Here is a 55,328-nt window from a genome sequence, read left to right on the forward strand (position 1 = left end):
GCGATCGTTGCCCATACCAGCGACACATAGCCGAACAGCCGTTTACTGCTGAACGTGGCGGCAACCTCCGAAAATACCCCGAACGCCGGCAGGATCAGGATGTACACCTCCGGATGCCCCCAGGCCCAGATCAGGTTGACGTACATCATCGGGTTGCCGCCGGCTTCGTTGGTAAAGAAGTGCATGCCCAGGTAACGATCCAGGCTCAGCATCAGCAGGGTGGCGGTCAGGATCGGAAACGACGCCAGGATCAACACCGAAGTGCACAGCGCATTCCAGGTGAACACCGGCATCTTGAACAGGGTCATGCCTTGGGTACGCATCTTCAAAATCGTGACGAAGAAATTCACCCCCGTCAGTAGCGTGCCTATGCCGGATATCTGCAAGGACCAGATGTAGTAATCCACCCCCACACCGGGGCTGTACGCTAACCCCGATAACGGCGGGTAGGCGACCCAACCGGTTCGCGCAAACTCACCGATCCCCAGTGAGACGTTGACCAACGCGGCACCGGCCACGAACAGCCAGAAGCTCAGCGCGTTGAGAAACGGGTAGGCCACATCGCGTGCGCCGATCTGCAACGGCACTACAACGTTCATCAAGCCGACCACGAAGGGCATGGCCACGAAAAAAATCATGATCACGCCGTGGGCGGTGAAGATCTGGTCGTAGTGTTCCGGCGGCAGATAACCCGGCCCGCCACTGGCGGCCATGGCTTGCTGGGTGCGCATCATGATCGCGTCGGAAAAACCGCGCAGCAGCATCACCAGTGCAACGATGATGTACATGCAGCCGATCTTTTTGTGGTCCACCGAGGTGAACCACTCGCGCCACAAATAGCCCCAATTGCGCTTCCAGGTGATGGTGCCCACCATCGCCACACCGATCAGGCCGATAATGGCCAAGGTGTACATCACGATGGGTTCAGTGGTTGGAATCGCGTCCCACGACAGTTTTCCGAACATTGTTACCGCTCCTCAGCCAGCAGACTCGGGTGTTGATCGGCGCGCGTTTCAACGCCGCTCACGGGCGCGCGCTTGGGTTTATTGGCCTTGTTCATGCCTTCGTATTTATCGACGATGTCCAGGAACAGCCGCTCCTGAACCGCCGAGTAGTAGGTCACCGGGTGCTTGATGGTTGGCTTGGCCAATTGCGCATAGCTCGTCTGGTCCAGCGGCGTTGCCGCGCCCTTGACCTTGCTCACCCAGCTTTGGAAGTCGGCGGGGCTCAGCGACAGGGTAGAGAAATGCATGTCGGAAAAACCGGGGCCGTTGTAGTTGGCGGCGATGCCCTTGAATTCGCCGGTCTCGTTGGCGATCAGGTGCAGCTTGGTCTGCATGCCGGCCATGGCGTAGATCTGCCCGCCCAACGCCGGGATGAAGAAGGAGGTCATGGCCGCGTCGGAGGTGATGGTGAAACTCACCGGCGTGTGCACCGGCAGGGCCAGTTCGTTGACGCTGGCGATACCCAGGTCGGGGTAGATGAACAGCCACTTCCAGTCGGTGGCCACCACTTGCACATTGATTGGCGGCGTGTCCGAGTCGAGCGGGCGATAGGGGTCGAGGGCGTGGGTGGTTTTCCAGGTCACCCAGCCCAAGGCGATGATGATCAGCAGCGGCACGCCCCACACCACCGCTTCGATCTTGTGGGAGCTGGCCCAGCGTGGCGAGTAACGCGCCTTTTTATTGGTGGCACGGTAGCGGTAGGCGAATACGAACATCAGCACGATCACCGGCACCACCACCAATAACATCAGGCCTGTGGCGAGGATAATCAGGTCGCGTTCATCGGTTGCAACCTGCCCCTTGGGATTGAACACCACGAGGTTGCAGCCGGTTAATAAGAAAGTGCTGGCGAGATAGGCCAGGCAATAACTCATCGTTCGTTTCATGCCTTGCTCCTGTTGTGAAAACATCCGTGATTGCGCTGTCGAACAATTTGAATGGGGCCCTCAGGGGTTGGTTTAACAAAATGTTACGTCGCCTGACGAACGGTTTAACAAGCGAAACGCTAATGAGGCTTCTATAAAGTTCGCCTTGGAAAAAACACGGAATCCCTGCTAAAGAGTTCAGGTCTTAGTTGAAAGACCAACCCCTAACGGTCTTGGAGAACAGCTATGTTCATTCGCGGCAATACCTATAACGCCTGGGCCGCAAAAGCACTGGACGAAGAGTGCTTTACCCAGGAAGTGGAAAACGGCTGCCATATCGAAGTCAGGGCCCGCGAGCGGGAGGATGCCGATATCGAAGTGCTGCTGTGCGTTTACACCGCTACGGGCCAATGTGTCGCTGAGCGCACCAAGCAGTTACCGGGCGCGGAGTGGACAGTGCAGGACGCGCTCAAGCGCGGTATCGACCAGGCCGAAAGGATTGCCGGGGGCGAATCCGGTCGATTGCCCTGCGCTGACGCACACGGGCACGACGACGACTGACGAGGCGCCTGCGCTGGATTCTCACGAATAAAGGAACTTTGGTGACGCGGGCATTTTCCATTGTAGATAGCCCTGCATCAGCCGGCCCACGCCGGCTGATCGCTGATCGTAAACTGCCGCCAGAGCCGCCCCATGACCGAATCCACGCTCAGCCACGCCGAACCTTCCAAGCCGTCCTTGCGCCGCGCCGTCACCGGCCCGATGTTGTTCCTGTTCATCCTGGGCGATGTGCTCGGCGCAGGCGTGTATGCGCTGGCCGGCACCATCGCCGGCCAGGTGGGCGGGGCGATCTGGGTGCCGTTACTGGTGGCGCTATTCTTCGCCATGCTCACGGCCGGCTCCTACGCCGAGTTGGTGACCAAGTACCCGCACGCCGGCGCCGCTTCGGTGTTCGCCGAGAAGGCGTTCAAGTCACCGCTGGTCTCGTTCCTGGTGGGCTTTTGCATGCTCGCGGCGGCCGTGACCAGCGCGGCCGGGTTGTCGCTGGCGTTTGCCGGGGACTACCTGGCCGCGTTCATCGATGTCTCCCCCCATGTGGCGGCGCTGGTCTTCCTGGTGGTGATTGCGCTGTTGAACGCCCGCGGGATCAAGGAGTCGCTGGGGGCCAATATGGTCATGACGTGCGTGGAACTGTCCGGGCTGTTGTTGGTGGTAGTCGCTGCGGCGTGGTGCTTCCAGTCCGGTGAAGCCAACCTTGGGCGCGCGTTTGAATTCAAGCCTGGCGTCAATCCCATGCTGGCGGTGCTGGGCGCTGCGTTGTTGGCGTTCTATTCGTTTGTCGGCTTTGAGACGTCGGCCAACCTGGCGGAAGAAATCCGTGGGGTGCGCAAGATTTACCCGCGTGCGTTGTTCGCTGCGTTGATCACCGCTGGCATCGTGTATATGGCGGTCGGTGTTGCTGCATCGGTGGTGTTGCCGATGGATAAGTTGACGGCCACTTCGGCGCCGTTACTCGAAGTTGTGCGGGCCTCGGGCTTGAACATTCCACCGCAGCTGTTTGCCTTCATTGCCTTGGTAGCGGTGGCTAATGGCGCTTTGCTGACAATGGTCATGGCCAGTCGCCTGACCTACGGCATGGCGCGCATGGGCCTGCTGCCGGAGCCGTTGTCGCGGGTGCTGCCCAAGCGCCGTACGCCTTGGGTGGCGATCATCGCCAGCACTGCCGTGGCGATTGCGTTGACCTTGACCGGCACGCTGGCGGCGTTGGCTGAGACGGTGGTGTTGTTGCTGCTGTTTGTGTTTCTCAGTACCAACCTGGCGGTCTTGGTGCTGCGCCGTGACCGGGTCGAAGAGCGGCATTTTCGTGTGCCGAGTTGGGTGCCGGTGTTGGCGATTGTGTCGTGTCTGATCCTGCTTAGTCAGCAGAGTCTGGATACCTGGTTGCGGGGTGGGGCGTTGATGGTGCTGGGGGTGGTGTTGTATGGGTGCAATCGGTTGGTGGCACCTGCTGTTCAGGAGCCAAAGCCTCTCTAACTGACGCGCCGCGTTCCAAGGATGCTGGATCAGAACGGGTCCATATCCGTTGCTGCGGTAACGGATATGGACTCAGTCAACCCCACCTCCCATCAGGGCCTGAACACTACCCGCATACACGCATCCGACTTCTCCTTGAACATCGCGTACCCCTGCGCGCCATCTTCCAGACTCATCGGATGGGTCAACAGATAAGCAGGATCCAACTCGCCTTTCTGAATATGCTCAAACAAGGTCGTCGCATAACGCTGCCCCGGCTGCTGCCCGGCTTTCAACGTCAGGGCCTTGTTGACGATTGCTCCCATGGGAAACTTGTCGAGCAGCCCCCCATACACCCCGACTACCGACACCGTGCCGCCTTTACGGCAAGCACGTATGGCCTGCCTGAGCACACTGCCGCGTTCGGTGTGCAGCCTGAGCAATTGCTTGGCCTTGTCATAGGCATAGTCGATCTCGGTACCGTGCGCCTCCATGCCCACGCAGTCGATGCAGCGGTCCGGCCCACGGCCACCGGTCAGTTCCAGTAAGGCGTCATGCACATTGGTGTGCTCGTAGTTGAGCGGGATCGCCTTGCCGCGCTCTTGTGCCAGGCGCAGCCGGTCCGGATATCGGTCGATCGCGATCACCCGTTCTGCGCCCAACAGATAGGCGCTGCAAATAGCCATCTGGCCTACGCCGCCGCAGCCCCACACCGCCACGGTGTCGCCGGGCTGGATGCCGGCATTGTCCGCCGCGAAGTAACCGGTCGGCGCTGCATCCGACACGAACAGCGCCTGCTCGTCGCTGACCCCGTCGGGCACCTTGAACAGGTTGACGTCGGCGAACGGCACCCGCACGTAGGTGGCGTGGCTGCCGGGGTAGCCACCGAAGGCATGGCTGTAGCCGAGGATGCCACAGCACGGCTGGCCGTACAGGAGGTCCGTCGCCGAAGGGTTGGGGTTGGAGTTATCGCAACAGGAGAAATCGCTGCGTTGGCAGGGTTCGCAATTGCCGCAGCCGATGATCGAAATGGTGACCACTTTGTCACCCTGGCGCAGGTCCGTGATGCCTTTGCCCACCTCGACGACTTCCCCCATGAATTCGTGGCCGATGATATCTCCAGGCTTCATCGCCGGTACGTAGCCGCCAAGCAAATGCAGGTCGGAACCGCACACGGAAGACAGCGTGACGCGAATGATCGCGTCACGCGGGTTGAGGATCGTCGGGTCGGGAACGTTGTCGACTTGCAGTGTATTCGGTGCTTGCCAAGTGAGTGCGCGCATCAGTGATTTCCCCCTTCAATGGCGACGCCGGTTTTGACTGCCGGGTGATCGGTGGTCACCTGGTCGTCGGCGGCGTGTACGTAAAAAAAGTCGTCGTCCTGTTCCGGTCTGAGGCGGTTGTTGCTGACCTCGCCGGTTTCCAGTTGCTGTTTCACCGCCTGCAATGCATTGAGCAAGGCTTTGTCACTGAACAGGCTGATTGCACGAGCGAGGCCATAGCCCAATTTGCCCATGGCCGGCTTGCAGACCACCACCGCTTTGACTTGCGTGCCACGGCCGGCGGGAGCGGGGGTCAGTGAGACGGTAATGTCGTGCGCCCAGCGCGCATCGCCTGGGGTTTTCCAATGCAACACGGCCGGCTCCTGGGTTTGGGTCTGGATCAGCGTGCACTGCACGCGTTTGCCGACGGGAGCGCGGAGCGTCCAGCGTGTGGTATCCGGCGCCAGTTGCTCGATGCTGTCGACCCAGCGCAGCAGCGGGCCAATCTGCTCGGGCCGGGCGAGGAAAGCAGACACCTCTTCGAGCGGGCGACCTATTGTGATACTGCGCGTGATCGCCTCGCTGATCGGCCAGTGATGCTCGCGACTGAACTGCTGTTCGAAGGGGGTTGGCGTCAGTGCCTGCTTCAGCGTGCAATGGCCGGCGGTACCGCGAACCAAGGCGTAGGCGCCTGCCGCGGTCTGCAATGCGCCGCCCAATCCGCCGGTGCGCCAGCCGTTCAGCAGCAGGGCAGCGCCGGCCGTCAGCGAAAGTCTGCGTTCGGCCTTGGTCAGCGTGCCGCGTCGATGGGTGTCTTCAGAGGTATGGTGCGCTATCAGTGGATGCTCAGTCATGTTGCAGTCCTCCAACGGGTGTGTGTGCGGTAGAAAATCCGCCGCCGTTTGAGGTTCCACAACATTTTGCGTAGGGGGATGAAAGGTGTCAGCGCCTAGGGAGGGTTCAGAAGCCCGCGAGGCGGCATGCGGCGACGCGCGAAGTCGTCCCAGCGCTCAGGCTCACGCTGTTCGCCACAGCGCATGCACACATATACATCCGGTTCCAGGCCCAGATAGTAGCCCTTGCGTATATAAGGATGATCGCACGCAACTGGCCGATAGCCTTGGCCCGTCCGACTACACTGCTTAGTCATATAAACTGCCCTGAAAAAAAGCCCGCACTAAGTACGGGCAAGACAGGAGTTTTTACCAAGAGCCTGGAGTGAACAGACTCACTATTGAGAATCCAAAAAAGCCGACGCGGTTTTATTTTTTTTCGTAACTGCCGACGAATGGTCGTTGGCTTATACAAACAAGAAAACTGTGCAGGCTGGTCAGTTAGCCAAGAAAAATTCTGAACCTTCGTTCTGATCAAACAACAAAAAGATCAGAAGGAGCGGCTATGAAAAATTCTTTATATATCATTGAGTACGACTACCACCATGAGCCGAAGTCTTTCATTATAAGAGCGGAGGTCATGAACAATACGGAGGCATGGCATTGGGCATGTTGCGATGCAGGGATCGGCATTATTCCAAGGTCGCGCAATGAAAAGATCAAACGAATGAGCAAGCCACTCGCCGAGCGTTACGGCATTGAACATGTAAGGTGGCGTCCGTCCGGCAGTGTTCCGTTTATTGCACAGCCCTACGTCCCACCTCCGCCTGAATAAAAGCGAGTTTAATGGGGCATCCAGTCGCCCTTTGTTCAGAACTTACTGGTTTCCTCGGCGAGTTTGCAGGGCATATAACTTTTGCACACTGCGTTGAAGTGCATCTTTCATAAGTTCGGCCGCGTACAGTTGCCTGCACGTCGGGCAGAGCATTTCAGAGGCTGTCGCCACCAGGTACTCAGGTTCGTCCGTGGTCGGTTCATAGGTTGTCTTGCATTGAACACAACGGCGGTTCGCTTGTAGATGGGGCACATCGATTCCTCCCTGAATGGAGTGCCACCATTCATCATCGGGCGGATGTTTTCAACCGCTAAACGGGAAAATTTCAAACAAGCGATTAGTTGATATTTTAATGCCAGTATCCTGAGTCGACAGCGCATCGTGTCCGGGCGAAAGGCTAGGAGTGGATGAAGCTGCTCACGAACTCCGCCTTGATGACCGGCAGTTCGATGCCGTGGATCAAGCCGGCGGCCAGCGCCTGGTGAGGGTCGAGAATGCGCGGTGCGGCGATCAGGTACTTTTCCGTTTCCAACGGTTCGCTGGCAGCGGCGGTGCGTTCGGCCACGATGCGTGCATACAGTTGCAAGTCGTAATCGAGGCTCATCGCGTATTCGGACATGCGCGAATGGTCGACCGCGCCTTGCACGTGCCAATGAAACGGGTGGAACAGGAATTTGCTGTGGGTGCAGGCGGTGCGGCGTTCACCGGCGAGAAAAATGATATTGCCCATCGATTCCACCGTGCCCAGGTTATGGGTATGCACCGGGATCGGCAGCGACATCAGGAAGTTGTACATCGTAAAACCATAGCTGCATTCGCCGCCCATGGTCGCGATGTTCAATACCAGGCCCGAAGCATCTTGCTGCACGGCCAACGAGGCTTTTTCGATCAGTTGGCTGCAGGTCGAGGCGGTGACAGGGCCGGTAAAATTAATAATGTGTAAAGGCATGGTGTCCCTCATCAATGAAAGCAGGGGAGCACTGCTCCCCTGCGTCAAGCACATTAACTATTGCGGCCGCCACCATGGCTGTTTTCGCCGCCTTTACGTCCGGCTTCCGAGGCTTTCTCCCGGTCGTTGGCGAAATTCCCGCCACTGTTCTGGCCGCCTTTGCTACCGGCTTCAGCGGCGCGCTCGGGATCATTCTTGAAGTTGCCGCCGCTGTTCTGACCGCCTTTGCTACCGGCTTCAGCGGCGCGTTCAGGATCGTTCTTGAAGTTCCCGCCACTGTTCTGGCCGCCCTTGCTGCCGATCTCTTGATAGAACTCTTTATCATGAGAAGCAGACGTGGCTTCGCCACCTTTTTTACCGGCTTCGTTGACACTCATTTGGCCTTTTTTGTCTTGAGTACTCATGTTCAGTTACCTCGTCGTTATGTCGGTTATACAACGTTCATTTCGATCTTGCAGGGAACTTGCACTCAGTCTGCGAGTGCGCTGGCTATAAGTTTCTCTCGCACAACGGTGGTGTTTGCGTCGCGCCGATAGTTGCTTCGGCTAGTTCGGAAACTTGCCGGCGTTCGTAACAGGGAGTTGTGCTTGAACGCGCAACGGTCTTTGCCTCAGTTCGCACTTCCATCACCGGCTGGCGATGGAGCTCGCCACGCTGATAATCAATTGACGCTCGCATGATTGATGCCCTTCGTTATGACTTGCGTCCACCACCATGGCTATTCTGGCCGCCTTTACGACCGGCTTCCGAGGCTTTCTCGCGGTCGTTGGCAAAGTTGCCCCCTGACGACTGGCCGCCTTTTTTTCCGGCTTCCGAAGCTTTTTCGCGGTCGTTAGCGAAGTTGCCAGGATTTTTATTACTCGTGGTCATAACAATACTCCAAGTTAAATTGTCGTTTCGCTAGTTGCCCATTTATGCAACGGACATCTACTCCGATAAGAGCAGGCGGGCAGTGGTTTTGAATTTTTTTAGAAACGCCGATGAACGGTAGTGAGTAGCCAGAAACTTATACAAATCGTCGCTTGGCAAGCCGCTTCGTATAACTTTTCAGAGGGAGGTTGATATTGAAATAATGGCGTTGCTGACCATTCGGCTTAGTTTCAAGTGTGTGTTTCTGAAGGCGGAATAAGCGTGGCTGATCTTTGTCGGCGTTACTCCTTGCTTGGCGCCGTCTGCGGCCAATGCTGGCCTTTTCACACGCTATTGCTGCAGCCCCGCCAGACTGCTTGTATGCTTGCGCCCCGGAACCGGTGGCCGCTGTGAGTACCGACGTTCGATTGATGGCTGGAATGGGACCGGACTTCCTTTAAGGTGCTGACGTGAAGCGTGATACCCGCCTCGTGATGCTTTTGCTGTTGGTGATCAGCTGTTCCCTGACTTCGTTGACGATCTGGAAAGTCCTGTCTTCCCGTGAGCGTGCGCTGGCGGAAGTGAACGTGCATGGCTTGAACCTCACCCAGGCGCTCACGACCTATACCGAAGGGATCGTGCGCCAAAGCGCGCTGCTGTTGCTGGGCCTGGTCGAGCGCCTGGAAACCGAAGGCAGTGGCCCGGCGCAGATCCAGCGCATCAGCGCGTTGATACGTCGTCAGCAGCCGGTGATGCCGCAACTCAGCGGCATCACCATCTATGACCGGCAGGGTGGCTGGTTGATGTCGTCCAACCGCGCGATTCCGGCGGGCGCCAACAGCAGCGCGCGCGCCTATTTCATCCATCACCGCGACGATCCGAGCCGTGAGCCTTTCATCGGTCCGCCGATTCAGAGCCATACCAACCAGGAGTGGGTGGTTACCATCAGCCGCCGCTTCGATGACGCGGCCGGCAACTTTGCCGGGGTGGTGGCCGTGACCTTGGGCGTGGAGAACTTTCTGCGCGTGTTCGGCAAGCTCGACGTCGGCCAGGACGGTGCGATCGGTTTGTCGTACACCGACGGCACCTTGCTGGTGCGCTATCCCTTCCGCGAGCAGGACATGGGCCGCAACTTTTCCACCTCGCCGATCTATTCCCAGTATCTGGTCGACCGCTCCGTTGGCACCGCTGCTTACACCTCCAGTCTGGATGGGGTAGAGCGGCTGTATGCCTTTCGCAAAAGCGAAAGCCTGCCGCTGATTACCACCGTCGCCCTGGGCAAGCACGAAGCGCTCGCGGCCTGGCGCATTGAAGCCGCGTTGTCGGCTGTGGTGGTGGCGGGGCTGCTGGGGCTGACCGGTTTGATCGGTTGGTTTCTGATCCTTGATATCCGCCGGCGAACCGAGGCCGAAGAGGCGCTGCGTATCGCCCAGCAACAGCTGCTCGACTCTAATCGGCAGCTTGAGTTACTGGCGATGAAGGACGCGCTGACCGGCTTGGCCAACCGACGCTGTTTCGATGAGACCCTGGCCCTGGAAGCGCGCCGGGCGCAACGCGACGGCACGACGCTGGCCATGCTGATGATCGATATAGACTATTTCAAGCGGTACAACGATGCCCTCGGTCACGTTGCGGGCGATGCCTGCCTGCAGAGGGTCAGCGCACTGTTGGAGACATGCGTGCGGCGCCCTTCGGACCTGGTGGCGCGTTACGGCGGCGAAGAAATAGCGATCATCATGCCCGCGACCGACAGCGAAGGCGCGGCAGTGGTGGCGCAATTGATCCTGGATCGACTGCTGCACGCCGATATCGCTCATCCGGGCAGCCCATTCGGGTGTGTGAGTGTGAGTATCGGGGTGGCGGCGGGTGCAGGTGCTGAGCTGGAGCCTGCGCTCGGCTTGATCGAAGCGGCGGACCAGGCGCTTTATAACGCGAAGTCTGCAGGGCGTAATGGATTTGCGCTGCGCTGAGGAGCCCGACGCGAATTAACGGCCCGATCGCGATCCGACAGTGGAAGGGGGCTTGCTCCCGATAGCGGTGTATCAGTTGAGCCTGAGCTGAATGATACTCCGCCATCGGGGCATGGGTATCTACACAATTTTGGCGCGGCCCTGAACCTGCGGCGGCCCAGGAGCCGAAGCCTCTCTAACTGATGCCCCGCGACCAAAATGTGGGAGGGGGCTTGCTCCCGATGGCGGCCTGACAGCCGACCAGGATATTGGATCAAGGCGAGTACATATCCGTTGCTGCGGTAACGGCTGCTATGGGTTCCGCCCTTACGGCGTCTCACTTTTGAAAAGCGCAAAAGTAAGCAAAACGCTCTTGCCCCACCACTCGGCACCTCGCTTAGGCTCGGTGTGCCCGTAATCCGACAGTGATTTGGGGGGCCGCCGCCACGCGCCATCCATGGCGCGGGGCGGCTAAACCGGCATCCCTGCCGGTTTACCCCCCAAATCACTATCGGATTACGGCCAGCGTGGTTTAACGGGGCGCCTAGATCAAAAGCAAGATCAAGAGCGACTCGCTTCGCATCGTGGTTACCGTAGGCTGCTACAAAGTTGTGTAGATACCTATGGCCATCGGGGGCAAGCCCCCTCCCACATTCAGGTCGCGCAGCGTCAGTTAGAGGTTCGGGGCCATGCCAACGTTGTGTAGATACCCATGGCCACCCCCTCCCACAGGGTTAACCTCAATCGGCACCGACCAGCGCAGGCCGGCGACTGCCGAGTTTGCGCAGGCGCTCAACCGGTGTGTTCGCCATCGCCTCTTCATGCAATGCAGTTTCCAGCGCTTCCAGATGCCGCGACAGGATCTTCACCGAGCCGCTCGGGTTGGCAGGGTCGAACGGGATCTTGCCATTGGCGACCAACACCATGGCCAGTTCCCAGGCGCGTTGTGAGTTGTTCATCACGCCACCTCCTTTTCACGCCGGGCAACCGTTGCGTCTTCATTCGCCGCGCTGGATGCGGGCGAGGGGAAGTGGGTGTTGAGCACGCTCAGGTGTTCAATGGCTTCACGAAACAGCGCTTCGGCTTTGCCGCGCAAGCGCAGGTACTCATCGAACATCTGGCTATCGAAATCGGGGCGCTCCAACAGGTCGAACGCGTTGCGGCTGATGGCGTTGGCTTCATTGAACAGCTTCTGGTTTTGATCCATTGCCAATTGGCGGCAGGCCATCAGTTGGGTGTAAGCGTCGTGATGTTGCATGGTGTAAGTCCTTCTTCAACAGGTTCCGATAGGGCTGTGACCCGCCTGCAACGGGACGGTATCAATTTGGTTGCTTCTGAAATATTGATCAATTCAACGATTCAGTTCCGTCGGAACTATCGTTTATTTAGATTCGGCACCTGTCAGCGCAAAAATTCTGAACCCTGCCACCGCCCCGCCAACCTAATGCTGCATAACCGGGAGGTGCACCATGGAACTGACGTATTTCTGGATTGGCTTGATGATCATCCTGTTGTTGCTCGACCTGTGGGTCCTCAACAGCGTGTGGCGTAGCGAAAACTCTTCGGGGAGCAAGGCAGGGTGGACCGCCGTGGTCGTCTTGCTGCCGTTGCTGGGCGCGGTGATATGGGCGGTGTACGGCCCGCGCGGCGTGACCAAGGGCCCGTCCTCGCCGGAGCACAGCAAGGGCTGAAAGAGGGCTGGCTATGCGCGAGTCAAAGCCTGATGACCTGCACAGCCGCGACTATCCGGTACGCGAGGACATGCCTTTGCAACGCAAAGTCTGGCGCTTCGAGCGGCTGGGCTGGTACGGGCTGGTCGTGCTCATGGTACTGACGCTGGCGGGGCTGTTTTCCAAGGGGCCGTTGAGCACCACCGAGGCACGCAGCGCCGACGGGCAGCTACGCGTCGAATACCAGCGCTTCCTGCGCAATGGTTCGTCCGATGCGTTGGTGATCCACCTGCAAGGCGCTGCGCGCAAGCCATTGGAAGTCGAAATCAACGGCGAGCTGTTGCAGGGCTTCAACGTGGAGATGCTCCAACCCCAGCCCCTCAAGGCCAGCGCGGCGGGAGAGGGCGTAAAGCTGTGGACGCTGAGCGACGATCAAGGGCGGGCCACGCTGTACCTGAGCTTGCGCAGTGACGGCGTCGGCAATTTCGACACCCGGGTATCGCTGGCCAACGGCGCCACCGTGGACGTATCCCAGTTCATTTATCCCTAGGGGGGCAATCATGGACTCCGTCTTGCGGGCAGCCGCGATTTACCTGGTATTGATGATCCTGTTCAAGGTCGCGGGCCGACGCTCCCTCGCCGAACTCAACACCTTTGATCTGGTGCTGCTGATGGTGATTGGTGAGGCGACCCAGCAGGCCCTGCTGGGGGATGATTTCTCGCTGACCAATGCGGTGCTGGTCATCGTCACGCTGATCGCTATCGACATCGGCCTGTCATTGCTCAAGCAGCGTTCGCTGTGGTTTTCACGGGTGCTCGATGGCGGGCCGACGGTGGTGGTCGAAGAGGGCCGAGTCCTTCACGAACGCCTCAAGCGCGCCCGCCTGGATGAAGACGATATCCTCGAGGCGGCCCGGTCGGCCCAGGGTATTCTCGAGATCAAGCACATCCGCTTCGCGATCCTCGAGCGCAACGGCAAGATCTCGGTGATTCCTTACCAATAACCGCGCCTAGCGCCGTGCGCGGCACAGGCTCTGGATCAAGCTGATCAACGCATCATGGGTGACGGGTTTGCTCACGTGGGTACTGAAGCCCGAGTCGGTGGCCTTCTTCTGGTCACTGCTGGCACCGTAACCCGTCAACGCGATGGCGGGCACCTGCTGGAGGTGGCTGATCTGGCGCAAGTGCTGCATCAGCTCATGGCCGTTCATGTTCGGCATGCCAATGTCCGAGACAATCAGGTCGAAAGGCGTGTCGCCGGCCGCTTGCAGTGCAGCGAGCGGGTCATCGAACGCACTCACCTCGGCGCCTTCCATCTCCAGCAGCATATTCAACACTTCCAGCACATCGGCTGAATCGTCCACCAGCAAAACCTTGACCCCGGTCAAGCGCTCATCCGAAGCGTCCGCAGCGTTAGCGGGGGGCAGTCGGTCCTGTTGCCTGGAAAGCGGCAGCGCTATCGAGAAGGTGCAGCCAAAGCCCAGCCCTGGGGACTGAACACTGACCGTGCCACCGTGGGCTTCCACCAGTTGCCGGACCAGGGACAGGCCGATACCCAGGCCTTCGCGCTGATGGGTCTGGTGTTGGTTTTCCGCCTGGCCGAACAGGTCGAAGATCTTCTCCAGGCTGTCTTCGGCGAGCCCGGCGCCGCTGTCGATCACGTCCAACCGCGCGTACCCCTCGGTACGGCTGACCAGCAACTGCACGCGGCCGTCGCTGGGGGTGAATTTCAGCGCATTGTTGACCAGGTTCCAAATCACCTGTTCGAGGCGCGTAGGGTCGGCATCGACGAACAAGGCTGCCGGAGTCGTCGGTTTTTGCAGGGTCACCTGGCACTGATGGCCATCGGCGAGCACCACCGCGTAGATATCCTCAAGCGTGCGGATCAGGTCGATCGGTTGCTTCTTCAGCTTGAGCTTGCCGGTGCGCACCCTGGCCACGTCCAGCAGGTCGTCGATGATGCGCGCCTGGCTCGATACCGCTTCGCAGATGGTGTTCACGGCCTTGACCGCCTGGCCGGTGGCCTTGGTCGCCGGCAGGCGTCGCAGCAATTCGGCATTCAGTTGAATCAGGTTCAACGGGTGCTTGAGTTCGTGGGACATCACCGCGAAGAACTCATCCTTGAGGTGACTGTTGGTCTGGGTCTCCATCAAGCGTTGACTCTGCTCATCCTGGGTGCGCTTATGGCCGGTGAGGTCACGGGCGATCTTGACGTAGCCCTGCAGGTTATTGCTGGTCAGCAGGGTGACTTCGCCACTGCAATAAAACCGGCTGCCGTCCTTGCGTACGTGCCAGCGTTCGTCTTCGCCGCGCCCGTGTTCGCGGGCGGCGCGCAGCTCGTTTTCGGGGATGCCGGCGGTGCGGTCTTCAGGGGAGAAGATCAAGTCGTAATAGGCGCCAAGCACCTCGTCCTTGGTATAGCCGAAGATCAACTCGGCGCCGGTGTTCCAGTCGGTGATGGCGCCATGGTCATCCAGAATGATGATGGCAAAATCATGGGTGCTGTCCGCGACCAGGCGCATGCGCTCTTCACCCAGGCGCAGTTCTTCTTCGGCCTGGCGCCGCTTGGTGATATCGATAAAGGTCAGCACCGTGCCATCGATATGGTCTTCGCTGGAGCGGTACGGCAGCAGGCGTGCGATGTACCAGCGGTCGTCCTTGCTGCTGATTTCGCGTTCGATCATGCTCAACGATTCGAACACTGTGGTGGCGTCTTCGGTCATTTCCGGGTAGTTGAGCCGGTGGGTGATGTCCATCAACGAGCGCCCGGTGTCCACCGGCAGCATGCTGAAAATATCCGTGGCCCGTGGCGTGAACCAGCGGATGCGCATGTTGCGGTCGACGAAGACCGTGGCGATATCGGTGGAGGCGATCAGGTTGGTCAGGTAGTCATTGACCTTGTCGGTCTCTTCAACCTTGGTCTTGAGTTCGAAATTGACCGTCAACAGTTCTTCGTTGATCGACTGCAACTCTTCCTTGCTGGTTTCCAACTCTTCGGTGGCCGAGCGCAACTCTTCGTTGACCGCCTGCATTTCTTCGTTGGACGCCTTGAGTTCTTCGCTGGAGACCTCGGCCTGCTCGATGGTGTCCTGCAGGTGCAACTTGGTCCGCTGCAGTTCGCGCTCCAGGTTGCTCATCATCTGGTTTTCGGCTTGGCTGATGGCGGATTCTTCGGCGTGCCGGGGGTCGACTTCAGTTTCCTGGAAAATCACCAGGACATAATCGCTCTCGGTGAGATCGTCCTGGTAGGGCAGGGCGGTGACATCGACCACGTAGGGCACGTGATCGCGCTCGATGCGCACTTTGCGCGACGTCACCGCAAGGCCCGACTGCTGGGCCTGGAACAGCGTCGTACGAATATCCAGGCGCAGGTCCGGGTGCACCAGGGCCAGCAGGTTGCGCGTCATCTCCCCGGCCACATGGCGCAGGAAGCGCGCCGCGCCTTCACTCATGTGCAGGATGTCGGCGTGTATATCCACGATGACACTGGGCGGCGCGGCCTTCTCCAGCGCGCGCAGGTGAATGTCGGCGAACGAGACCTTGTTCGGTACCTTGACCTGGGCGGCAGCGATCGTGGCGCTGGGCCGCAGGTAGCCACCACGCGGCATGCTGGGCGCGCGGCGCATGGCCGCTGAACCGGCCCGCACGCGGAAAATGCGGTTGCGCTTGTCCACCGGCACGAACAGGTCCAGGCAGCCGTCGGCCGACTCCGAGGAGCCCAGGAACAGGTAGCCGCCGGGACGCAGCGCAAAGTGGAACATCTGCAGAATGTCGCGCTGCACCTCGCGGTCCAGGTAGATCAGCAGGTTGCGACAGACGATCAGGTCAATCTGCGAGAAGGGCGGGTCGCTCAGCAGGCTATGCTTGGCGAACAGGACTTTTTCACGAATTTCCTTGCGCACCCGATAGTGCTGGTTTTTTTCCTTGGCAAAGTGCTGGCGCAGGCGTGAAGGCGGCACGTCGGTAATGATCGCTTCCGGGTAGACGCCGTTACGCCCGTGGTTGATCGCGCGCTCATCGATATCGGTGGCGAATACCTGCATTTTTGCATCGCTGCCATCTACCGCCAGTTGCTCGGCGACCAGCATGCTCAGGCTATAGGCCTCTTCGCCGGTGGAGCAGCCGGCCGACCAGATGCGCACCTCTTCGCGTTTGGGCACGCTGTCTTCCAGTGACTTCACCAGGTTGGGCACCACATCGCGCTCGAGCGCTTCGAAGGCCTCGCGGTCACGGAAAAAGTTGGTCACGCCGATCAGCATGTCGCCGAGCAATGCCTTGGTTTCTTCCGGGTGCGCCTGGAGATATTCGTAATAGCTGGCCAGGTCCGGTTGGGCGGTGACCTGCAGGCGGCGCTCGATGCGGCGCAGTACGGTAGCGCGCTTGTAGTGCTTGAAGTCGTGGCCGGTGTTGAGCCGCAGTTGTATCAGGATATCCAGCAGCAACTGTTCGGCTACCGCCGCGTCACGTTCCGTCGCCGGCGGCGTAGTCTTGATCTCGGGGTCATTGGCGGTAGGCAGGATGATGGACCGGGCGTTGCGCCATAGCTCCAGCAGTTTTTGCGGCATCTCCACCACGGGCAACACCAGGTCGACCATCTGGGTTTCGATTGCCGCCAGTGGCATGCCGTCGAATTCCGCGTCTTCCGGGGTTTGCACCAGAGTGACGCCGCCCTGTTCCTTGATACGCGAAAGCCCCACCGCGCCGTCCGATCCGGTGCCGGACAATACCAGGCAAAACGCATGCTCTTTATGGGCGTCTGCCAGGTCGCGAAAGAACAGGTCGATGGCAATATGCGAGCCGCCTTCGCGCTCCGACGGTGAGACGGCCAGGTAGCCATCATTCATTGCCAAGTGCTGCGCCGGCGAAATCACGTACACCCGGTTCTTCTCGATGGGCGTCGTCTCGGTGACCTGCAGCACCGGCAGCCGGGTCGACTCCTGGATGATCCTGTCCGCCACGCTTTGATGGTCGGGGGACAGGTGCAGGATCACCACAAAGGCCATGCCGCAGTCTTGCGGCATGTGTTCGAAAAATGCCTTCACCGCCTGCAACCCGCCCGCCGACGCGCCGATACCCACCACCGGAAAATTCAGGGTGCTGGGGATCAGATCCTTGCGTTGCGGAACATTGGGCGAGCGCGGGGGGGCAGACTTCATAAACACCAACCTTGGTTAACTGCGCAGGGCAAGAATTCGAAACGGGATGAGGGATAAACGAATAGCGGAATATAGCTGAAAAGCGACCTGTAACAGAACGCTTCGACACCACTCGATACCCCAACGGGCGTTCACCCTTCGGTTGAGAGGCGTACTTTGCAAAGGTTTATTCCATCGGACGAGTGGTGCAGCCGTGCGGGTACGGTCATCCGATTTTCTGAAAATTGCTCTGAACTATCGGGCGCGGCCGACCCTCGCAACACTAACCACACACAGGAGGGAATCCGATGAGTAACTACCCAAAACCACCCTTCAAGCCACAGCAGCAGCCTGTACCCGGCGACCAGCGCAAGATGGAGCCGATGCCCGATTGCGGTGAGCAGACCTACAAAGGCTCGGGCCGGCTCGCCAACAAGATTGCCTTGATTACCGGCGCCGACAGCGGCATCGGGCGTGCCGTGGCGATCGCCTTTGCCCGCGAGGGTGCGGACGTTGCCGTGTCGTATCTGGACGAGCATGAGGACGCCAAGGAGACCCAGCGCTGGGTCGAGGCAGCGGGGCGTCAGTGCCTGCTGTTGCCCGGTGACCTGGGCGACGCGGCGCAGTGCACAGCCATTGTCAACGACACGGTGAAGGAGTTCGGGCGTATCGACGTGCTGGTCAACAACGCCGCGTTCCAGATGACCTACAAATCCCTGGAAGATATTCCCGACGAGGACTGGGTCAAGACCTTCAACGTCAACATCACAGCGATGTTCCGGATCTGCAAGGCGGCGCTGCCGCACATGGCCGAGGGCAGTTCGATCATCAACACCACGTCGGTCAATTCCGACATGCCCAACCCGTCACTGTTGCCTTATGCGGCCACCAAGGGCGCGATCGCGAACTTCACCGCGGGCCTGGCGCAGATGCTGGGCGAGCGTGGGATTCGCGTGAACAGCGTGGCGCCGGGGCCGATCTGGACGCCGTTGATCGTGTCGACGATGACTGAAGACATGGTGGAGAACTTCGGTGGCAACACGCCGCTGGGGCGTCCTGGTCAGCCGGTGGAAGTGGCGCCTATCTATGTGCTGCTGGCGTCGGATGAAGGCAGTTATATCTCTGGCGAGCGCTACGGCGTGACGGGGGGTAAACCGATCCTCTGAACAGACGCATGCCCCTGATATTCAGGGGCATGCTTCATGTTACTTTTTCCTGGCGCGGTGAATGCGCATCCACTCTTGATAAGCGGCGGTCCGTTGCGCGTCCGCCAGCTTCTTCGCCTCGGTGAAGCGCGCCCAGGTCGCGGTATCGCCGCTGTAGTGTTCGATGATCTTATAGGCCTGGGCATCCAATCGGTCCGCTTCGTAGAACATCTGGGTGTTCTGCGCGACCTCGTCGTCCGACGTTTGCCTGGCTGTGTAATCCAGCACCTGACTGTTCATGATGTAATGCCCTCTGCCCACTGAATCGCTGCCGCGCCGCACCAGCGCACATCCGTAATGCCGTATTTTTCCGCCATCGGCTTGGAGACGCGCTTGAGGTTGTTTTGCCCGAACCTGGGGATGACCGCCACGCCGGCATCGCAACTGGCCCAGTGCCAGGCTTCAGCGTTATTCATGCGCGCCGCACGCACGATGAACGACCTGGGCTCGCCGTGAAGTTGATACTTGATGGTGAATAACTCGTTGTTTTTCATGAGGACTCCCTATGCTCATGAAGTACAGATATTTGACGTCAAAAATAATTCAAATAAGTTATCGGACAATGCGATGGCCTGCTCGCAGGCTCAATCGTCCACCGTAAAGGTGACCCAACCTGGCCCGTCAGCCGGGCGTTCCAAGGCCACGATCACACCGCTGACAGACGTGCCGTCGGGCACGTTGACGGTGACGAAGTTGGGGTTGCCGGGCCAGGTCAGCGGGGCCTCGAAATCCAGGCGAACGATGGTGGGCTTGCCGCTGCTGGTCATCTTTATGTTGGCGTTTTCGTTCAGGCATTCATCGTCTTCAGTGCCCAGATGGCGGGAAGCGGTAATGACGCTGGCAGGGCCTTGATGGTCGTAAGACATAGTTGAACTCCTCATGCGCGGGGCAGCTGATGCGCCCCTTTCCTATGTGGCAAGCGCCGGCAAATAATCGTTCAATCCAAATGACCAGCTGCCGCTGTCAGTGCTGGTGGGCGGCCTGGGTGGGGTCTTCGATCTGGATGATAGTGCCCTGGCGCCAGGCGTCCGCACCCGGTGCTATGGCCGGAGCGGGGATGTCGGCGCGCGCCTGCTTTTTCCTGGCGCTGTCGACGCCCAGCCGCTGGTCCCGTTCGGCGACCATCTTCGGATCGGCTTGGCCATCGTCGGTAAAGCCCATCATCAATTGCGGAACACCCAGCGGCAGGCGCTTGTTGAGGTCGGTGTGCCAGGTGTGCCAGGTCTTGCCGTAGGTATGCACCAGTTTTTCCATCAAGGCGTGTTCGGCCACCGCAGGAATACCAGGCGCTACCAGTTGGCCCGACTTCACCTCATGCACATGGCTGTGCCACAACGCCTTCTCGGGCGCAGGCAGGCTGTTGAACAGCTGCTCGCTGATGATGTACTCCACGCCCATCAACTTGGCGTCCTTGCGGTTGCCGTCGTAGATCACGCACTGGATCACTTCCTCGTTGAGAATCGCGCAATAGTGATGGGCTTCCATTTGCACGTCGGGATGGCCGTTGTAGAAGTGGAAGCCGTCCAGGTAGGCATTGAGCGCATCGATGGGCGGGCGCGATTGCAGCAGGGCGGCGCCGGTGTCGAGAGTGCGGGTGGTGGGTGATTTGGCCTCACCGGGCGCGACGACGTTGGAGGCTGAGTCGTTGCCGGCGCAGGCGGTCAGCGCGGCCATCGACATCGCCAGGCACAGCGAAGGCAAGGCGGGTTGCAGGCGGTTGATGTTCATTGGGGACTCCCTCCGTGGGGTGGTGTTGGAACACATCTAGAAAGCCTGCCGCATTGGGTGTTCAACCGGATTTCGGTGTACGACCAAGAAGATTTGTGGAACAACCGTTCGGCGTGCCAGGTCATTTTTCATAAGTGTTCAATAGCGCGAATGGAGACCCCCGGATGCAACCCCAGCCAAACGATGCCCGACCCGATGTCCCCCAGTTGCTTCACCAACTGTTGCTCGCCCGCGGCCCTGGCGGCCAGGAGGATGAGGTGCGCGCCATTTGCCTGGAGCACCTGCGGCCGCTGTGTGACGACACCTGGGTGGACCCGGCCGGCAATGTCATCGGCCTGGTCAAAGGCGCGCAGGGCGATAGCGAGCCCCGCCGCGCGGTGCGGGTCATGGCGCATATGGATGAGATCGCCATGGTGGTCAAGCATGTGGACGCCGACGGCACGTTGCGCGTGACCGCGTTGGGCGGTGCCAACCCGGTGAATTTCGGCATGTGCCCGGTGGACATACTCGGTGATCACCAATTCATTCCGGGGGTGCTGTCCTTTGGTTCGATGCATGCCACCGCCAACGCGCCCCAGGGTGCCGATGTGTTGTCAGGCGACGTGCACTGGAATGACGTGCATGTGATCACCCGCTGCTCCGTCGAGACCTTGCGTGACTACGGCGTACGCCCCGGCAGCCGCGTCACGCTGAGCCGCCATTGGCGTGCGCCGTTCCGGGTAGGTGACGCGATTGCCGCGCACTTCCTGGATGACCGCGCGCCCATCGCTGCGGTACTTCATAGCGTGCAGCGCCTGCACCAACGCCGACAGGCGCTGACGTGCGATGTGTATTTCGTCTTCACTACGCTGGAAGAAGAGTGCAACGCCGGGGCGATGTATGCGGCGCAGACACTGCCGGGCGATACCACCATCGCCGTGGAAGTCGGCCCGGTGATGAGCGAGTACGGCACTCGCCTGAGCGTCGATCCGATCATCAATACCGGTGACCTCAAAGGCTATTACACACGTTCCGTGGTCACCGGCCTGGCAGACGCCGCACAGCGCTGCGGTTATGCGCCTCAATATGCGCTGCTGGTGGATTTTGCCTCGGATGCCAGTGCCGTCATGAGTAACGGCACCTCGGCGCGCGGCGGTTGCCTGGCGATTCCAACGGAAAACACCCACGGCTACGAGCTGATTGTGGACGGCGCAATTGAGGCCTGTGCGCTGACATTGGCCGACTACCTTGCAACCTTTTGAACACGGGAAATTGTCATCATGGATATAGCCGCAGCCACTATTGATTACCTGAAACAACACCAGCTCACCCTCACCAGCGCCGAGTCGTGTACGGCAGGCAAGATCATCACGCTGCTGTCGGAGGTCAGGGGCGGCGGGTCATGTATTGAAAGTGGTTATGTCGTGTACTCGCCCGAGGCCAAACAGCGCTTGCTGGGCGTACGCGCGTATACGATCGATACCTTCAACCTCACCAGTTGTGAAGTCGCTCGCGAGATGGCCGAAGGCGCGTTGCGTGACAGCCCGGCCGGGGTTGCCGTCGCCACCACCGGCCTGCTTGGCCCGGATGACATGGACGGCATTCCGGCTGGGACCATTTGTTTTGCCTGGGCTTATCGAATCGAAAACCGGCTGAGTATCTTCAGCCGAAAGGAGCGCTTCATGGGCTCCCGTGAGCAGGTGCAGCTGGATGCGACGCTGCATGCCTTGAAGTGGCTGGCGCATTTTCACCAGCGTGCGTTGGCGGGTGAACGGGGTTAATGACCAGCTGCGCCCGGCCGTTCCGGCTGAAGTTCAATGTTCAACACCAACTCATCGGTGCCCGATGCCTGGGCATCCACGAGCACGCCATGATAAGTACGGTTCTCAACCTTGATCGACACGGTATGTGCCTTCGGCAGCTCCTTCGGCCACGGCCCTGGGATGTGCAGCGATAGGCGCTCGCCGGCCTGGGTAATCCGCGCCATGCATGCATGGGAGAGCGGGTTGACGCCGAGCAGTGTGTCTTGAAGGTAATCGATGGTGCAGCGTTGCGACGGTGCAGCGGTGGAATCCGGCATGGAAAGCCTCGTTCTGTTTTTAAGCGTATTTACCCCACGGAGGAAAGACGGGAGGTTTTCCGGGAAACCACCATGTCTTCCATGATTTCCCGTACGAGCCGGTTGATACCTGACTCGCCGTGGTAGCGGGCGCGGTTGATATTGGCGATGGTGAACTGATTGGCGTCAGGCGCGAGCACCGTGACGGACAGGCTGCTGTCTGGATTGATCGCGCAGGTAACACGGCAACTGCGCAGTCGCTGTGCAAGAGCATGCTCGATTTGCGCTTTGGTCAACGTGTCCATGGGATCACCGACTAACAGGCTTTAACGGGTCAAGGTTAGCCCAAATATGCCGTACGTAAATGCTAGCTAATTAATGGCAAACCATTCGTCAGCCTCACGGCCTGTGCAGGGAACGTTCGTGTCCGGAAACTGGCCACATGTAGCACAGGCTGATGAATAGGTTTAACAGGAGATCTTATGAAAAAGCTGTCTATGTGCTTGGGTTTTTGCAGCATGTTCCTGCTGCACGGCTGTTTCGACAATTCCGATAACACCACCAAAGACAACACCAGCGGCAGCAAGTCTTCGGTGCAGATGCAGGAAGGCAAGGGCGACGAGAGCAAGTAGGCCTAGCCTGGCCAAATGTGGGAGGGGGCTTGCTCCCGATGGCGGTGTGTCAGTTACACATGCATTCACTGACACACCGCTATCGGGAGCAAGCCCCCTCCCACATTTGATCACCTATATCAAAGAGATCGCGTTCCGGCCTCAACGCATATGCAAAATGATCGGGCTGCTGCTGGCCGGGTCGGTATGCCCGCGCAGTTTTCCCACCACCTGGGCGTCCACCGCGCCACCCTGGTTGCCCCAGGTACTGCGCACGTAGGTCAGCACCTGAGCGATGTCCTGATCGGACAATTGCTCACGGAACGCCGGCATACGGTAGGCATCCGGTATGCCTGCGGCCACCACCCGTTGCGAGCCGTTGAGGGTGATGTTGATCGCCGAGGCGCTTTCCTTGGCCAGCGCCGAGGTGGCGCCTGCCAGCGGCGGCATCCACTCCGGCTGGCCCTTGCCGTTCAGGCCATGGCAGGAGGCGCAGCGGGTAGCATAGGTGTGGGCGCCGGGGGCATCCGCACGCGCGTCGGCGGCCACGGCCTGATACTGCCAAGGCGTGCCATCTCGCTGCGGGTCGCCGGGCAGGGATTTGAGGTAACGGGCGATAGCGGCCAGGTCGTCGTCAGCCATGAACTGTGTGGAGTTGTTGAACGCTTCGGTCATCGAGCCGTAGACCACCGCATGCTGGTTGCGCCCGGTCTTGAGGAACTGCACGATCTGCGCCTCGCTCCAGCGGCCCAGGCCAGTGTTGGGGTCTTGGCGCAGGCTCGGTGCGTACCAGCCGTCGAGCAGCGCACCGGCCAGGAACGGCGCACCGGATTGGTCCAGGGCTTTCTCGTTGAAGGCCAGGCCGCGCGGTGTATGGCAACTGCCGCAGTGGCCAGGGCCCTGCACGATATAAGCGCCACGGTTCCACAGGGCATCCTGGCTCGGGTTGGCGGCGTAGGCGGCGGTGGGCGCAAATACACCATTCCACAGGGCGATGGGCCAGCGCAGGTTCAGCGGCCAGGGAATATCGCTGGGAATGTTCGGCTGGTTGGCCGGCTGCACGCCCTTCATGAAGAACGCATACAGCGCCTTGATGTCGTCGTCGCTGAGTTTTACGTAAGACGGGTAGGGCATCGCCGGGTACAGCCGCCGCCCACCCGGCGCCACGCCGTGGCGTACGGCGCGGTCGAAGTCGGCAAGGCTGTAGTTGCCAATGCCATGCTCGCGGTCGGGGGTGATGTTGGTGGCATGAATCGCCCCCAGCGGCGTGGCCATTTTCAGGCCACCGGCAAACGGCGCCTTGCCTGCCAGGCTGTGACAGGCCACGCAGTCGCTCAGACGCGCGACATATTCGCCGCGACTGACCAGTGCCGGGTCGACACTGGCGGTGTTTTGTTCTGCGAACGGCGAGGCGGGCTCGCGGGTGACGTACCAGGCCAGCAGGCCTGCCACGACCAGGCAGGGCAGCGCCAGCCAGCCTGCGGTTCTTGCGAATCGGCGGTTGTTCATGGGCGTTCCCTGTGGGTTAACTGAAGGTGTAGCGGCTCAACGGCAAGCTGCGGATGCGCTGGCCGGTCAACTGTGCCACCGCGTTAGCCACTGCTGGCGCTACGGCGGGCAACGGTGGTTCGCCGATGCCGCCCATTTTTTCGCCGCTCTCGACGATCTTCACGTGTACCCGCGCCATTCGCGAGGGCGGCAGGATCGGGTACAAATCGTAGTTGCGCGCCCGCGGCTTACCGTCCACGTAGACCGCTTCCTCCAGCAAGGTTTGCGACAGGCCCAAGGCCACGGCGCCGTTGACCTGGGCTTCAATGATCGCCGGGTTGACGATGCTGCCCGGGTCGATGGCCTGCCAGATGTCATGCACCTTGACCTGGCCCTTCTCGATCGACACTTCGGCGATCACCGCCGCGTGGGAGCCAAACGGTGAGGCCATGGCCACGCCACGCGCCCGTCGGCTGCCGTCTTCGGCGGTGAACGGTCCGCGCTTCCAGCCGCCGGACAGTTCGCCCACCGCTTGCAGCAGAGTGGTCAGCCGCGCATTGTCGCGCAGCAGGTGCAGGCGCAATTCGTACGGGTCGTGGCCGCCCTTGTCGGCCAGTTCATCGAGGAACGCTTCATAGAAGAAGTCGTTCAACGAATTGCCCACCGAACGCCAGTAACCGAGCATGGCCGGGCCCTTGACATAAATCTGGGCGATGCGCTTGTTGGGGATCGCATAACTTTTGCCGGACAGGCCTTCCAGGGCCGTGGGGTCGAGGGCATCGCCTTGCTTGCCGGCAATCGCTTCGGTGGGGCCTTCGGTGGCGCTCACCGCTTCGATGGCCACAGGCAGGCCTTTGTCATCCAGCGCGGCGCGGAACTTGACCACCGCGACCGGGCGCAGCACATCGCGCACGAACTCTTCCTCGCGGCTCCAGATCAGTTTGATCGGCCGGCCGACAGCCTTGGCCAGGGCGATAGCCTGCGGGTAGGGGTTGGCCGAGTCATACAAAAAATGCCGCCCGAAAAAGCCGCCGAGCAGCGGCGAATGCAGGGTGATTTGCTCAACGGCCAGGCCGGTGCGCTTGGCGATGTCGGCGCGGAACATATCCGGCGCCTGGTTCGGCAGCCACACCTCCAGCGTGCCGTCGCGGTTATAGCGCGCCAGCGCCGAGGGCGGCTCGAGCTGAGCGTGGTTGAGGTATTGGTTGTGATAGGTGGCGTCGACGCGGGTCTTGGCGTTGGCCAGCGTGGCGGCCACGTCACCCTGGTTTTCGTCGTCGCGGGCCGGGCCTTGCTGGGCGGCGAGAAAGTCGCGGTATTTATCGCTGGAAAAGTCCGCCGGCATCGCGCGCACGGCAGAGTCGGCGGCGGCTTCCAGCCATTCCACCTGAATCGCTTCAACGGCCCGCTTGGCGTGCCACCAGCGTTCGGCCACCACCGCCACGGCGCCGGGCAAAGTGTGCACCGAATGCACGCCCTTCATGGCCTCGACCTGAGCCTGGTTGCGCAGGCTGCCCACCGTCATGCCCAGGCGCGGCGCGTGCTGCACCGCGGCGTGGAGCATGCCGTCGACTTTGAGGTCGATGCTGTACTGCGCCTTGCCGGTGGATTTGTCATATGCATCCAGGCGTTTGACCGGCTTGCCGATCCAGCGGAACTGGCTCGGGTCGCGCAGGGTAATGCTGGCCGGGTCGGGCACGGGCATGTCCAGGGCGCGGCCGGCCAACTCGCCATAACCCAGCGAGCGGCCCGACGCGGCATGCACCACCCGGCCCGGTTGCGTGGTCAGTTGCGCCAGCGGCACACCGAGCTGTTCGGCGCCAGCCTGCATCAACATGGCGCGAGCGAGGGCGCCGAGGCGGCGCATGGTCGGGTAGCTCATGCGCACCGACATACTGCCACCGGTGATGCGCAGGCCATTTTCCATCACCACGTAGGCTTCACCGGGCGGTGCGGCTTCGACCACGAAGGTGGCAGGGTCGGCATCCAGCTCCTCGCCGATGATCTGCGCCATGGCGGTGTGCGTGCCCTGGCCGCCTTCCATGAAGGGGCTGAGCAGGCGCACGCTGCCGTCCGGGCGAATCTCGAGGAACGCCGGCACCTGGGTGCCGCGTTCAGCGGCGGCGCCCGTGGCAGCCTGCACCCTGGAAGCGCCGAGGGGCAGGCCGAAGCCGATGACCAATGCACCGACGGCGGTGCTCGCCAGAAAGCGTCGACGCGACAGGTTGATCGGTGCGTCCAGGGTCACACCGGGCAGAATCTCGGACGTCTTCATCAAACGCTCTCCTTGCCGGCGGCCAAGTCATCCATGGCGGCGTAGATGGCATTGTAGGTGCCGCAGCGGCACAGGTTGATCATGGCCGCGTTGATCTGCTCTTTCGACGGTGCAGGGGTGTGCTTGAGCAGCGCCGTGGCCGCCATCACCTGCCCGGACTGGCAGTAACCGCATTGCGCCACCTGGCGCTCGACCCAGGCCGCGACCACGCGCTTGCCCACGTCATCGGCTTCAATCGCCTCGATGGTGGTGATCTCGCGGCCGACCAGCGCCGCCACCGGCGTGACGCACGAGCGCACCACGTTGCCGTCCACCAGCACCGAACACGCGCCGCACTGGGCCAGGCCGCAGCCGTACTTGGTGCCGGTCAGGCCCAGGTCGTCGCGGATCACCCACAGCAACGGCGTGTCGGCGTCGGCATCGACCTGATAGGCCTGTTGGTTAATACGTAATTCCATGGCGGCTCACCTGTTGATCATCGGTTGGTGGTGCTGAGTTCTTAGAGTTCTTATAGGAGAGGTGCGACCGCAGGTCGCCCATCGTCGAACTCTAGACCAGCGCGCAAGGGCCATCTATGCAATAGCCCACAAGTTCAGAGGATCAGGCAAGTATTCAACAGGATTGGGTCAATGGTGCGGCAGCAAGCGCTCGCCCGCAGCGCTGCGGATACCTTCCAGGAGCATGGTGAACGCCGGGTTGTCGTTGTGCTCGCGCCAGATCAGGTGCAGCTCGCTCTGCGCGCCTTCGCCCAGGTCGATATCGCGGAACACCACGTTCTTGAACACCACGCTGCTGGCGCAACGCGGCACCAGGGCCAGGCCCATGCCGGCGTTGACCAGGGCGAGGATAGTCAGGGACGAGCCGAGCCACTGCACATACTCCGGCGCGACACGGGCCGAGCGCAGCAGGCCGGTGAGCAGCTCGTTGAACGGCGGGTAGGCGGAATGGGCGTACATCAGGAACGGCTGCGCATCCAGGTCTTGCACGCTGACGGTCTGTGCCTGGGCCAGCCGATGACTGCTCGGCACCGCCAGCACAAACGGCTCGCGCACCAGGCATTCAGTGGCGTAGCCGGGCTCCAGCAGCGGCGCGCGGACGATGCCCAGGTCGATGCGCCGGGCGCGCAGGGCTTCGTATTGCTGGTAGGTGTTCATTTCGGACAGGTCGATCTTGACGTGGGGCTGCTTGAGGCGCGCCTCGGCAATCACTTTGGGTAAAAACTCATACACCGCGCTGCCGACGAAGCTGATATTGACCGTACCGATATCGCCCTCGGCAAAGCGTCGCGCGGTGACGGCCGCTTGCTGGGCACGCTCGAGCAGGTTCTGCGCCTCGATGAAAAAAGCCCGGCCGGCGGCGGTCAGCGCGACGCTGCGGGTGGTGCGGGTAAACAGCTCCACGCCCAGGTGATGCTCGAGCAACTGGATCTGCCGGCTAAGGGGCGGCTGCGTCATGTTCAGGCGTTCGGCCGCCCGGCGGAAATTCAGTTCGGTGGCCACGGTGGTGAAGCAGCGCAGTTGGGTCAGTTCGAACATTGATCTAATTCCAGTATCAATCGAATGCCAGGTTAGATTAGACGGGAACAATCCTCGGCGTCCATCATCGACCTGTCCCTAAAAAAACGATCCCTAAAAAAACAATGACTGGGAGTTGCCCGTGGATACCCTTCACAATCCGCCAGACCCGAGCGTGCTCGCCCGCGCTGCCGCCAAGGTCAAGCGCCATGTCCTGCCGCTGTTCGTGGTGATGTTCATCGTCAACTACATCGATCGGGTCAATATCGGCTTCGTGCGCAGCCATATGGAAACCGACCTGGGCATTGGCGCGGCGGCCTACGGCTTGGGCGCCGGGCTGTTCTTCATTGGCTATGCGATTTTCGAAGTGCCATCCAATTTGCTGCTGCAACGCTACGGCGCGCGGGCCTGGCTGACGCGCATCATGTTCACCTGGGGCGCGGCCGCGATGGGCATGGCCTTTGTGCAGGGGGAAGCCAGTTTCTACGTGCTGCGCTTTGTGCTCGGCGCCGCCGAAGCCGGGTTCTTTCCCGGCATCATCTACTACTTCACCCAGTGGCTGCCGGCCAGCGAGCGCGGCAAGGCCATGGCGGTTTTCCTCAGCGGTTCGGCCATTGCCTCAGTGATCTCCGGGCCGGTGTCGGGCGCGCTGCTGAATGTCAGCGGGTTCAGCCTGCATGGCTGGCAATGGATGTTCCTGATCGAAGGCTTCGCCTCCATCGTGCTCTGCGGGTTTGTGTGGTTCTGGTTGCAGTCCCATCCCCATCAGGCCAAGTGGCTCAGTGACGAAGAAAAACACGCGCTGGTCAGTGCCATTGCGCTGGAGCAGCAGGCGCGCGAGGCGAGCCAGTGCGTGCGGCCGTCGATGTTCAAGCTGTTGGCCGACAAACAGATCGCGCTGTTCTGCTTTATCTACTTCTCCATCGCCCTGACCATCTACGGCGCCACCTTCTGGCTGCCGAGCATGATCAAGAAAATGGGCAACCTGGGTGACTTTCAGGTGGGCTTGTTCAATGCCATTCCGTGGTTGATTTCCATCGTCGCCATGTACGGCTTCGCGGCGCTGGCCAGCAAGTGGAAGCACCAGCAAGCCTGGGTGTCGCTGATGCTGGTGATCGCGGCGTTCGGCATGTTCATGTCTACCCTGGGCGGGCCGGTGTTTGCGTTCGTCGCCATCTGTTTTGCCGCGATTGGCTTCAAGGCCGCGTCGGCGCTGTTCTGGCCGATTCCCCAGGGTTACCTGGATGCGCGGATCGCGGCGGCGGTGATTGCCTTGATCAATTCGGTGGGCAACCTGGGCGGGTTCGTCGCGCCTACCACCTTCGGTTTGCTGGAGCAGACCACCGGGTCCATCGAGGGCGGGCTCTACGGCCTGGCCGCCACTTCGCTGGTGGCGGCGGTGGTGGTGTTCTTTGCCCGCACCGCACCGCGTGGCGGTACACCGTCCAACCCATCCACCGCGCCTCACGCTTTGTCTTCAGATCCACAGGGAGCCGTCTCTTGAAAATTATCCGCGTCACCGTCACCCCGATTGCCTTTCGCGACCCGCCGCTGTTGAACGCCAGCGGCATCCACGAGCCTTTCGCGCTGCGCTCGATCATCGAGATTGAAAGCGACACCGGCTACATCGGCCTCGGCGAAAGCTATGGCGATGCCCCGGCACTGGCGATCCAGCAACAGGTACAGCAACAGCTGATCGGCCTGGACCCGTTCAACCTCAATGGCCTGCGCGCTATCGTGCAGGCCACCGTGGCCGCGCATAAACCGCTGAGCGTGGCCGGTGCGGAACTGGCGCCGGGCTCCCATGCCAGCAAAGCCGTGAGTAATGCCTATTCGGCGTTCGAAGTGGCGTTTCTCGACCTGCAGGCGCATTCGCTGAATGTACCGCTGGTGGACCTGCTCGGCGGCGCGATCCGTGACCAGATCCCGTTCAGCGCCTACCTGTTTTTCAAATACGCCGAACACATCGATTCACCCTACAAGCCCGACAGTTGGGGCGAAGCCCTGACTGAAGCGCAGATCGTCGCCCAGGCTCGGCGCATGCTCGAGACCTACGGTTTCAAAAGCATCAAGCTCAAGGCCGGTGCGCTGGAGCCTGAACATGAGGTGCGCTGCATCAAGGCGCTGAAAAAAGCCTTTCCCGGCGTACCGCTGCGCATCGACCCGAACGCTAACTGGTCTCTGGCCACCTCGATTCGCATGGCCGAACTGCTCGGCGACGACCTGCAATATTACGAAGACCCGACCCCGGCCTGGACGGCATGGCCGAGCTGCACAAGCGAACCGGCTTGCCCCTGGCGACCAACATGGTGGTCACCGATTTTGACGAGTTCCGCCGCAGCGTGGCGCTGAACAGTGTGCAGATCGTGCTGGCCGACCATCATTACTGGGGTGGCCTGCGCGACACCCAGGTGCTGGCGAAAATGTGCCACACCTTCGGCCTGGGCGTGTCGATGCACTCCAACTCACACTTGGGCATCAGCCTGATGGCCATGGCCCACGTCGCGGCGTCGGTGCCCAACCTCGACTATGCCTGCGATACGCATTACCCATGGCAGGAGCCAGACGAAGAAGTGATCAAGGGCGGCAAGCTGCCCATCGTCGACGGCTGCGTGAGCGTCACCCGCGCGCCGGGGCTGGGCCTGGAGCTGGACCACGATCAGTTGGGCAAGCTGCATGACCAATACCTCAGTTGCGGTATCCGCCAGCGTGACGATGTGAAGCAGATGCAGCGCTATCAACCGCAGTGGAAAACCGTCAAACCACGTTTCTGAAGCCGGTCGCTTGCTTTGCCCGGTGCCGCACTCGCGTGCGTCGCCGGGCCTTTTTTTGTGCGCCGCCTCAGCCGTCGAATCGAAACCCCCCCGCCAACTGCGCCTTTAAAAACCCCACCAGCGCGCTCACTGCTTTCGGCACATGGGGCGAGTAGGGGCGGATCAAGTAGATTTCATCGGCAAATGCGCCTTTGAGCGTCCACCCCTTCAATACCTGCACCAGCTTGCCCTCGGCCAGCGCCGCATGGGCGCTGAAATCCGGCAGCAGGGCGATGCCCAGGTGATTGAGCGCCGCGTCGCGCAGGGCTTCGCTGTTGTTGGTGGCGAAGCTGCCGGCGATGGGCACGGTCAGGCGTTCGAGGTGTTTGCTGCCGCGTTCGAAGGTCCAGGCCGGCTGGTCGGCGCCCCGTGGGTAAAACAGACAGTTGTGCGCCGACAGATCACCCGGCTCGCGGGGTTCGCCATGGCGCTGCAGGTAATCGCGGGTGGCGACCAGCACCGAGGCGGTGTCGCAGAGCTTCCAGGCCACATGGGTCTCGGGTATCTGGAAACCATGGCGCACGGCCAGGTCGTAACCTTCGGCGGCCAGCGAACTCAAGGCGTCGGACACGTCCAGCTGGATGCGCACCTGCGGATATTGGCGCAGGAATTGCGGCAGATGCGGCACCAGCTGTTGCCGGGCGAACGCCACCGGCGCGGTCAGCCGCACCAGGCCACGCACTTCGCCGGCCAAGTCACGCACCGCAGAGAAACTGCGGGCGATGTGTTCATAGGCGCTGCGCACCTCGCGGGTCAACGACAGCCCCGCATCGGTCAGCCGTACGCTGCGCGTGGTGCGCGTCACCAGCCGGGTGCCGGTGGCTTTTTCCAGGTCGGAAATCCGCTGGCTCACCGCCGACTTGCTCACCCCAAGGCGCGCGGCAGCGGCGGTGTAGGTGCCGTGTTCTTCCAGCACTGACAGCCAATGGATATGGGTCCACAGCCCTTCGATCTCTGCTTTTTCCATGGGAGTATTGTTCGCCAGGGTGCACAATAAGTTCAGGATTCTGCTCTGGTTCGGAACAAAGCGAAAGCCTAAGGTGTGTACCAACGCCAACCACCTGGATCGCCTGCCATGCCGATTACCCTTGAGCACTACATCAACGACCAGCGCGTGAGCCGCGATGATCGCTATCAGGACGTCTACAACCCGGCCACCGGCGCAGTCACCGCGCGTGTGGCCCTGGCCAGCCGCCAGACCGTGGCCGAAGCCGTCGCCGCCGCCCAGGCCGCCTTTGCCGGTTGGGCCGACACCCCGCCGATCCGCCGCGCCCGTGTGCTGTTCGAATACCTGCACTTGCTGCGTGAACGCAAGGACGACCTGGCACGCATCATCGTCGCCGAACACGGCAAGGTGTTTACCGATGCCCAGGGCGAGGTCGACCGTGGCATCGACATCCTCGAATTTGCCTGCGGCATTCCCAACCTGCTCAAGGGCGAACATTCCGACCAGGTCTCCCGTGGCATGGACAATTGGACAATGCGCCAGCCGCTGGGCGTGGTGGCCGGCGTCACGCCGTTCAACTTCCCGGTGATGGTGCCCATGTGGATGTACCCGATCGCGATTGCGGCGGGTAATACCTTCATTCTCAAGCCCAGCCCCACCGATCCGAGCGCCTCGTTGTTCATGGCCGAGCTGCTGCGCGAAGCGGGCCTGCCCAAGGGCGTGTTCAACGTGGTGCAGGGCGACAAGGAAGCGGTGGACGCGCTGATCGAACACCCGGACGTCAAGGCCGTGAGCTTTGTCGGTTCCACGCCGATTGCCCAGTACATCTACGAAAGCGGTGCGCGTAACGGCAAACGCGTGCAAGGCCTGGGCGGCGCGAAAAACCATATGGTGGTGATGCCCGACGCGGATATCGAGCGCACCGTCGACGCCCTGATGGGCGCCGCCTACGGCAGTGCCGGGGAACGCTGCATGGCAATCTCGGTGGCGGTGCTGGTGGGCGATGTGGGTGACAAGGTCATCGCTGCCTTGACCGAACGCGCCAAGCAACTGCGCATTACCGATGGCCGCGACCTCAAGGCCGAAATGGGCCCGATCGTGTCCCGCGCTGCCCTGGAGCGGATCAGCGGCTATATCGAGCAAGGCGTGCAAGCCGGCGCGCAACTGCTGCTTGATGGCCGCGACTATGTACCCTCCGAGCCCGGCCTGGAAAATGGCTTCTGGCTCGGCGCTACCTTGTTCGACCATGTGACCCGAGACATGAGCATCTACCGCGAAGAAATCTTCGGCCCGGTGCTGGCCTGCGTGCGTGTGGATGATTTCGCCGCCGCAGTGAAACTGGTCAACGACCACGAGTTCGGCAACGGCGTCAGCTGCTTCACCCGCGACGGCAACATCGCCCGCGAATTTGCGCGGCGCATCGAAGTGGGCATGGTCGGCATCAACGTTCCGATTCCGGTGCCGATGGCCTGGCATGGGTTTGGTGGCTGGAAAAAAAGCCTGTTTGGCGACATGCATGCCTATGGCACCGAGGGCGTGCGTTTTTACACCAAGCAGAAATCGATCATGCAGCGTTGGTCGGAGAGCATCGAGCAGGGCGCGGAGTTTGCGATGCCGGTGTCGAGGTAAGGTTTACCCCTGCACCACAAAACCTGATGTGGGAGGGGGCTTGCCCTAATGCCAGTCAGTTAAGAAGTAGAAAGGGTAAAAAGTAACCTGTGGCGAGGGAGCTTGCTCCCGCTGGACTGCGCAGCAGTCCCATTTTTGGGGCCGCTTCGCGGCCCAGCGGGAGCAAGCTCCCTCGCCACAGGTACAGTGTTCGTCCTTAACTGACTGGCATTAGGGCTTGCCCCCGATGCAGTGTGTCAGCCGGCTCAGTTGTAGCTGATGCATCGCCATCGGGGTGTAGAACCCCTCCCACAAAAAGAATGCGCCCAATCGGGCGCATTCTTTTGTTCGGTCAGCTATCGCCGGTCAGGCAATCGCATCCCAGGCGCGATCACCGTGCTCGTCTTTGATCCGAGTCGGCAAGCCCATCACGTCCAGCGCTTTGAGGAACGGCTCAGCCGGCAGTTCCTCGACGTTGGCCATGTGTTTCACATCCCACTCGCCACGCGCCACCAGCAGCGCAGCGGCTACCGGTGGGACGCCTGCAGTGTACGAGATGCCTTGGCTGTCGGTCTCGGCAAAGGCTTCTTCGTGATCAGCCACGTTGTAGATGAATATCTCGCGCGGCTGGCCGTTTTTGGTGCCTTTGACCAGGTCGCCAATGCAGGTTTTGCCGGTATAGCCCGGTGCGAGCGATGACGGGTCGGGCAGTACCGCCTTGACCACTTTCAACGGCACCACTTCCAGGCCTTCAGCGGTTTTGACGGGCTTCTCGGAAAGCAGGCCGAGGTTTTTCAGTACGGTGAATACGTTGATGTAGTGTTCACCGAAGCTCATCCAGAAACGCACATTGGGCACGTCGAGGTTTTTCGACAGCGAGTGCACTTCATCGTGGCCGGTGAGGTAGAGGTTCTGCGAACCGACTACCGGCAGGTCGTCGGTGCGTTTGACTTCGAACATGGTGTTGCTGGTCCACTGGCTGTTCTGCCAGCTCCACACCTGTCCGGTGAACTCGCGGAAGTTGATTTCCGGGTCGAAATTGGTGGCGAAGTATTTGCCGTGGGAGCCGGCATTGACGTCGAGAATGTCGATCGAATCAATGCGGTCGAAATGCTGTTGCTGCGCCAGCGCGGCATACGCGTTGACGACACCCGGGTCGAAGCCCACGCCAAGGATGGCCGTGATGTTCTTCTGTTTGCATTCTTCCAGGTGGTTCCATTCGTAGTTGCCGTACCACGGCGGGGTCTCGCAGACCTTGCCCGGCTCTTCGTGGATGGCGGTGTCGAGGTAAGCCACGCCCGTATCGATGCAGGCACGCAGCACCGACATGTTGAGAAACGCGGAACCCACGTTGATGACGATCTGCGAGTCGGTCTCGCGGATCAGGGCCTTGGTCGCTTCCACGTCCAGGGCGTTCAGCGCGAAGGCCTGGATGTCGGCGGGTACCTTGAGGCTACCCTTGGCCTTGACGCTGTCGATGATGGCCTGGCATTTGGAGATGTTGCGCGACGCGATAGCAATACGACCGAGTTCGTCGTTGTGCTGCGCGCACTTGTGGGCCACCACCTTGGCGACACCTCCTGCACCAATGATAAGAACGTTCTTTTTCAATTGCTTTATTTCTCCTATATCCGCCAGCTTACGAAAGGCTGGACAGGTAGTCGTCGTAACCAAATTCACGAACCACTTCGACTGTACCGTCGAGTTGTTTCACTACGATGGACGGCATTTTCAGGCCGTTGAACCAGTTTTTCTTGACCATGGTGTAGCCAGCGGTGTCGATGAACGACAGCCGATCGCCGATGGCCAGCGGACGATCAAATTGATACTCGCCGAAGATGTCGCCGGCCAGGCAGGATTTGCCGCACACCATATAGGTATGCTCACCCTCGCTCGGCGCCAGCTTGGCGTTGAGGCGGTAGATCAGCAGGTCCAGCAGGTGGGCTTCGATGGAGCTGTCGACCACGGCGAGGTTTTTACCGTTGTAGAGCGTGTCGAGCACGGTGACTTCCAGGGACGCGCTGTTGGTGATCGCTGCTTCGCCGGGCTCCAGGTACACCTGCACGCCGTACTTCTCGGAGAATGCCTTCAACCGTGCGCAAAATGCATCCAGCGCATAGCCTTCACCGGTGAAATGGATGCCGCCGCCGAGGCTGACCCACTGGACCTTGTGCAGCAGCGCGCCGAAGCGTTCTTCGATGGTGCCGAGCATGCTGTCGAACAGGCTGAAATCGCCGTTTTCGCAGTTGTTGTGGAACATGAAACCGGAGATTTGATCGATCACGCCGTCGATCTTCACCGGGTCCCACTCGCCCAGGCGGCTGAACGGACGCGCCGGGTCGGCCAGCAGGTAATCGGAGCTGCTCACCTGTGGGTTGACGCGCAGGCCACGGGTCTTGCCTTCGGAACGTTCGGCAAAACGCTGCAGTTGGCTGATGGAGTTGAAGATGATCTTGTCGCAGTTCTCCAGCATCTCTTCGATTTCATCGTCGGCCCAGGCCACGCTGTAGGCGTGCGCTTCACCTTCGAACTTCTGACGGCCGAGCTTCAACTCATACAGCGACGACGAGGTGGTGCCGTCCATGTATTGCTGCATCAGGTCGAACACCGACCAGGTGGCAAAGCACTTGAGCGCCAGCAGAGCCTTGGCGCCGGACTGCTCGCGCACGTAGGCAATCTTCTGCATGTTGACCAGAAGCTTCTGTTTATCGATGAGGTAGTACGGCGTTTTGATCATTTTTGAGAGCCTGCGGCGGTGCCTGCCAAAAAAGGACACGCATTGTGCCCGCACTTGGATCAGATCGAAAGGTTAGCCGGCGGATTTTGCTGCGCCGGTTTTCCAAGCATACCCGCAGAGTATGACTATCTCTGGCTATACACCGATCTAATGTGGGAGGGGGCAAGCCCTAATGCCAGTCAGTTAAGGCGACACCGAACCTGTGGCGAGGGAGCTTGCTCCCGCTGGACTGCGCAGCAGTCCCATTGTTTGGGGCCGCTTCGCGCCCCAGCGGGAGCAAGCTCCCTCGCCACAAGTTAGTTCTCGCTCCTGCTACTTCTTAACTGACTGGCATTAGGGCAAGCCCCCTCCCACAGTTAGCACGCTGTGTAGCCAGGCTTCACTGACATCAAACCGTCATCTCCCCACCACCTTCCTGCCACATTCCCCCGTTACTGTCCTCGCCAATGAGATCGATCTCAAGCGAGTGACAATGACTGACTTGAAAGACGTTGCGCAGCTGGCTGGCGTATCCCGCGCCACTGCCGCCCGCACATTTGCCTCCCCCGACCAGGTGCGCCCGGCCACTCGCGAGCAGGTGTTTGCCGCTGCCCGTGAGTTGGGCTTTCGGCCCAACTTGCTCGGTCGCCAACTGCGCCTGCAAACCACCCGGTTGATTGGCGTGGTGGTGCCCAACTTGCTCAATCCGGTGTTCGCCGAACAGTTCCAGGCCATGGAACGTGCCGCGCGGTTGCGCGGCTACAGCCTGGTGCTGGCGACCACCGACTACAGCACTGAACGCGAAAGCATGGTGGTGGAAGAACTGCTGCGCCAACGTGTTGACGGCCTGGTACTGACGGTCACCGATGCCGAGAGCAACAGCGTGCTTAACAGCCTCGCCAGCGAACAGACCCCGTTCGTGCTGGCCTACCACCAACCGAGCAATCCCAGCTACAGCGCCGTGTCGGTCGACAACCGCGCCGGCATGGCCATGGCCACCCGATATCTGCTGGAAGCAGGGCACCGGCGCATCAGCATGGTTGCGGGCCCCGCGTTGCAGTCCGACCGTGCGCGCCTGCGTTACGCCGGTTACTGCGACGCGATGCAAGCCTACGGCCTCAAGAGCCGCCCGGTGATCGAAATGCCCGCGCACACCCAGGCTGAATTCGTCGCCATCCAGCCGTACCTTGAAGGCCCCGAGGCGCCCACGGCACTGGTGTGTTCCAACGACTTCCTCGCCATCAGTCTGATCGCCGAACTGCGCCGCAACGCCTGGCAAGTACCCGAGCAACTCTCGGTGATGGGCTTTGACGGCATCGCCCTCGGCACCCAGATGCACCCAACCCTGTGCAGCGTGGTGCAGCCCATCGCGCTGCTCGCCAGCACAGTGATTGACCAATTGCTGGCGCAGATCGCCGGCAACGCCCCGATTTCCCATTGCCTGCCTTGCCATATCCGGCCGGGCGAAAGCACTCAACCCCATGAGGAGTTTCTTGATGCGCGCATTGCGTAAAACCCTGGCCGCCGCGCTGCTGTGTGGTATGGCCAGCCTGGCCCAGGCCGCCGACACCGCAATTTGCTACAACTGCCCGCCGGACTGGGCCGACTGGGGCACCCAGCTCAAGGCCATTGCCGCCAGCACCGGCGTGCAAGTGCCGCTGGATAACAAGAACTCCGGCCAGTCGCTGGCGCAACTGGTGGCCGAAAAGGCCGCACCCGTCGCCGACGTGGTGTACTACGGGGTGACCTTCGGCCTGCAGGCGCAAAAAGCCGGCGTGGTCGACGGCTACAAACCCAGGGGCTGGGAGCAGATCCCCGCCGGCCTGAAAGACCCGGCGGGCCAGTGGTTCGCAATTCACTCCGGCACCTTGGGCATCATGGTCAACGTCGATGCATTGGGTGGCCTGCCGGTGCCGCAAAGCTGGGCCGACCTGCTCAAGCCGCAATACAAAGGAATGGTCGGCTACCTGGACCCGTCCAGCGCCTTCGTCGGTTACGTCTCTGCTGTGGCGATCAACCGCGCGATGGGCGGCGACCTGGACAACTTCGCCCCGGCCATCGACTACTTCCAGAAACTGGCGAAAAACGCGCCCATCGTGCCCAAGCAGACCGCCTATGCGCGGGTGCTGTCCGGCGAATTGCCGATCCTGGTGGACTACGATTTCAACGCCTACCGCGCCCGCTATAAGGACAACGCCAACGTTGCCTTCGTGATCCCCAAAGAGGGCAGCATCAGTGTGCCCTACGTGATGAGCCTGGTGGCCAACGCGCCGCACCGCGCCAATGGCGAGAAGGTGCTGGACTTCGTGCTGTCGGATCAAGGCCAGGCACTCTGGGCCAAAGCTTACTTGCGTCCGGTACGCCCGGTGCAGATGCCGGCTGAGGTCGCCGCGCAGTTCCTGCCCGACAGCGACTATGCGCGCGCCGGCGTGGTGGACTACCAGAAAATGGCCGCCGTGCAGGAAGCCTTCGCGGCCCGTTATCTGAACGAGGTCAAGTAAGTGGCCACATCGGCAAAACGTGCGGCCTGGGCGCTGGCTCCGGCCTTTGCGGTGCTGTTCGCATTCTGGCTGCTGCCGCTGGCGCACTTGATCGTGCTCGGCGGCGAAAGCCGCGACAGCCACGGCAGCGGCTATTGGCAGGTGCTCAGCAGCGCGCAGTACCTGGGCAGCCTGGCGCAGACCTGTGTGCTGGCCATCATCGTGACGTTCACGGCGTTGTTGATTGGCGGCATCAGCGGCGTGTTTCTTGCGCGCCAGCGGTTTTTTGGGCGCTCGGCGTTGGTGGCCTTGCTCACGTTTCCCCTGGCGTTTCCCGGGGTGGTGGTGGGCTTCCTGGTCATCCTGTTGGCCGGGCGCCAGGGGCTGCTGGCGTCGCTCGGCCTGCAGTTGGCCGGTGAACGCTGGATCTTTGCCTATTCGCTGGCCGGGTTGTTTGTCGGCTACCTGTATTTCTCGATCCCCCGCGTAATCCTCACGGTGATGGCGGCCTGCGAAAGCCTCGACCGTAGCCTGGAAGAAGCCGCGCATTCGCTGGGCGCCGGGCATTGGCGCGTGGTCTGCGACGTGATCGTGCCGGGCCTGGCGCCGGCGCTGGCGTCGTGCGGGGCGATCTGTTTTGCCACGTCCATGGGCGCCTTCGGCACGGCCTTTACCTTGGGCACGCGGCTGAACGTCACCCCGGTGGCGATCTACAACGTGTTCACCAACTATGCCAACTTTGCCGTCGCCGCCGCGTTGTCGGTGGTGCTTGGCGCGGTGACCTGGGTGGTGTTGTTGCTCACGCGACGCCTGGTGAAAAACGCGGGGACGGTCTTGTGAAGCGCTCATCGCTGTTTGTGATTCAACTGCTGTTCACCTTGCTGGTGTGCGCGTTCATGTTGGTGCCGGTACTGATGTCGTTGCTGGCGGGACTCACGCGCAATTTCTTCGTCGGCGTGTCCAGTGGACTGACCTTCGACTGGCTGGTGCAGGTGTGGCAGGCCTATTCGCCGACCGTGTGGCTGTCGCTGCAACTGGCCCTGGCCTGCGCGGTGTGCGTCTGCGTGATCGGCGTGCCGGCGGCCTACGCCCTGGTGCGCATGAACAACCGCTTCAGCCGCGCCTTCGAGGAACTGATGGTGCTGCCGGTGGCGATGCCGGGCCTGGCCAGTGCGCTGGCCTTGCTGCTCACCTACGGCCAGTTCGGCACGTTTCGCAGCAGTTGGTTGTTCATCCTGGTGGGCCATGTGCTGTTCACCATGCCGTTCCTGGTGCGCCCGGTGATGGCGGTGATGCAGCGCCAGCATCTGCCGGTGCTGGAAGAGGCGGCGGCCAGCCTTGGCGCGGGGCCCATCAAACGCTTTTTCAGCGTTGTGGTGCCCAACAGCCGGGCAGGGATTCTGGCGGGTGTGCTGATGGTGGTCACCTTGTCCCTGGGTGAGTTCAACCTGACCTGGATGCTGCACACGCCGATGACCAAGACCTTGCCGGTCGGCCTGGCCGACAGCTACGCCTCGGCGCGCCTGGAAATCGCCAGCGCCTATACCCTTATCTTTTTGCTGATGATCGTACCGCTGCTGATTGCATTGCAGGCCATCAGTGCCCGTTTATCCCGTGGAGAGCGTCGATGACCGCTATCACTATTCGCCTGCAAGGCTGTCGCAAGGCATTCGCCGACGGCACCGTGGCCGTGCATGACCTGGACCTGACCGTCGAAGGCGGCGAAACCCTGGCGATTCTAGGCCCATCGGGCTGTGGCAAAACCACCACCTTGCGCCTGATCGCCGGGCTGGAGCGTCCGGATGTGGGCCAGGTGTTTTTCGGCAACGACGACGTCACGCGCCTGCCCATCGAGCGTCGCGACGTGGGCATGGTGTTCCAGAATTACGCGCTGTTTCCCAACCTGGATGTGGTCGGCAATATCGTCTACGGCTTGAAGATTCGCGGGATGTCGCCGCTTGCGCGCAACAAGCGCTGCGACGAATTGCTGGAGCTGGTGGGCCTGCAACAGCATGGCAAGCGCAGCATCCACGAATTGTCCGGTGGCCAGCGTCAACGCGTGGCCCTGGCCCGTGCCCTGGCGCCGCGCCCGAAGATTCTGTTGCTGGATGAACCGTTGGCAGCCCTCGATGCGCAACTGCGTGAGCGCCTGCGCAGTGAGCTGAATGAACTGCTGCGTGGCCTGGGCATCACCTCGGTGTTCGTCACCCACGACCAGGGCGAAGCCATGGCCCTCGGTGATCGCATCCTGGTGATGGAGCACGGCCGCGTCGCGCAACTGGCCAGCCCGCGGGACATTTACCAGAAACCGGCGAATGCATTTGTCGCCGGTTTTGTCGGCAACCTGAATGCCTTTCAAGTGCTGGACCAATCGGTCCATGGCTTGAAGGTAAGCGGCGGTGTGCTGCCGTGGCACGCGGCCAATCAACCCATCACGGTGTACTGCCGCCCCGAACACCTGCGAGTGATGGAGAGCGAAGGGCACTTGCACGGCCATCTATTGGCGCAGTTTTTCCAGGGCGCGCAAAGCCGTCTGCTGGTGGACGTGGGCGGCCCGCAACCGCTGCTGGTGGACAGCAGCGACAACCAGCTGTACGCCGTCGGCGCGCCGATTGCCCTGGCAATCGCGCCGCACATGTTGTTCACCCTGAATGCGTGAGGGTCTGCTTGTGAATCGTCCGTTTCTTGTTGCGCAAATCAGCGACCTGCACCTTAAAGCCGGCCAGCGCCTGACGTATGGGGTGGTCGATACCTTGGGCGCGCTGCGCCGTGCCGTCGACCATTTGAACGCCAGCCATCCCCGGCCCGATATTGTGGTGGTCAGCGGCGACCTGGTGGACTTCGGTCGCCCCAATGAGTACGCCGTGCTGCACCCCGAACTCGCACGCCTGCACATGCCGTGCTACCTGGTGCCTGGCAACCACGACACACGCGGTCCGTTGCTCGAAGCATTCCGTGATCACGCCTATTTGCCGTCGTTGGCAGAGGGCCCGCTGGACTGGGTGGTGGACGAGCATCCGCTGCGTTTGATCGGCCTGGACTCGACCATCCCCGGTGGCCATGGCGGGCAATTGCTGGACAGCCAGTTGCGATGGCTGGACGAGCAACTGGCGCGACGCCGGGATGCGCCGACCTTGCTGATTCTGCACCACCCGCCGTTTATGAGCGGCATCGGCCATATGGACCGCGAACCGTTTATCAATGCCGCCGCCCTGGAAACAGTCGTGGCGCGCCACCCGCAAGTTGAACGCCTGCTGTGCGGGCACCTGCACCGGCCGATGCAGCGACGCTTTGGTGGCAGCTTGAGCTGCGTGTGCCCCGGCACCTCCCATCAGATCGTGCTGGATTTGCAAGACGCCGCGCCCGCGCATTTCAACCTGGAGCCGGCGGGATATCTGTTGCATCGCTGGGACGCGCAACAGGGGTTGCTCAGCCACAACGGCGTGTTCGGGGATTACCCCGGGCCGTATCCGTTCTATGACGCTCATGGGTTGATTGACTGATCCGATTGACTGATCAATCCCGGTTTAAACATGAGTAGAACTTGTGATCATCTAAAATAAAATGAGTTTGTCTCACTATCGGCATCTGCCGACAATGGCTGCCATTGAATACCTACAGTGGAGTTGTAAGTCATGGCAGTCGCTCATTCCCTCGGATTTCCGCGCATTGGACGCGACCGTGAACTGAAGAAAGCGCAGGAAGCGTTCTGGAAGGGCGAACTCGACGAAGCCGGCCTGCGTGCCGTGGGCCGTGACTTGCGCAAGGCTCACTGGGCGCTGCAAAAACAAGCGGGCATTGAGCTGCTGCCCGCAGGTGATTTCGCCTGGTACGACCAGGTGCTGACCCACTCGCTGATGTTTGGCGTAGTCCCCGAGCGTTTTCGCCCTGCCGATGGCCAAGCCACGTTGCAGACGTTGTTCGGCATGGCACGTGGCGTCAGCGATAACTGCTGCGGCGGTGCTCACGCCCAGGAAATGACCAAGTGGTTCGATACCAACTATCACTACCTGGTGCCGGAGTTCAGCGTCGACCAGCAATTCCACCTGGGGTGGGAGCAGTTGTTCGAGGAAGTCCAGGAAGCGCGCGATCTCGGGCACAACGTCAAGCCGGTCGTCATTGGCCCGCTGACGTACCTGTGGCTGGGCAAGGCCAAGGGCGGTGATTTTGACAAGCTTGAGCTGCTCGACCGCCTGCTGCCGCTGTATGGTCAGATTTTCCAGCGCCTGGCCGAGCAGGGCGTGGAGTGGGTGCAGATCGACGAGCCGATCCTGGTGCTCGACCTGCCGCAGGCCTGGAAGAATGCCTTTGAGCGCGCCTACAACCTGATCCAGCGTGACCCGCTGAAGAAGCTGGTGGCGACCTACTTCGGTGGCCTGGAAGAGAACCTCGGCCTGGCCGCCAACCTGCCCGTCGATGGCCTGCACATCGACCTGGTGCGTGCGCCGGAGCAGTACCCGGCCATCCTCGACCGCCTGCCGGCGTACAAGGTGCTGTCCCTGGGCGTGGTCGACGGTCTCAACCTAGGGCGCTGCGACTTGGAAAAGGTCCTGGCGACCTTGCAGCGCGCCCACGAAAAACTAGGCGATCGTTTGTGGGTGGCGCCGTCTTGCCCGCTGCTGTACAGCCCGGTGGGCCCGGAGCGTGACGACCGGCTGAACGTCGGGCCGGGCAGTTGGCTGACCTGCGCCTTGCAAACGTGCGCGCAAGTCGCAGCGCTGGCCCAGGCCGTCGACCCTCCTCAGATGCCAAGCGCCTGCGGAGCTGGGTTGACGGCGAAAACTGCGCGGCTGGCCTTCGCGTAGTAGGTCATACTGGCGCCATGACTTTCGACTCGCCGCTCGCCGCTTATCAAGATGCCATCGCCCAGCAGGGTTTCGTGCCCGACGACGCCCAGCACGCGGCGGTGCAGGCCTTGCAAACCTGTCACCAGGCGTTGCACCAGAGCCATTCGCCGATTGCCGGCGTTTACCTGTGGGGGCCGGTGGGGCGCGGCAAGACCTGGTTGATGGACCAGTTCTATCAAAGCCTGCGCGTGCCGGCGCGGCGTCAGCATTTTCATCACTTCATGGGCTGGGTACACCAGCGCTCGTTCCAGCTCAGCGGTATCAAGGACCCGCTGCAGGCGTTGGCGCGGGAACTGAGCCGGGACGTGCGCGTGCTGTGTTTCGATGAGTTGTTCGTCAATGACATCGGTGACGCGATCATTCTCGGCCGTCTGTTCCAGGTGATGTTCGAGGAGGGCGTGGTCATGGTCTGTACGTCCAATCAACCGCCTGAGCAGCTGTACGCCGAGGGTTTCAACCGTGAACGGTTCGTGCCGGGGATCGCGGCGATCAAGCAGCATATGCAGGTGGTGGCGGTGGACGGTGGCGAGGATCATCGCTTGCACGCCGGTGTGGGCCTGCAGCGCTACTGGGTGAATCAGCCGGAGGCACTGGCCACGGTGTTCAGGCAACTGAGCGCGGGGCAAACGGTCAGCGAGGGGAGGGAGGTGAACGTGGGTCATCGCACGATTACGGCGGTGCAGGCCAGTGACGCGGTACTGTGGTGCCGCTACGCCGAGCTCTGCGAGCAGCCGCTGGCCGCGATGGATTTCATGCTGCTGTGTGATCGCTTCAAGGCCATTCTGTTGGCGCAAGTGCCCAACCTCAGCGCCCCGCAGCGCCCGGGGCGGATCGCCCGTGGTACCGAAGACGGGGCCGAGCGCGTCGTCGCGGGGGACCGTCAATTGCCGGAGCTGTCGGTGCACGATGACAGCGTGCGACGCTTTATCGCGCTGGTGGATGAATGTTACGACCGCAAGGTGCCGTTGTTCATCGAGTCCCAAGTGCCACTGGAACGTCTGTATACCGAAGGCTACTTGGCGTTTCCTTTTCGGCGCACCTTGAGCCGCTTGCGAGAAATGCAGCTGCAGCGCTTCGGCGCCTGACCTCGGCCAGGGCTTTGGATGCCTGCAGCCTGGGCGTTTTCTGTCAGGCATTTGTCGTTAATCGCCTTCATCTGCTGCCGCATCCACGCTTACAATCACCCCTCTCAAAGGGAATCGATTCCCTGGTTGTCGCTATCGAGGACGGAAATGGACACCCCTGACATCCTGGTGCTGCTAGCCAGCTACACCAACGCCGTGCACGCCGACGCCATCGGCTCGTTGCTCAACCACTATGCTGAAGATCCAATGGGCGGCGGCCACACCTTGCAAGCCGACCTGTTGCAGCAACTGCCTGGGGAACTGGCCAAGCGCCCCTATGCATTCAGTGTGCTGGCGTTCGTCGGGGGTGAGCCAGCCGGGCTGGTCAATTGCTTCGAGGGCTTCTCGACATTCGCTTGTCGGCCCTTGGTCAACGTTCATGATGTGGTGGTGGCGAAACAGTTTCGTGGCTTGGGCTTGAGCCAGAAGATGCTGCAGAAAGTCGAGGAAATCGCCCGGCAGCGCGGATGCTGCAAAATCACCCTGGAAGTGCTTGAAGGCAATGAGTTGGCACAGTCGGCGTATCGCAAGTTCGGTTTCGACGATTCGGTATTTGATCCCGCCCATGGCCGCATGTTGTTCTGGAGCAAGGCGCTGTAATAAAAGCAGGATAAAAAAAGGCGCCATTGAATGGCGCCTGATAAACCTTTGCCAAGGGAGCGGAATGGCAGAGGGTGCTGCGGATTAACTCAACATTAATTAACTATTGGGTTGTGCTGTTTCGGCAGTGGTGGCTTTAACCGGTTTACCATCGGCGGACGCAACTTGTTGTTCAGCCTTGCCGTGGGTCTTTTCCTGAATGAAGCTGAAGTTATTGTAGAACTCTTTCGAACGCTCTGAGCCGCCTTCTGCAAAGGCGGCGGCAGAGGTCAGGGTCATCAGGCTGGCGAGCATCAAGGTCGAAAGTTTCATGGCGGTATTCCCATTTAAATTGATAGGTGATCGGTCACTCCCTGATCTGATCGTGGGGCGACTATGGCGTTATCCTATTAAGTGGGAATTAACGAAGTTCACCTGCGAAGTTAACAATTTTGTTAACTTCGCGAGGGGGTGTTATAGCCGCCAGTCAAGTGCCAGCGTGACTGAACGTGGATCGCCCCAATACACGCCGTTATAAAAGCCAACGCGTTCGTAATATTTCTTATCAAATAAATTGTTGACGTTAACCGACGCCGTAACATGTTCATCGAACTGGTAGCGCGACATCAGGTTGACCACGGTGTAGCCCTGTTGCGTGATTTTCTCCCGCGTGGTTATCGGTCTGCCTTCGCTGTTGCGCGCCCCCGTGGGGCGGTCGCCGAAGTCATACATCTCGCTTTGCCAAGTCACCGCGCCGCCCACGGTCAGGTTGCGCCAGGTTCCCGGCAGGCGGTAAGCGCTGGATATTTTCAGCAGGTTCAACGGCTGGCCGGTGTTGTTGCGTGTGCCTGCGCCATTCACCGAATGGGTGTAGGTGTAGCCTGCCGTCAGGTTCCAGTCCGGGGTGATTTCCCCGGCTGCTTCCAGCTCGAAACCCTTCACCTTGTTGCCCTTGCCGCCGGACTTGTAGTACTCCTCGCCGGTGGCCGGGTTGCGCGGCACCGAGTCGTCCCGCTCGGCGACGTTGTCCTGGGTGCTCCAGAAATACGCGGCGGCCAGGTTCAGACGCTCGTCGAGTACGCTGCCCTTGAGCCCCACCTCATAGTTACTGCCCACCACCGGTTCCAGGTATTTCTTGTTGGCATCACGCGCATCCTGCGGCTTGAAAATGTCGGTGTAGCTCGCGTAGACGGTGTATTGCGGCGTGATGTCGTAAAGCAGCCCGGCGTAGGGCGTCCACATGTCATTATGGGTTTGCCCGGTTTTGCCGGACGCGGTCAGTTGATCGTTGGCGTCGTATTTGGGGGTAGCGCTTTGCAGCTCCCAACTGCCGTAGCGGCTGCCGAGTACGGCGTGCAGGCGGTCAGTCAGGCTCAGTCGAGTCGCGAGGTAACCGGCTTTCTGTTGTTTCTTGCTGTGTTCACCCTTGAGGTCGGTGACGTAATCGCTGAACTTGCCGATGCCGCCCATGTGTTTCCAGTCCTCGATGGAGTAGTAGCTGGAGGGCAGGTCGGTGCGCATGAAGGGCGAACTGTCCCGCTGCGCGGCCTCGCCATAACCCATCATCAGCGCGTGTTCACGGCCCAGCAGCGCGTAGCTGCCGGCCAGGTTGAGGTCGATGGCTTCCATTCTCGAGGTGCCGCGCATATGGCTGGCCCAGGCCGTCATGCCGCTGCGGTCGGCATTGGGGAACCCCGCGCCGCCGTAATACACCTTGCCATCGGTATCGCTCTGGCGATGGGTGTAGGCCGCCTTCAGATGCCAGTCGCCGCCCAGCCGATGATCAAGGGTGGCGAAGGTGGTTTTGTCGGTCAGTGGCCAGGAACTCCAGTGCGCGGCCATGTTGGTGGAGCGCGACAGCCCAGCCTTGCCGCCCTGGCTGTTCCAGTACGGCACGGTGCCCCAGGAGGTGCCTTGTACCTGCTTGTCCTGGTAATCAAAGCCTACGGCCAGCACGGTGTCGTCGGAAAGGTCACCCTCGAGAATGCCGTAGCCGACCGCCCGCTGCAGGGCATAGTTGTCGCGAAAGGATTTGCTGTCACGGTAGGCCAGGACGCTGCGCCCGCGCAGTTTGCCGTCGAAGGCCAGCGGGCCGCCGACGTCGAGGTAGCTGTAGTAGTTGTCATGGGTAGCGCCGCTGATCCCGGTTTTCGCCTGCCATTGGGCGGTAGGGCGCTTGCGTACCATGTTGACGGTGGCCGAGGGGTCACCCGCGCCCGTCGTCAGGCCGGTGGCGCCGCGCACCACTTCGATCCGGTCATAGATAATGGTGTCGGCGTCGCTCTTCATGTAGCCGAAGGTGTTGAGCATTCCGTCAATCTGGAAGTTGTTGATGCCGTAGCCACGGGAGGTGTAGGACACGCGGTCCGAATCGTTGTGCTGGACGTTGACGCCGGTGGTCTGGCGCAGCACGTCGGTCAGGGTGTTGAGGTTGAAGTCGTCCATCTGCTGGCGCGTGATCACCGAGATCGATTGCGGGGTTTCCTTGATCGACAGGTTCAGGCGCGTGGCGGTGTTCATGGAGCCGGTGGTGTAGGCGCCGGTGTGCTCGGTGGTCGCACCCAGGCCTTCGGCGGTGACAGTGGTGGCGCCCAGTTCGAGAGCGTTGGCGGGGGCGTGTTCGGGATCGGTTTCGGCCAGCAGTTCAGGGCTCAGCGCAAGGCTGAACAGGCCAAGGGTAAAGGTGATGGAACGGGTAAACGGCGCGAGCATCGCGGCAAACTCCTTGTCGTCTTTGAGACCGCCCCGGATGGGGTGGGCATGGCTCAAAGACGAAAGGAGGCGCGGATCTTTAGGTTTAAACGAGAATGATTGTTATCTTCTTGTTACGAGCCGCTGGTTACTTGGCTACCACGTCGGTGCTGTCGGCCTTTTTCGGCTTGATCAAGCTGAAGTCAATCAACGCCTTTTGCTTGGTTTCGTAAGGGTTGCCGATCAGCAAAGGGCGCGGCTTGAAGCTGTCGCTGACCAGGCTTTTGCTGTGGTCCAGTTCATCGAAACTCAAACCTGCCAGGTCCGCCCAGGTGTGGATCAACTGCGAACTGCTGTAAGGCCGTTGCAGGTCGCCGGCGAAGCTCCAATCGTGGCTTTCGCGCCACTTGGGCGAGGCGTAGGCCATGAAGGGAATGGTGTACATCGGCGCGGTCGGCTTGCCTTCGTTGCGGCCCAGGGTGTCATGGCCGGCCGAGTCGAACACGTCTTCGCCGTGGTCCGACAGGTACAGCAGGAAGCCATTGGGGTCGGTCTTGGCGTAGTCCTTGATCAGGCTCGACACCACAAAGTCGTTGTACAGCACCGCGTTGTCATAGCTGTTGTACGTCGGCAGCTGTGCATCGCTGACACCGGGCGGCACGCCCTGGCGGTCGGTGAACTTGTCGAACGTCTGCGGATAACGGTACTGGTAGCTCATGTGCGTGCCCAACAGGTGCACCACGATGAACTTGCGCTCGGCGGTATCGGCCAGGGCCTTGGAAAACGGGGCCAGTACATCGCCGTCGTATTGACGGGCGTTCTGGTTCCGGTTGTTGTTGAGGTACACCTGCTCGTCGGCCTGTTCGGAAAAGGTCGTGAGCATGGTGTTGCGCTTGGTCATGGTTTGCTGGTTGGTGATCCAGAAGGTCTTGTAGCCGGCCTGTTTCATCACGCTGACGATCGACGGCGTCTTGAGGTACAGGTCCGGGTTTTCTTCGTCGGCGAAGGTCAGTACCTGCTGCAGCGCTTCAATGGTGTACGGGCGCGGTGTAATGACGTTGTCGAACACCGCCAGTTGGTCGCGCAGCTTGTCCAGTTCCGGCGTGGTGTTACGCGGGTAACCATACAGGCTCATGCGCTGGCGGTTGGTGGACTCGCCGATCACCAGCACCAGGGTGGACGGCTGGCCGGCCATGCTGTCCTTGAGGTTCTTCAGCGGTGGGATCTGGCTGGCACTGGTCAGCATGCCTTGCATATTGTCCAGCTGTTCGGTGTAACGGCGGTAGGCGACGATCATCTGCCACGGCACGGCCGGTTCGATCCGGGTTTCGAAGCGGTCGATGGCCAGTTCCATGGTTTCGCTGGTGGCGATCTGCTTGACGAGCGGGTAGCCGACCACGGCCAACACAATGGCGATCGCCGCCACGATCGACTGACCGCGAGGCAAGTACACCGGGCGCAGGCGTGTCCACAGGAAAACCGCGAAGGCAGTGTGGGCGATGAACGCCAGCACGATCCACCAGGCAAAGTACTGGGTGGCGTATTCGCCCGCTTCAGAAATGTTCGACTCGAACATGATGAAGATGACGCTCTGGGAAAATTCCTGCTGGTAAATGAAGAAATAACCCAGGCTGGCCATGGAACAGGCCCACAGCACCACGCCGATCAAGGCAGCGAGCAGGCGTGTTTGCCGGGGGAACAGCAACATCGGCGCCAGCCACAGCGCACTCATGAAGAACGCCTGGCGGAAACCACTGAAGCCGGACGTGCCGGTCAGTTGGATAAGAAGTTGGGTAATCCCAGAGAAATACCAGAAAAACAGGAATAACCAGCCAAGGCCGGCCCAATCAAAGCCTTTCGCAGTCGTCGTGCTGCGTTTGAACATCGCCATCCAGCGCCCCATCAGAAAATAATCGTCGCGCACAGGCGCGCAACATCGGGCCGCTCAGACAGTGAGCGGCATCGCGGGCGGGAGTATCGGGATAAGTGTGTGAAAACTTCGTGAGTTTTCTGTAGGTATTGCCTTACGGGCTCGCCAGGGCGGCTCAGCAGAGCGCGGGCTTGGCGCCGGACGGCAGTTCAAGCTGGGCCTGCAGATGTGAGCGCAGACGCAGGACTTCCTGTTGCAACTGATCGCGCTCGTCCTTCAACTGGCGCAATTCATCGCGGCGGATGCTGACGTAGAGGGTCTGAGGCGGTCGGGTCATCTGTGCTGTGCTCATTGCTTACCTCGCAAATAGCGGTCAACGGCGCTGCCGGATCGGTTCGCGGCAACAGTCGGAGGTAAGTCTGAATTCTTTTTCACATCAAGGGAACTTTTTTATTTTTGGTGGTCGTGTGACTTTTGCAGGGGTGATGGTGAAATGATGGCAACTTTTTTGCCATGAAACTACACGGATCTGCTCTGGACTAACCCTCATTAGCCTCATTGCGCTATAAACTATGTCACACATTTTTTTGCAGTTAGGAGCATCAGCACATGCAACTGGGGATTATCGGACTAGGCCGCATGGGCGGTAATATTGCGCGGCGCCTGATGCTCAATGGGCATTCCACCGTTGTTTATGACCGTAATGAAGCATTCGTAAAGGGCTTGAGCGAGGAGGGCGCCACCGGCGTCGCCGGGCTGGAGGCCCTGGTGGCCGGCCTGCAAAAGCCGCGCGCGGTATGGGTGATGCTGCCGGCGGGCGCGCCGACCGAAGACACCATCAATGAACTCAGTGAGCTGCTGGAAAGCGGTGACGTGATCATCGACGGCGGCAATACCAATTACAAGGACGACGTGCGTCGCGGCAAGGCCCTGGCGGAAAAGGGCCTGCACTATGTTGACGTCGGCACTTCCGGCGGTGTCTGGGGCCTGGAACGTGGCTACTGCATGATGATCGGCGGCGACGTGGAAACCGTGCAGCGCCTCGACCCGATCTTCAAGAGCCTCGCCCCCGGTATCGGCAGCATCCCCCGCACCAAGGACCGTTCGGCTTCTGCCGACCCGCGTGCCGAGCAGGGTTATATCCATGCTGGCCCAGCGGGCTCCGGTCACTTCGTCAAGATGATCCATAACGGCATTGAATACGGAATGATGCAGGCGTTTGCCGAAGGTTTTGACATCCTCAAGACCAAGAACTCGGAAAACCTGCCGGAAGATCAGCGCTTTGACCTGAACGTGGCCGACATCGCCGAAGTCTGGCGCCGTGGCAGCGTGGTGTCGTCGTGGCTGCTGGATCTGACCGCCGATGCCCTGGCCACCGACCCGAAACTTGACGGCTACTCCGGCTCCGTGGCCGACAGTGGCGAAGGCCGCTGGACCATCGAAGCGGCCATGGAGCAAGCGGTGCCGGTACCGGTGCTGTCCACCTCGCTGTTCGCCCGTTTCCGTTCGCGCCAGCAGAGCACCTACGGTGACAAAATGCTCTCGGCCATGCGCTTCGGCTTTGGCGGCCACGTGGAGACTTCCAAAAAATGACCGCCAACGGCAAGAAACCCAAGGCCGAACCCGCTCCACCCACTACGTTGTTCCTGTTTGGCGCCCATGGCGACCTGGTCAAGCGCCTGCTGATGCCGGCGCTGTACAACCTGAGCCGCGACGGGTTGCTGGGCGATGGCCTGCGTATCGTCGGCGTTGATCACAACGCCGTCAGCGACGCGGACTTTGCCAAGAAGCTCGAGGATTTCATTCGCACCGAGGCGGCCAGCAAAGTCCGGGGGAATGCCGACAATGCGCTGGACCCACACCTGTGGGCCCAGTTGGCCAAAGGCATCAGCTACGTCGAGGGCGACTTCCTCGACGACAGCACCTACGCGGATATCGCGCAGAAAATTGCCGACAGCGGCACCGCCAATGCCGTGTTCTACCTCGCGACCGCACCGCGCTTCTTCAGTGAAGTGGTGCAACGCCTGGGCAGCGCCGGGTTGCTCAATGAAACCGAGGAGGGCTTTCGCCGCGTGGTCATCGAGAAACCGTTCGGTTCCGACCTGGCCTCCGCCGAAGCCTTGAATGCGTGCCTGCTCAAGGTGATGAGCGAGAAACAGATCTATCGCATCGATCATTACCTGGGCAAGGAAACGGTGCAGAACATCCTGATCAGCCGTTTTTCCAACGTGCTGTTCGAAGCGTTCTGGAACAATCATTACATCGATCATGTGCAAATCACCGCTGCGGAAACGGTCGGCGTGGAAACCCGCGGCAGTTTCTTCGAAAAAACCGGCACCCTGCGAGACATGGTGCCCAACCACCTGTTCCAGTTGCTGGCCATGGTTGCCATGGAACCGCCTGCTGCCTTCGGTGCCGACGCGGTGCGCGGGGAGAAGGCCAAGGTGGTGGGGGCAATCCGCCCCTGGTCCCTGGAAGATGCGCGGGCCAATTCCGTTCGCGGCCAGTACACCGCCGGTGAAATCGCTGGCAAGTCGCTGCCGGGTTACCGTGAAGAAGCCAACGTCGCGCCCGACAGCAGCACCGAGACCTTCGTTGCGCTGAAGGTGATGATCGACAACTGGCGCTGGGTCGGCGTGCCGTTCTACTTGCGTACCGGCAAGCGCATGAGCATCCGCGACACCGAGATCGTGATCTGCTTCAAGCAGGCGCCTTACGCGCAATTTCGCGACACCGAGGTCGATGAGCTCAAGCCCACCTACCTGAAAATCCAGATCCAGCCGAACGAAGGCATGTGGTTCGACCTGCTGGCGAAAAAGCCTGGGCCGGCCCTGGAGATGGCCAATATCGAACTGGGCTTCGACTACAAGGATTTCTTCGAGATGCAACCGTCGACCGGTTACGAGACGCTGATCTACGACTGCATGACCGGCGACCAGACGTTGTTCCAGCGCGCCGACAACATCGAGAACGGCTGGCGTGCCGTGCAGCCGTTCCTGGATGCCTGGAAAGAAGATGACGGTATCCAGACCTACAAGGCCGGCGAAGATGGCCCGGCGGCGGCTGACACCTTGCTGGCCCGTGATGGTCGCACCTGGCACAGCCTCGGATGAGTGATGCAGCGATTCATCCCATCCGCTTTATCCTCAGTGACGTGGACGGCACGTTGCTGCACCCGGATCACAGCCTGAGCCAGCGCACCGCCGATGCGGTGCGCGCGCTGCGTGAGGCCGGGGTGTTTTTCAGCCTGGCCAGCGGGCGACCACCCAAGGCCATGCTGCATTTGATCGAAACCTTTGGCATCGACGTGCCGGTGGCGGGTTTCAACGGCGGTACGTTGATCAACCCGGATGGCAGCATCCTGGTGGCCCACCATCTGCCGGCGGAAGCAGCCCTGGTGACGTTGGCGCTGTTTTCCGCCGAGCCGGACGTGGAAGTGTGGGTGTTCGCCGACGGCGATTGGCTGCGCCGTGACCCGCCAGGGCCGATGGTGCAGCGCGAAGCCGATGGCCTGGGGTATGGGCCGGTGGTGGTTGAGAGTTTCGAGCCGTACCTGGACCGGGTCGACAAGATCGTCGCCGCCAGCAACAACACGCAATTGCTGGTGGAACTGGAGGCGCAATTGCAGCCCAAGGTACAGGGCTTGGCCCAGGTGTCGCGTTCGCAGCCGGTTTACCTGGATGTGACGGCGATGCTGGCCAATAAGGGCGAGGCCTTGAAGACCATTGCGGCGCACCTTGGGGTGCCGCTTGCGCAAACGGCGGCCATAGGTGACGGTGGCAACGACCCGGCGATGTTCCAGGTGGCCGGTTTATCGATCGCGATGGGCCAGGCGGAAGAAACCGTCAAGCGTCAGGCCAGCGTCGTCACCGGCAGTAATGTCGAAGACGGCGCGGCTGAAGCGTTCGAGCGATTTATTCTGTCCGCGCAATAAGTAAGTCCAACTTCCGATCACGCGAGTGCCGTGATCGGAAGTTAACCTGCCGACTTACTTGGGCATTGCCCACTGCTGCAACTTGTAGCCATCTTTGTCGAGCTCGGCACGCGCCTGCAACAACAGGTTTTCCAGTTGCGCCGGGTCGGTGTAAGTGTTCGAGGACAGCTGTTTGCTGCCGATGCGGGTATTGGTGCGGTCGATGACGCTCAGGCTGAGGGCGCCATTGCCATCGTGCCAGGCCACGCACTGAAAGGGTTGGAAAGCGCGGTCTGCAATCAAAAGAGCTTCGTTGATGCGCAGCGGAGCGTTCATGTGGGTCGTCTCTCTATATGCCCATTCAAGTGAGTACCGGCGGTTGGGCTGACCGTGCGGTGGGTTACTTGTACTGATGCGCGATGGTGGGGTGCGGGTCACATGCTAGAGCAACAAATTTTAATGTTTCCTGACTAATGTCATGTAAGTCGCTGTTTTAAAAGCTCAACCCAGGCGTTAACAGTTCAAACATAGGTGGCGTTTTGCCCGCACTTATAGCGAATGGTTACAAAGGCTGCGTCAAAATTTTGCTAAGGTCCCTGTCAGTCATCACAAACAGTTGTTTCTAATAACGTTACTGTTCTGACGCCAAGGAATATTCATGATTGTGTCCCCCGTCCAACGCCGTTTGCTGGTGGTCGACCCGTGTGCGGATTGCCATGGATTGCTACCGGCCTTACGCACGGTCGGATGGGACGTGGACAGCTGTGCCCTGGAAGCGGTGGGGGATAGGTCCTGTGATGTCGGCCTGCTGCGGCTGCAGCCGTGTCATCTGGAACGCCCCGAAGCGGTCAAGGAGCTGATTGGCCGTAGCGGCACCGAGTGGATCGCGGTACTCAGCCAGGATGTATTGCGTCTGCAGAACGTCGGCGATTTCGTCTGCGAATGGTTCTTTGACTTCCACACCTTGCCGTTCGACGTATCGAGGGTGCAGGTCACCCTGGGACGCGCCTTCGGCATGGCGCGTCTGCGCGGCAAGGGCAACACCCCCGTGGGTGGGCCTGGGCATGAGCTGCTGGGCGACAGCCGGCCCATTCGTGAACTGCGCAAGTTGTTGTCGAAGTTGGCGCCCACTGAATCCCCGGTACTGATTCGGGGCGACAGCGGCACCGGCAAGGAACTGGTGGCCAAAACCCTGCACCGGCAATCGCAGCGGCGCGCCAAGCCGTTTGTGGCGATCAACTGTGGGGCGATACCTGAACACCTGATCCAATCCGAACTCTTCGGCCATGAAAAGGGGGCGTTCACCGGTGCGCACCAGCGCAAGGTCGGACGCATCGAGGCCGCCCACGGTGGCACGCTGTTCCTCGATGAAATCGGCGACCTGCCGATGGAACTGCAAGCCAATCTGTTGCGCTTTCTCCAGGAGAAACAGATCGAGCGCGTCGGCGGCAGCCATCCTATCCCGGTGGATGTGCGGGTGCTGGCGGCCACCCACGTAGACCTTGAGGCCGCCGTGG

General features: G+C 60.9%; 53 protein-coding genes and 2 pseudogenes (2 of these 55 only partly in view). 27 read left to right on the plus strand and 28 right to left on the minus strand.

Annotation, left to right across the window (positions count from 1 at the left end; genetic code table 11):
• A protein-coding gene (cyoB, locus tag C4J93_RS11010) for a cytochrome o ubiquinol oxidase subunit I (RefSeq protein WP_124429310.1) crosses the window boundary here: on the minus strand, nt 1-965 show its beginning. It extends 1,015 nt beyond the left edge of the window; the window shows 965 of its 1,980 coding nt (coding positions 1-965); the start codon lies at nt 963-965; its stop codon lies beyond the left edge, outside the window.
• Between the two features lie 2 nt (nt 966-967).
• Nucleotides 968-1,891, minus strand: coding sequence for a ubiquinol oxidase subunit II (gene cyoA / locus C4J93_RS11015; RefSeq protein ID WP_124362339.1), 924 nt, complete (start codon nt 1,889-1,891; stop codon nt 968-970).
• Between the two features lie 225 nt (nt 1,892-2,116).
• Between cyoA and C4J93_RS11020 the strand changes: the two genes are divergently transcribed.
• Together C4J93_RS11020 and C4J93_RS11025 are read left to right on the plus strand one after the other, a co-directional pair.
• Nucleotides 2,117-2,431, plus strand: coding sequence for a hypothetical protein (locus tag C4J93_RS11020; RefSeq protein WP_124403811.1), 315 nt, complete (start codon nt 2,117-2,119; stop codon nt 2,429-2,431).
• Between the two features lie 132 nt (nt 2,432-2,563).
• Entirely contained in the window at nt 2,564-3,904 is a 1,341-nt protein-coding gene (locus tag C4J93_RS11025) for an APC family permease (RefSeq protein WP_256660169.1), read from the plus strand.
• Nucleotides 3,905-3,996: 92 nt separating this feature from the next.
• Here the strand turns inward: C4J93_RS11025 and C4J93_RS11030 are convergent, their stop codons facing one another.
• Both C4J93_RS11030 and C4J93_RS11035 read right to left on the minus strand, forming a co-directional pair.
• Entirely contained in the window at nt 3,997-5,166 is a 1,170-nt protein-coding gene (locus C4J93_RS11030; protein WP_124429311.1) for a zinc-dependent alcohol dehydrogenase, read from the minus strand.
• Nucleotides 5,166-5,999 (minus strand): SRPBCC family protein, encoded by an 834-nt coding sequence (locus C4J93_RS11035; RefSeq protein ID WP_124429312.1) that lies wholly within the window; start codon nt 5,997-5,999, stop codon nt 5,166-5,168. Before C4J93_RS11035 ends, C4J93_RS11030 begins: the two co-directional genes overlap by 1 nt.
• Before the next feature lie 544 nt (nt 6,000-6,543).
• On the opposite strand from C4J93_RS11035, the gene C4J93_RS11040 reads away from it, so the two are divergent.
• Nucleotides 6,544-6,813, plus strand: a complete 270-nt coding sequence (locus C4J93_RS11040; protein ID WP_124362343.1) for a DUF6555 family protein — start codon at nt 6,544-6,546, stop codon at nt 6,811-6,813.
• Between the two features lie 397 nt (nt 6,814-7,210).
• On the opposite strand, the gene C4J93_RS11050 is transcribed toward C4J93_RS11040, so the two are convergent.
• The 3 genes from C4J93_RS11050 to C4J93_RS11060 all read right to left on the minus strand — a co-directional run bounded on the left by C4J93_RS11050 (nt 7,211) and on the right by C4J93_RS11060 (nt 8,632).
• A complete protein-coding gene (locus C4J93_RS11050; protein ID WP_124366605.1) occupies nt 7,211-7,762 on the minus strand; it encodes an ATP-dependent Clp protease proteolytic subunit in 552 nt (183 codons plus the stop codon).
• Between the two features lie 53 nt (nt 7,763-7,815).
• A complete protein-coding gene (locus C4J93_RS11055) occupies nt 7,816-8,166 on the minus strand; it encodes a general stress protein (protein ID WP_124362346.1) in 351 nt (116 codons plus the stop codon).
• A gap of 289 nt (nt 8,167-8,455) precedes the next feature.
• On the minus strand, nt 8,456-8,632 hold the full coding sequence (locus C4J93_RS11060) for a general stress protein (protein ID WP_076954923.1): 177 nt from the start codon (nt 8,630-8,632) through the stop codon (nt 8,456-8,458).
• 449 nt (nt 8,633-9,081) lie between these two features.
• Here C4J93_RS11060 and C4J93_RS11065 point away from each other — a divergent pair, with 449 nt between their 5' ends.
• On the plus strand, nt 9,082-10,581 hold the full coding sequence (locus tag C4J93_RS11065; RefSeq protein ID WP_124429314.1) for a sensor domain-containing diguanylate cyclase: 1,500 nt from the start codon (nt 9,082-9,084) through the stop codon (nt 10,579-10,581).
• A 719-nt stretch (nt 10,582-11,300) separates the two neighbouring features.
• Here C4J93_RS11065 and C4J93_RS11070 read toward each other — a convergent pair.
• Entirely contained in the window at nt 11,301-11,519 is a 219-nt protein-coding gene (locus C4J93_RS11070; protein ID WP_124370327.1) for a hypothetical protein, read from the minus strand.
• Nucleotides 11,519-11,818, minus strand: a complete 300-nt coding sequence (locus C4J93_RS11075) for a hypothetical protein (RefSeq protein ID WP_124370328.1) — start codon at nt 11,816-11,818, stop codon at nt 11,519-11,521. The genes C4J93_RS11070 and C4J93_RS11075 overlap by 1 nt, the downstream gene beginning before the upstream one ends.
• Nucleotides 11,819-12,029: 211 nt before the next feature.
• Between C4J93_RS11075 and C4J93_RS11080 the strand changes: the two genes are divergently transcribed.
• The 3 genes from C4J93_RS11080 to C4J93_RS11090 are packed head-to-tail and all read left to right on the plus strand — an operon-like array spanning nt 12,030 to nt 13,234.
• Complete coding sequence (locus C4J93_RS11080; RefSeq protein WP_124362349.1) at nt 12,030-12,251, plus strand: PLDc N-terminal domain-containing protein; 222 nt, start codon at nt 12,030-12,032, stop codon at nt 12,249-12,251.
• 13 nt (nt 12,252-12,264) lie between these two features.
• Nucleotides 12,265-12,780 (plus strand): hypothetical protein, encoded by a 516-nt coding sequence (locus C4J93_RS11085; RefSeq protein WP_124370329.1) that lies wholly within the window; start codon nt 12,265-12,267, stop codon nt 12,778-12,780.
• Nucleotides 12,781-12,790: 10 nt separating this feature from the next.
• Nucleotides 12,791-13,234, plus strand: a complete 444-nt coding sequence (locus tag C4J93_RS11090; RefSeq protein WP_124362351.1) for a DUF421 domain-containing protein — start codon at nt 12,791-12,793, stop codon at nt 13,232-13,234.
• Nucleotides 13,235-13,240: 6 nt separating this feature from the next.
• Here C4J93_RS11090 and C4J93_RS11095 read toward each other — a convergent pair whose 3' ends face one another.
• Nucleotides 13,241-17,386: a CheR family methyltransferase gene (locus C4J93_RS11095; RefSeq protein ID WP_124429315.1), complete on the minus strand. Its 4,146-nt coding sequence runs from the start codon at nt 17,384-17,386 to the stop codon at nt 13,241-13,243.
• Nucleotides 17,387-17,673: 287 nt separating this feature from the next.
• Here C4J93_RS11095 and C4J93_RS11100 point away from each other — a divergent pair, with 287 nt between their 5' ends.
• Nucleotides 17,674-18,531 carry an SDR family oxidoreductase gene (locus C4J93_RS11100; protein WP_124429316.1) on the plus strand — a complete coding sequence of 286 codons (858 nt, stop codon included), beginning with the start codon at nt 17,674-17,676 and terminating at the stop codon, nt 18,529-18,531.
• Nucleotides 18,532-18,570: 39 nt separating this feature from the next.
• On the opposite strand, the gene C4J93_RS11105 is transcribed toward C4J93_RS11100, so the two are convergent.
• The 4 genes from C4J93_RS11105 to C4J93_RS11120 all read right to left on the minus strand — a co-directional run bounded on the left by C4J93_RS11105 (nt 18,571) and on the right by C4J93_RS11120 (nt 20,298).
• Nucleotides 18,571-18,810: a hypothetical protein gene (locus C4J93_RS11105; protein WP_124419727.1), complete on the minus strand. Its 240-nt coding sequence runs from the start codon at nt 18,808-18,810 to the stop codon at nt 18,571-18,573.
• Nucleotides 18,807-19,064 carry a DUF6555 family protein gene (locus tag C4J93_RS11110; protein ID WP_124362355.1) on the minus strand — a complete coding sequence of 86 codons (258 nt, stop codon included), beginning with the start codon at nt 19,062-19,064 and terminating at the stop codon, nt 18,807-18,809. The genes C4J93_RS11105 and C4J93_RS11110 overlap by 4 nt, the downstream gene beginning before the upstream one ends.
• Before the next feature lie 90 nt (nt 19,065-19,154).
• Entirely contained in the window at nt 19,155-19,436 is a 282-nt protein-coding gene (locus C4J93_RS11115; protein ID WP_124429317.1) for a hypothetical protein, read from the minus strand.
• A 97-nt stretch (nt 19,437-19,533) separates the two neighbouring features.
• Nucleotides 19,534-20,298, minus strand: a complete 765-nt coding sequence (locus C4J93_RS11120; RefSeq protein ID WP_124429318.1) for an OBAP family protein — start codon at nt 20,296-20,298, stop codon at nt 19,534-19,536.
• 164 nt (nt 20,299-20,462) lie between these two features.
• On the opposite strand from C4J93_RS11120, the gene C4J93_RS11125 reads away from it, so the two are divergent.
• Together C4J93_RS11125 and C4J93_RS11130 are read left to right on the plus strand one after the other, a co-directional pair.
• On the plus strand, nt 20,463-21,539 hold the full coding sequence (locus tag C4J93_RS11125; RefSeq protein WP_124429319.1) for a M42 family peptidase: 1,077 nt from the start codon (nt 20,463-20,465) through the stop codon (nt 21,537-21,539).
• Between the two features lie 18 nt (nt 21,540-21,557).
• Entirely contained in the window at nt 21,558-22,058 is a 501-nt protein-coding gene (locus C4J93_RS11130) for a CinA family protein (protein WP_124366614.1), read from the plus strand.
• On the opposite strand, the gene C4J93_RS11135 is transcribed toward C4J93_RS11130, so the two are convergent.
• On the minus strand, nt 22,055-22,357 hold the full coding sequence (locus C4J93_RS11135; protein WP_124419730.1) for a hypothetical protein: 303 nt from the start codon (nt 22,355-22,357) through the stop codon (nt 22,055-22,057). The genes C4J93_RS11130 and C4J93_RS11135 overlap by 4 nt on opposite strands.
• A gap of 29 nt (nt 22,358-22,386) precedes the next feature.
• Nucleotides 22,387-22,641, minus strand: a complete 255-nt coding sequence (locus C4J93_RS11140; protein ID WP_124429320.1) for a hypothetical protein — start codon at nt 22,639-22,641, stop codon at nt 22,387-22,389.
• Nucleotides 22,642-22,818: 177 nt separating this feature from the next.
• Here C4J93_RS11140 and C4J93_RS27125 point away from each other — a divergent pair, with 177 nt between their 5' ends.
• Nucleotides 22,819-22,968: a hypothetical protein gene (locus C4J93_RS27125; RefSeq protein WP_164485251.1), complete on the plus strand. Its 150-nt coding sequence runs from the start codon at nt 22,819-22,821 to the stop codon at nt 22,966-22,968.
• Between the two features lie 141 nt (nt 22,969-23,109).
• Here C4J93_RS27125 and C4J93_RS11145 read toward each other — a convergent pair whose 3' ends face one another.
• From C4J93_RS11145 to C4J93_RS11160, 4 genes are all read right to left on the minus strand, one after another.
• On the minus strand, nt 23,110-24,456 hold the full coding sequence (locus C4J93_RS11145; protein WP_124429321.1) for a cytochrome c: 1,347 nt from the start codon (nt 24,454-24,456) through the stop codon (nt 23,110-23,112).
• Between the two features lie 16 nt (nt 24,457-24,472).
• On the minus strand, nt 24,473-26,710 hold the full coding sequence (locus C4J93_RS11150; RefSeq protein WP_124429322.1) for a molybdopterin cofactor-binding domain-containing protein: 2,238 nt from the start codon (nt 26,708-26,710) through the stop codon (nt 24,473-24,475).
• Nucleotides 26,710-27,168 carry a (2Fe-2S)-binding protein gene (locus tag C4J93_RS11155; protein WP_124366618.1) on the minus strand — a complete coding sequence of 153 codons (459 nt, stop codon included), beginning with the start codon at nt 27,166-27,168 and terminating at the stop codon, nt 26,710-26,712. Before C4J93_RS11155 ends, C4J93_RS11150 begins: the two co-directional genes overlap by 1 nt.
• Before the next feature lie 168 nt (nt 27,169-27,336).
• On the minus strand, nt 27,337-28,245 hold the full coding sequence (locus C4J93_RS11160; RefSeq protein ID WP_124429323.1) for a LysR family transcriptional regulator: 909 nt from the start codon (nt 28,243-28,245) through the stop codon (nt 27,337-27,339).
• Nucleotides 28,246-28,366: 121 nt separating this feature from the next.
• On the opposite strand from C4J93_RS11160, the gene C4J93_RS11165 reads away from it, so the two are divergent.
• On the plus strand, nt 28,367-29,728 hold the full coding sequence (locus C4J93_RS11165) for an MFS transporter (RefSeq protein ID WP_124429324.1): 1,362 nt from the start codon (nt 28,367-28,369) through the stop codon (nt 29,726-29,728).
• A pseudogene (locus tag C4J93_RS11170) lies at nt 29,725-30,998 on the plus strand (glucarate dehydratase family protein). The gene C4J93_RS11165 and the pseudogene C4J93_RS11170 overlap by 4 nt, the downstream one beginning before the upstream one ends.
• Before the next feature lie 67 nt (nt 30,999-31,065).
• Here C4J93_RS11170 and C4J93_RS11175 read toward each other — a convergent pair.
• Nucleotides 31,066-32,004, minus strand: coding sequence for a LysR family transcriptional regulator (locus tag C4J93_RS11175; protein WP_124429325.1), 939 nt, complete (start codon nt 32,002-32,004; stop codon nt 31,066-31,068).
• 108 nt (nt 32,005-32,112) lie between these two features.
• Here C4J93_RS11175 and C4J93_RS11180 point away from each other — a divergent pair, with 108 nt between their 5' ends.
• A complete protein-coding gene (locus tag C4J93_RS11180; RefSeq protein WP_124403836.1) occupies nt 32,113-33,612 on the plus strand; it encodes a CoA-acylating methylmalonate-semialdehyde dehydrogenase in 1,500 nt (499 codons plus the stop codon).
• Between the two features lie 345 nt (nt 33,613-33,957).
• Here the strand turns inward: C4J93_RS11180 and C4J93_RS11185 are convergent, their stop codons facing one another.
• Nucleotides 33,958-35,202, minus strand: a complete 1,245-nt coding sequence (locus C4J93_RS11185) for a saccharopine dehydrogenase family protein (protein ID WP_124429326.1) — start codon at nt 35,200-35,202, stop codon at nt 33,958-33,960.
• A gap of 28 nt (nt 35,203-35,230) precedes the next feature.
• Complete coding sequence (locus C4J93_RS11190) at nt 35,231-36,328, minus strand: carboxynorspermidine decarboxylase (protein WP_124370342.1); 1,098 nt, start codon at nt 36,326-36,328, stop codon at nt 35,231-35,233.
• A gap of 472 nt (nt 36,329-36,800) precedes the next feature.
• Between C4J93_RS11190 and C4J93_RS11195 the strand changes: the two genes are divergently transcribed.
• The 9 genes and pseudogenes from C4J93_RS11195 to C4J93_RS11235 all read left to right on the plus strand — a co-directional run bounded on the left by C4J93_RS11195 (nt 36,801) and on the right by C4J93_RS11235 (nt 45,358).
• A complete protein-coding gene (locus C4J93_RS11195) occupies nt 36,801-37,820 on the plus strand; it encodes a LacI family DNA-binding transcriptional regulator (protein WP_124409553.1) in 1,020 nt (339 codons plus the stop codon).
• Entirely contained in the window at nt 37,804-38,808 is a 1,005-nt protein-coding gene (locus C4J93_RS11200) for an ABC transporter substrate-binding protein (RefSeq protein ID WP_124429327.1), read from the plus strand. Before C4J93_RS11195 ends, C4J93_RS11200 begins: the two co-directional genes overlap by 17 nt.
• On the plus strand, nt 38,809-39,627 hold the full coding sequence (locus C4J93_RS11205) for an iron ABC transporter permease (RefSeq protein WP_124429328.1): 819 nt from the start codon (nt 38,809-38,811) through the stop codon (nt 39,625-39,627).
• Complete coding sequence (locus C4J93_RS11210; protein WP_124429329.1) at nt 39,624-40,418, plus strand: ABC transporter permease; 795 nt, start codon at nt 39,624-39,626, stop codon at nt 40,416-40,418. Before C4J93_RS11205 ends, C4J93_RS11210 begins: the two co-directional genes overlap by 4 nt.
• Complete coding sequence (locus C4J93_RS11215; RefSeq protein ID WP_124429330.1) at nt 40,415-41,446, plus strand: ABC transporter ATP-binding protein; 1,032 nt, start codon at nt 40,415-40,417, stop codon at nt 41,444-41,446. The genes C4J93_RS11210 and C4J93_RS11215 overlap by 4 nt, the downstream gene beginning before the upstream one ends.
• Nucleotides 41,447-41,456: 10 nt before the next feature.
• The gene (locus C4J93_RS11220; RefSeq protein ID WP_124429331.1) at nt 41,457-42,290 is read left to right on the plus strand and encodes a phosphodiesterase; all 834 of its coding nucleotides are present in this window, start codon (nt 41,457-41,459) and stop codon (nt 42,288-42,290) included.
• A 132-nt stretch (nt 42,291-42,422) separates the two neighbouring features.
• Nucleotides 42,423-43,553 (plus strand): annotated as a pseudogene (locus C4J93_RS11225) (5-methyltetrahydropteroyltriglutamate--homocysteine S-methyltransferase); the annotation flags it as partial.
• Between the two features lie 56 nt (nt 43,554-43,609).
• Nucleotides 43,610-44,719 carry a cell division protein ZapE gene (gene zapE / locus C4J93_RS11230; protein ID WP_124429332.1) on the plus strand — a complete coding sequence of 370 codons (1,110 nt, stop codon included), beginning with the start codon at nt 43,610-43,612 and terminating at the stop codon, nt 44,717-44,719.
• A gap of 147 nt (nt 44,720-44,866) precedes the next feature.
• Nucleotides 44,867-45,358, plus strand: a complete 492-nt coding sequence (locus tag C4J93_RS11235) for a GNAT family N-acetyltransferase (RefSeq protein ID WP_124429333.1) — start codon at nt 44,867-44,869, stop codon at nt 45,356-45,358.
• A 99-nt stretch (nt 45,359-45,457) separates the two neighbouring features.
• Here the strand turns inward: C4J93_RS11235 and C4J93_RS11240 are convergent, their stop codons facing one another.
• The 4 genes from C4J93_RS11240 to C4J93_RS27130 form a co-directional block, all read right to left on the minus strand.
• The gene (locus tag C4J93_RS11240) at nt 45,458-45,670 is read right to left on the minus strand and encodes a hypothetical protein (protein ID WP_124362381.1); all 213 of its coding nucleotides are present in this window, start codon (nt 45,668-45,670) and stop codon (nt 45,458-45,460) included.
• Nucleotides 45,671-45,811: 141 nt separating this feature from the next.
• Nucleotides 45,812-48,049 (minus strand): TonB-dependent siderophore receptor, encoded by a 2,238-nt coding sequence (locus C4J93_RS11245; RefSeq protein WP_124429334.1) that lies wholly within the window; start codon nt 48,047-48,049, stop codon nt 45,812-45,814.
• Between the two features lie 127 nt (nt 48,050-48,176).
• Nucleotides 48,177-49,919, minus strand: a complete 1,743-nt coding sequence (locus C4J93_RS11250; protein ID WP_124370351.1) for a phosphoethanolamine transferase CptA — start codon at nt 49,917-49,919, stop codon at nt 48,177-48,179.
• A 154-nt stretch (nt 49,920-50,073) separates the two neighbouring features.
• A complete protein-coding gene (locus tag C4J93_RS27130) occupies nt 50,074-50,235 on the minus strand; it encodes a DUF6026 family protein (RefSeq protein ID WP_163001709.1) in 162 nt (53 codons plus the stop codon).
• Nucleotides 50,236-50,507: 272 nt separating this feature from the next.
• Here C4J93_RS27130 and gnd point away from each other — a divergent pair, with 272 nt between their 5' ends.
• The 3 genes from gnd to C4J93_RS11265 are packed head-to-tail and all read left to right on the plus strand — an operon-like array spanning nt 50,508 to nt 53,832.
• Nucleotides 50,508-51,491, plus strand: a complete 984-nt coding sequence (gene gnd, locus C4J93_RS11255; protein WP_124362384.1) for a phosphogluconate dehydrogenase (NAD(+)-dependent, decarboxylating) — start codon at nt 50,508-50,510, stop codon at nt 51,489-51,491.
• Nucleotides 51,488-53,011, plus strand: a complete 1,524-nt coding sequence (gene zwf, locus C4J93_RS11260; protein ID WP_124414403.1) for a glucose-6-phosphate dehydrogenase — start codon at nt 51,488-51,490, stop codon at nt 53,009-53,011. The genes gnd and zwf overlap by 4 nt, the downstream gene beginning before the upstream one ends.
• Nucleotides 53,008-53,832, plus strand: a complete 825-nt coding sequence (locus tag C4J93_RS11265) for an HAD family hydrolase (protein WP_124403851.1) — start codon at nt 53,008-53,010, stop codon at nt 53,830-53,832. The genes zwf and C4J93_RS11265 overlap by 4 nt, the downstream gene beginning before the upstream one ends.
• A 54-nt stretch (nt 53,833-53,886) precedes the next feature.
• Here C4J93_RS11265 and C4J93_RS11270 read toward each other — a convergent pair whose 3' ends face one another.
• Nucleotides 53,887-54,147, minus strand: a complete 261-nt coding sequence (locus tag C4J93_RS11270; protein ID WP_124362387.1) for a hypothetical protein — start codon at nt 54,145-54,147, stop codon at nt 53,887-53,889.
• A gap of 322 nt (nt 54,148-54,469) precedes the next feature.
• Between C4J93_RS11270 and C4J93_RS11275 the strand changes: the two genes are divergently transcribed.
• Nucleotides 54,470-55,328, plus strand: partial view of a sigma-54 dependent transcriptional regulator gene (locus C4J93_RS11275; RefSeq protein ID WP_124429335.1) — the 5' portion only. 467 nt of this gene lie beyond the right edge of the window; only the first 859 of its 1,326 coding nucleotides appear in the window; it begins with the start codon at nt 54,470-54,472; its stop codon lies off the right edge, out of view.

It is taken from the genome of Pseudomonas sp. R2-37-08W (genome assembly GCF_003851705.1).
In the GTDB taxonomy this organism is placed as follows: domain Bacteria; phylum Pseudomonadota; class Gammaproteobacteria; order Pseudomonadales; family Pseudomonadaceae; genus Aquipseudomonas.

What these genes read in the sequence shown, in the direction of transcription:
- C4J93_RS11120 (WP_124429318.1), bottom strand. Translation starts at nt 20,298, where the DNA reads ATGAACATCAACCGCCTGCAACCCGCCTTGCCTTCGCTGTGCCTGGCG.
- C4J93_RS11105 (WP_124419727.1), bottom strand. Translation starts at nt 18,810, where the DNA reads ATGAACAGTCAGGTGCTGGATTACACAGCCAGGCAAACGTCGGACGAC.
- C4J93_RS11130 (WP_124366614.1), top strand. Translation starts at nt 21,558, where the DNA reads ATGGATATAGCCGCAGCCACTATTGATTACCTGAAACAACACCAGCTC.
- C4J93_RS11190 (WP_124370342.1), bottom strand. Translation starts at nt 36,328, where the DNA reads ATGATCAAAACGCCGTACTACCTCATCGATAAACAGAAGCTTCTGGTC.
- C4J93_RS11265 (WP_124403851.1), top strand. Translation starts at nt 53,008, where the DNA reads ATGAGTGATGCAGCGATTCATCCCATCCGCTTTATCCTCAGTGACGTG.
- C4J93_RS11060 (WP_076954923.1), bottom strand. Translation starts at nt 8,632, where the DNA reads ATGACCACGAGTAATAAAAATCCTGGCAACTTCGCTAACGACCGCGAA.
- zapE (WP_124429332.1), top strand. Translation starts at nt 43,610, where the DNA reads ATGACTTTCGACTCGCCGCTCGCCGCTTATCAAGATGCCATCGCCCAG.
- C4J93_RS11035 (WP_124429312.1), bottom strand. Translation starts at nt 5,999, where the DNA reads ATGACTGAGCATCCACTGATAGCGCACCATACCTCTGAAGACACCCAT.
- C4J93_RS11025 (WP_256660169.1), top strand. Translation starts at nt 2,564, where the DNA reads ATGACCGAATCCACGCTCAGCCACGCCGAACCTTCCAAGCCGTCCTTG.
- C4J93_RS11040 (WP_124362343.1), top strand. Translation starts at nt 6,544, where the DNA reads ATGAAAAATTCTTTATATATCATTGAGTACGACTACCACCATGAGCCG.
- C4J93_RS11180 (WP_124403836.1), top strand. Translation starts at nt 32,113, where the DNA reads ATGCCGATTACCCTTGAGCACTACATCAACGACCAGCGCGTGAGCCGC.
- C4J93_RS11270 (WP_124362387.1), bottom strand. Translation starts at nt 54,147, where the DNA reads ATGAACGCTCCGCTGCGCATCAACGAAGCTCTTTTGATTGCAGACCGC.
- C4J93_RS11070 (WP_124370327.1), bottom strand. Translation starts at nt 11,519, where the DNA reads ATGAACAACTCACAACGCGCCTGGGAACTGGCCATGGTGTTGGTCGCC.
- C4J93_RS11095 (WP_124429315.1), bottom strand. Translation starts at nt 17,386, where the DNA reads ATGAAGTCTGCCCCCCCGCGCTCGCCCAATGTTCCGCAACGCAAGGAT.
- C4J93_RS11135 (WP_124419730.1), bottom strand. Translation starts at nt 22,357, where the DNA reads ATGCCGGATTCCACCGCTGCACCGTCGCAACGCTGCACCATCGATTAC.
- C4J93_RS27130 (WP_163001709.1), bottom strand. Translation starts at nt 50,235, where the DNA reads ATGACCCGACCGCCTCAGACCCTCTACGTCAGCATCCGCCGCGATGAA.
- C4J93_RS11020 (WP_124403811.1), top strand. Translation starts at nt 2,117, where the DNA reads ATGTTCATTCGCGGCAATACCTATAACGCCTGGGCCGCAAAAGCACTG.
- gnd (WP_124362384.1), top strand. Translation starts at nt 50,508, where the DNA reads ATGCAACTGGGGATTATCGGACTAGGCCGCATGGGCGGTAATATTGCG.
- C4J93_RS11140 (WP_124429320.1), bottom strand. Translation starts at nt 22,641, where the DNA reads ATGGACACGTTGACCAAAGCGCAAATCGAGCATGCTCTTGCACAGCGA.
- C4J93_RS11115 (WP_124429317.1), bottom strand. Translation starts at nt 19,436, where the DNA reads ATGTCTTACGACCATCAAGGCCCTGCCAGCGTCATTACCGCTTCCCGC.
- C4J93_RS11160 (WP_124429323.1), bottom strand. Translation starts at nt 28,245, where the DNA reads ATGTTCGAACTGACCCAACTGCGCTGCTTCACCACCGTGGCCACCGAA.
- zwf (WP_124414403.1), top strand. Translation starts at nt 51,488, where the DNA reads ATGACCGCCAACGGCAAGAAACCCAAGGCCGAACCCGCTCCACCCACT.
- C4J93_RS11080 (WP_124362349.1), top strand. Translation starts at nt 12,030, where the DNA reads ATGGAACTGACGTATTTCTGGATTGGCTTGATGATCATCCTGTTGTTG.
- cyoA (WP_124362339.1), bottom strand. Translation starts at nt 1,891, where the DNA reads ATGAAACGAACGATGAGTTATTGCCTGGCCTATCTCGCCAGCACTTTC.
- C4J93_RS11245 (WP_124429334.1), bottom strand. Translation starts at nt 48,049, where the DNA reads ATGCTCGCGCCGTTTACCCGTTCCATCACCTTTACCCTTGGCCTGTTC.
- C4J93_RS11150 (WP_124429322.1), bottom strand. Translation starts at nt 26,710, where the DNA reads ATGAAGACGTCCGAGATTCTGCCCGGTGTGACCCTGGACGCACCGATC.
- C4J93_RS11195 (WP_124409553.1), top strand. Translation starts at nt 36,801, where the DNA reads ATGACTGACTTGAAAGACGTTGCGCAGCTGGCTGGCGTATCCCGCGCC.
- C4J93_RS11075 (WP_124370328.1), bottom strand. Translation starts at nt 11,818, where the DNA reads ATGCAACATCACGACGCTTACACCCAACTGATGGCCTGCCGCCAATTG.
- C4J93_RS11085 (WP_124370329.1), top strand. Translation starts at nt 12,265, where the DNA reads ATGCGCGAGTCAAAGCCTGATGACCTGCACAGCCGCGACTATCCGGTA.
- C4J93_RS11110 (WP_124362355.1), bottom strand. Translation starts at nt 19,064, where the DNA reads ATGAAAAACAACGAGTTATTCACCATCAAGTATCAACTTCACGGCGAG.
- C4J93_RS27125 (WP_164485251.1), top strand. Translation starts at nt 22,819, where the DNA reads ATGAAAAAGCTGTCTATGTGCTTGGGTTTTTGCAGCATGTTCCTGCTG.
- C4J93_RS11155 (WP_124366618.1), bottom strand. Translation starts at nt 27,168, where the DNA reads ATGGAATTACGTATTAACCAACAGGCCTATCAGGTCGATGCCGACGCC.
- C4J93_RS11250 (WP_124370351.1), bottom strand. Translation starts at nt 49,919, where the DNA reads ATGGCGATGTTCAAACGCAGCACGACGACTGCGAAAGGCTTTGATTGG.
- C4J93_RS11240 (WP_124362381.1), bottom strand. Translation starts at nt 45,670, where the DNA reads ATGAAACTTTCGACCTTGATGCTCGCCAGCCTGATGACCCTGACCTCT.
- C4J93_RS11055 (WP_124362346.1), bottom strand. Translation starts at nt 8,166, where the DNA reads ATGAGTACTCAAGACAAAAAAGGCCAAATGAGTGTCAACGAAGCCGGT.
- C4J93_RS11100 (WP_124429316.1), top strand. Translation starts at nt 17,674, where the DNA reads ATGAGTAACTACCCAAAACCACCCTTCAAGCCACAGCAGCAGCCTGTA.
- C4J93_RS11090 (WP_124362351.1), top strand. Translation starts at nt 12,791, where the DNA reads ATGGACTCCGTCTTGCGGGCAGCCGCGATTTACCTGGTATTGATGATC.
- C4J93_RS11145 (WP_124429321.1), bottom strand. Translation starts at nt 24,456, where the DNA reads ATGAACAACCGCCGATTCGCAAGAACCGCAGGCTGGCTGGCGCTGCCC.
- C4J93_RS11215 (WP_124429330.1), top strand. Translation starts at nt 40,415, where the DNA reads ATGACCGCTATCACTATTCGCCTGCAAGGCTGTCGCAAGGCATTCGCC.
- C4J93_RS11030 (WP_124429311.1), bottom strand. Translation starts at nt 5,166, where the DNA reads ATGCGCGCACTCACTTGGCAAGCACCGAATACACTGCAAGTCGACAAC.
- C4J93_RS11200 (WP_124429327.1), top strand. Translation starts at nt 37,804, where the DNA reads ATGCGCGCATTGCGTAAAACCCTGGCCGCCGCGCTGCTGTGTGGTATG.
- C4J93_RS11050 (WP_124366605.1), bottom strand. Translation starts at nt 7,762, where the DNA reads ATGCCTTTACACATTATTAATTTTACCGGCCCTGTCACCGCCTCGACC.
- C4J93_RS11175 (WP_124429325.1), bottom strand. Translation starts at nt 32,004, where the DNA reads ATGGAAAAAGCAGAGATCGAAGGGCTGTGGACCCATATCCATTGGCTG.
- C4J93_RS11235 (WP_124429333.1), top strand. Translation starts at nt 44,867, where the DNA reads ATGGACACCCCTGACATCCTGGTGCTGCTAGCCAGCTACACCAACGCC.
- C4J93_RS11125 (WP_124429319.1), top strand. Translation starts at nt 20,463, where the DNA reads ATGCAACCCCAGCCAAACGATGCCCGACCCGATGTCCCCCAGTTGCTT.